At 65.6% G+C, this 56729-nt stretch carries 58 protein-coding genes and 1 pseudogene (1 of these 59 running past the window's edge); 44 read left to right on the forward strand and 15 right to left on the reverse strand.

All coding sequences use genetic code 11. The annotated features are described in order from the left end of the window. The 25 genes from ACREBX_RS13720 to ACREBX_RS13840 form a co-directional block, all read left to right on the forward strand. A partial coding sequence (locus ACREBX_RS13720) for a TetR/AcrR family transcriptional regulator (RefSeq protein ID WP_431562306.1) occupies nt 1-657 on the forward strand: 657 nt, incomplete at its 5' end. Nucleotides 658-729: 72 nt separating this feature from the next. Continuing rightward, nucleotides 730-1164 (forward strand): VOC family protein, encoded by a 435-nt coding sequence (locus ACREBX_RS13725; protein WP_431562307.1) that lies wholly within the window; start codon nt 730-732, stop codon nt 1162-1164. Between the two features lie 25 nt (nt 1165-1189). Next, nucleotides 1190-1606: a DoxX family protein gene (locus ACREBX_RS13730; RefSeq protein WP_431562308.1), complete on the forward strand. Its 417-nt coding sequence runs from the start codon at nt 1190-1192 to the stop codon at nt 1604-1606. Next, nucleotides 1603-1821: a DUF4287 domain-containing protein gene (locus ACREBX_RS13735; RefSeq protein WP_431562309.1), complete on the forward strand. Its 219-nt coding sequence runs from the start codon at nt 1603-1605 to the stop codon at nt 1819-1821. The genes ACREBX_RS13730 and ACREBX_RS13735 overlap by 4 nt, the downstream gene beginning before the upstream one ends. Nucleotides 1822-1882: 61 nt before the next feature. Then, nucleotides 1883-2815, forward strand: a complete 933-nt coding sequence (locus ACREBX_RS13740; protein ID WP_431562310.1) for an alpha/beta fold hydrolase — start codon at nt 1883-1885, stop codon at nt 2813-2815. A gap of 34 nt (nt 2816-2849) precedes the next feature. Continuing rightward, complete coding sequence (locus ACREBX_RS13745) at nt 2850-3521, forward strand: glutathione S-transferase family protein (protein ID WP_431562311.1); 672 nt, start codon at nt 2850-2852, stop codon at nt 3519-3521. Between the two features lie 36 nt (nt 3522-3557). After that, nucleotides 3558-4118, forward strand: a complete 561-nt coding sequence (locus ACREBX_RS13750) for a dihydrofolate reductase family protein (RefSeq protein ID WP_431562312.1) — start codon at nt 3558-3560, stop codon at nt 4116-4118. A gap of 34 nt (nt 4119-4152) precedes the next feature. Next, entirely contained in the window at nt 4153-4887 is a 735-nt protein-coding gene (locus tag ACREBX_RS13755; protein WP_431562313.1) for a DUF1428 domain-containing protein, read from the forward strand. A 160-nt stretch (nt 4888-5047) separates the two neighbouring features. Beyond that, complete coding sequence (locus tag ACREBX_RS13760; RefSeq protein ID WP_431562314.1) at nt 5048-5686, forward strand: glutathione S-transferase family protein; 639 nt, start codon at nt 5048-5050, stop codon at nt 5684-5686. Then, complete coding sequence (locus ACREBX_RS13765; protein WP_431562315.1) at nt 5683-6234, forward strand: GFA family protein; 552 nt, start codon at nt 5683-5685, stop codon at nt 6232-6234. Before ACREBX_RS13760 ends, ACREBX_RS13765 begins: the two co-directional genes overlap by 4 nt. Then, on the forward strand, nt 6231-6530 hold the full coding sequence (locus tag ACREBX_RS13770) for a DUF6958 family protein (RefSeq protein ID WP_431562316.1): 300 nt from the start codon (nt 6231-6233) through the stop codon (nt 6528-6530). Before ACREBX_RS13765 ends, ACREBX_RS13770 begins: the two co-directional genes overlap by 4 nt. A 166-nt stretch (nt 6531-6696) precedes the next feature. Beyond that, nucleotides 6697-7494: a VOC family protein gene (locus ACREBX_RS13775; RefSeq protein WP_431562317.1), complete on the forward strand. Its 798-nt coding sequence runs from the start codon at nt 6697-6699 to the stop codon at nt 7492-7494. Between the two features lie 28 nt (nt 7495-7522). Continuing rightward, the gene (locus ACREBX_RS13780) at nt 7523-8023 is read left to right on the forward strand and encodes a VOC family protein (RefSeq protein WP_431562318.1); all 501 of its coding nucleotides are present in this window, start codon (nt 7523-7525) and stop codon (nt 8021-8023) included. Between the two features lie 24 nt (nt 8024-8047). After that, nucleotides 8048-8470: a VOC family protein gene (locus ACREBX_RS13785; protein WP_431562319.1), complete on the forward strand. Its 423-nt coding sequence runs from the start codon at nt 8048-8050 to the stop codon at nt 8468-8470. A gap of 2 nt (nt 8471-8472) precedes the next feature. After that, nucleotides 8473-8979: a VOC family protein gene (locus tag ACREBX_RS13790; RefSeq protein WP_431562320.1), complete on the forward strand. Its 507-nt coding sequence runs from the start codon at nt 8473-8475 to the stop codon at nt 8977-8979. Beyond that, nucleotides 8966-9418 carry a hypothetical protein gene (locus tag ACREBX_RS13795; protein ID WP_431562321.1) on the forward strand — a complete coding sequence of 151 codons (453 nt, stop codon included), beginning with the start codon at nt 8966-8968 and terminating at the stop codon, nt 9416-9418. The genes ACREBX_RS13790 and ACREBX_RS13795 overlap by 14 nt, the downstream gene beginning before the upstream one ends. Beyond that, on the forward strand, nt 9418-10071 hold the full coding sequence (locus tag ACREBX_RS13800) for a glutathione S-transferase family protein (protein WP_431562322.1): 654 nt from the start codon (nt 9418-9420) through the stop codon (nt 10069-10071). The genes ACREBX_RS13795 and ACREBX_RS13800 overlap by 1 nt, the downstream gene beginning before the upstream one ends. 85 nt (nt 10072-10156) lie before the next feature. Next, nucleotides 10157-10945 carry an alpha/beta hydrolase gene (locus ACREBX_RS13805; protein WP_431562323.1) on the forward strand — a complete coding sequence of 263 codons (789 nt, stop codon included), beginning with the start codon at nt 10157-10159 and terminating at the stop codon, nt 10943-10945. A gap of 56 nt (nt 10946-11001) precedes the next feature. Continuing rightward, nucleotides 11002-11337: a hypothetical protein gene (locus ACREBX_RS13810; RefSeq protein ID WP_431562324.1), complete on the forward strand. Its 336-nt coding sequence runs from the start codon at nt 11002-11004 to the stop codon at nt 11335-11337. A gap of 101 nt (nt 11338-11438) precedes the next feature. Then, the gene (gene rpmH, locus ACREBX_RS13815) at nt 11439-11573 is read left to right on the forward strand and encodes a 50S ribosomal protein L34 (protein WP_039570342.1); all 135 of its coding nucleotides are present in this window, start codon (nt 11439-11441) and stop codon (nt 11571-11573) included. Between the two features lie 23 nt (nt 11574-11596). Further along, nucleotides 11597-11941 carry a ribonuclease P protein component gene (gene rnpA / locus ACREBX_RS13820; RefSeq protein ID WP_431562325.1) on the forward strand — a complete coding sequence of 115 codons (345 nt, stop codon included), beginning with the start codon at nt 11597-11599 and terminating at the stop codon, nt 11939-11941. Between the two features lie 204 nt (nt 11942-12145). Further along, nucleotides 12146-12358: a membrane protein insertion efficiency factor YidD gene (yidD, locus tag ACREBX_RS13825; protein WP_431562326.1), complete on the forward strand. Its 213-nt coding sequence runs from the start codon at nt 12146-12148 to the stop codon at nt 12356-12358. A gap of 44 nt (nt 12359-12402) precedes the next feature. After that, nucleotides 12403-14127, forward strand: a complete 1725-nt coding sequence (yidC, locus tag ACREBX_RS13830) for a membrane protein insertase YidC (protein ID WP_431562327.1) — start codon at nt 12403-12405, stop codon at nt 14125-14127. Beyond that, nucleotides 14124-14798 (forward strand): ribosome biogenesis GTP-binding protein YihA/YsxC, encoded by a 675-nt coding sequence (gene yihA / locus ACREBX_RS13835; RefSeq protein WP_431562328.1) that lies wholly within the window; start codon nt 14124-14126, stop codon nt 14796-14798. The genes yidC and yihA overlap by 4 nt, the downstream gene beginning before the upstream one ends. Before the next feature lie 42 nt (nt 14799-14840). Next, nucleotides 14841-15512, forward strand: a complete 672-nt coding sequence (locus ACREBX_RS13840) for a glutathione S-transferase family protein (RefSeq protein ID WP_431562329.1) — start codon at nt 14841-14843, stop codon at nt 15510-15512. Here ACREBX_RS13840 and ACREBX_RS13845 read toward each other — a convergent pair. Then, entirely contained in the window at nt 15509-15976 is a 468-nt protein-coding gene (locus tag ACREBX_RS13845) for a cupin domain-containing protein (protein WP_431562330.1), read from the reverse strand. The genes ACREBX_RS13840 and ACREBX_RS13845 overlap by 4 nt on opposite strands. A gap of 96 nt (nt 15977-16072) precedes the next feature. Here ACREBX_RS13845 and dapE point away from each other — a divergent pair, with 96 nt between their 5' ends. Continuing rightward, on the forward strand, nt 16073-17206 hold the full coding sequence (gene dapE / locus ACREBX_RS13850) for a succinyl-diaminopimelate desuccinylase (RefSeq protein ID WP_431562331.1): 1134 nt from the start codon (nt 16073-16075) through the stop codon (nt 17204-17206). Here the strand turns inward: dapE and ACREBX_RS13855 are convergent. Genes ACREBX_RS13855 through ACREBX_RS13865 form a run of 3 tightly spaced genes read right to left on the reverse strand, consistent with a single transcriptional unit; the run spans nt 17203 to nt 19775 of the window. Further along, nucleotides 17203-17778, reverse strand: a complete 576-nt coding sequence (locus ACREBX_RS13855) for a Smr/MutS family protein (RefSeq protein WP_431562332.1) — start codon at nt 17776-17778, stop codon at nt 17203-17205. The genes dapE and ACREBX_RS13855 overlap by 4 nt on opposite strands. 1 nt (nt 17779) lies before the next feature. Then, the gene (locus tag ACREBX_RS13860; protein WP_431562333.1) at nt 17780-19108 is read right to left on the reverse strand and encodes an MltA domain-containing protein; all 1329 of its coding nucleotides are present in this window, start codon (nt 19106-19108) and stop codon (nt 17780-17782) included. Between the two features lie 4 nt (nt 19109-19112). Beyond that, on the reverse strand, nt 19113-19775 hold the full coding sequence (locus ACREBX_RS13865) for a Tim44/TimA family putative adaptor protein (protein WP_431562334.1): 663 nt from the start codon (nt 19773-19775) through the stop codon (nt 19113-19115). A gap of 515 nt (nt 19776-20290) precedes the next feature. Here ACREBX_RS13865 and secB point away from each other — a divergent pair. The 4 genes from secB to ACREBX_RS13885 all read left to right on the forward strand — a co-directional run bounded on the left by secB (nt 20291) and on the right by ACREBX_RS13885 (nt 24354). After that, nucleotides 20291-20809 carry a protein-export chaperone SecB gene (gene secB, locus ACREBX_RS13870; protein ID WP_431562335.1) on the forward strand — a complete coding sequence of 173 codons (519 nt, stop codon included), beginning with the start codon at nt 20291-20293 and terminating at the stop codon, nt 20807-20809. A 25-nt stretch (nt 20810-20834) separates the two neighbouring features. Then, nucleotides 20835-22424: a murein biosynthesis integral membrane protein MurJ gene (gene murJ, locus ACREBX_RS13875; RefSeq protein ID WP_431562336.1), complete on the forward strand. Its 1590-nt coding sequence runs from the start codon at nt 20835-20837 to the stop codon at nt 22422-22424. A 60-nt stretch (nt 22425-22484) separates the two neighbouring features. After that, the gene (gene trpS / locus ACREBX_RS13880) at nt 22485-23483 is read left to right on the forward strand and encodes a tryptophan--tRNA ligase (protein WP_431562337.1); all 999 of its coding nucleotides are present in this window, start codon (nt 22485-22487) and stop codon (nt 23481-23483) included. Between the two features lie 172 nt (nt 23484-23655). Beyond that, nucleotides 23656-24354, forward strand: a complete 699-nt coding sequence (locus ACREBX_RS13885) for a DUF4136 domain-containing protein (RefSeq protein WP_431562338.1) — start codon at nt 23656-23658, stop codon at nt 24352-24354. 279 nt (nt 24355-24633) lie between these two features. Here the strand turns inward: ACREBX_RS13885 and dnaA are convergent, their stop codons facing one another. The 3 genes from dnaA to mutM all read right to left on the reverse strand — a co-directional run bounded on the left by dnaA (nt 24634) and on the right by mutM (nt 27765). Then, the gene (gene dnaA, locus ACREBX_RS13890; protein WP_431562339.1) at nt 24634-25998 is read right to left on the reverse strand and encodes a chromosomal replication initiator protein DnaA; all 1365 of its coding nucleotides are present in this window, start codon (nt 25996-25998) and stop codon (nt 24634-24636) included. A gap of 503 nt (nt 25999-26501) precedes the next feature. Further along, a complete protein-coding gene (gene rpsT, locus ACREBX_RS13895) occupies nt 26502-26765 on the reverse strand; it encodes a 30S ribosomal protein S20 (RefSeq protein ID WP_037514171.1) in 264 nt (87 codons plus the stop codon). A 187-nt stretch (nt 26766-26952) separates the two neighbouring features. Beyond that, the gene (mutM, locus tag ACREBX_RS13900) at nt 26953-27765 is read right to left on the reverse strand and encodes a bifunctional DNA-formamidopyrimidine glycosylase/DNA-(apurinic or apyrimidinic site) lyase (protein ID WP_431562340.1); all 813 of its coding nucleotides are present in this window, start codon (nt 27763-27765) and stop codon (nt 26953-26955) included. A 93-nt stretch (nt 27766-27858) separates the two neighbouring features. Between mutM and ACREBX_RS13905 the strand changes: the two genes are divergently transcribed. From ACREBX_RS13905 to ACREBX_RS13940, 8 genes and pseudogenes are all read left to right on the forward strand, one after another. Beyond that, entirely contained in the window at nt 27859-28596 is a 738-nt protein-coding gene (locus ACREBX_RS13905; protein ID WP_431562341.1) for a class I SAM-dependent methyltransferase, read from the forward strand. Continuing rightward, complete coding sequence (ubiB, locus tag ACREBX_RS13910; protein ID WP_431562342.1) at nt 28593-30137, forward strand: 2-polyprenylphenol 6-hydroxylase; 1545 nt, start codon at nt 28593-28595, stop codon at nt 30135-30137. The genes ACREBX_RS13905 and ubiB overlap by 4 nt, the downstream gene beginning before the upstream one ends. Before the next feature lie 109 nt (nt 30138-30246). After that, nucleotides 30247-31371 (forward strand): glycosyltransferase, encoded by a 1125-nt coding sequence (locus tag ACREBX_RS13915; protein ID WP_431562343.1) that lies wholly within the window; start codon nt 30247-30249, stop codon nt 31369-31371. Beyond that, nucleotides 31359-32471, forward strand: a complete 1113-nt coding sequence (locus ACREBX_RS13920) for a hypothetical protein (RefSeq protein ID WP_431562344.1) — start codon at nt 31359-31361, stop codon at nt 32469-32471. Before ACREBX_RS13915 ends, ACREBX_RS13920 begins: the two co-directional genes overlap by 13 nt. Nucleotides 32472-32581: 110 nt before the next feature. Further along, complete coding sequence (locus ACREBX_RS13925; RefSeq protein ID WP_431562345.1) at nt 32582-33862, forward strand: bifunctional phosphopantothenoylcysteine decarboxylase/phosphopantothenate synthase; 1281 nt, start codon at nt 32582-32584, stop codon at nt 33860-33862. Further along, nucleotides 33825-34286 (forward strand): annotated as a pseudogene (dut, locus tag ACREBX_RS13930) (dUTP diphosphatase); the annotation flags it as partial. The gene ACREBX_RS13925 and the pseudogene dut, both read left to right, overlap by 38 nt. A gap of 88 nt (nt 34287-34374) precedes the next feature. After that, nucleotides 34375-35124 carry a HesA/MoeB/ThiF family protein gene (locus ACREBX_RS13935; protein WP_431562346.1) on the forward strand — a complete coding sequence of 250 codons (750 nt, stop codon included), beginning with the start codon at nt 34375-34377 and terminating at the stop codon, nt 35122-35124. Continuing rightward, on the forward strand, nt 35103-35477 hold the full coding sequence (locus tag ACREBX_RS13940; protein ID WP_431562347.1) for a DsrE family protein: 375 nt from the start codon (nt 35103-35105) through the stop codon (nt 35475-35477). The genes ACREBX_RS13935 and ACREBX_RS13940 overlap by 22 nt, the downstream gene beginning before the upstream one ends. A gap of 148 nt (nt 35478-35625) precedes the next feature. Here ACREBX_RS13940 and ACREBX_RS13945 read toward each other — a convergent pair whose 3' ends face one another. The 7 genes from ACREBX_RS13945 to ACREBX_RS13975 all read right to left on the reverse strand — a co-directional run bounded on the left by ACREBX_RS13945 (nt 35626) and on the right by ACREBX_RS13975 (nt 44245). Beyond that, complete coding sequence (locus ACREBX_RS13945) at nt 35626-36345, reverse strand: class I SAM-dependent methyltransferase (RefSeq protein ID WP_431562348.1); 720 nt, start codon at nt 36343-36345, stop codon at nt 35626-35628. Continuing rightward, complete coding sequence (gene prfB, locus ACREBX_RS13950) at nt 36345-37472, reverse strand: peptide chain release factor 2 (RefSeq protein WP_431562349.1); 1128 nt, start codon at nt 37470-37472, stop codon at nt 36345-36347. The genes ACREBX_RS13945 and prfB overlap by 1 nt, the downstream gene beginning before the upstream one ends. Before the next feature lie 72 nt (nt 37473-37544). After that, complete coding sequence (locus ACREBX_RS13955; RefSeq protein WP_431562350.1) at nt 37545-40064, reverse strand: penicillin-binding protein 1A; 2520 nt, start codon at nt 40062-40064, stop codon at nt 37545-37547. A 62-nt stretch (nt 40065-40126) separates the two neighbouring features. Continuing rightward, complete coding sequence (locus ACREBX_RS13960; protein ID WP_431562351.1) at nt 40127-40750, reverse strand: TetR/AcrR family transcriptional regulator; 624 nt, start codon at nt 40748-40750, stop codon at nt 40127-40129. Then, entirely contained in the window at nt 40747-41892 is a 1146-nt protein-coding gene (locus ACREBX_RS13965; RefSeq protein WP_431562352.1) for a DSD1 family PLP-dependent enzyme, read from the reverse strand. Before ACREBX_RS13965 ends, ACREBX_RS13960 begins: the two co-directional genes overlap by 4 nt. Continuing rightward, nucleotides 41889-43142, reverse strand: a complete 1254-nt coding sequence (locus tag ACREBX_RS13970) for a D-arabinono-1,4-lactone oxidase (RefSeq protein WP_431562353.1) — start codon at nt 43140-43142, stop codon at nt 41889-41891. Before ACREBX_RS13970 ends, ACREBX_RS13965 begins: the two co-directional genes overlap by 4 nt. A gap of 83 nt (nt 43143-43225) precedes the next feature. After that, entirely contained in the window at nt 43226-44245 is a 1020-nt protein-coding gene (locus ACREBX_RS13975) for an N-acetylmuramoyl-L-alanine amidase family protein (RefSeq protein WP_431562354.1), read from the reverse strand. Nucleotides 44246-44816: 571 nt separating this feature from the next. On the opposite strand from ACREBX_RS13975, the gene ACREBX_RS13980 reads away from it, so the two are divergent. The 6 genes from ACREBX_RS13980 (at nt 44817) to ACREBX_RS14005 (ending at nt 56610) form a co-directional block, all read left to right on the forward strand. Then, entirely contained in the window at nt 44817-47525 is a 2709-nt protein-coding gene (locus ACREBX_RS13980) for an Rne/Rng family ribonuclease (RefSeq protein ID WP_431562355.1), read from the forward strand. A gap of 144 nt (nt 47526-47669) precedes the next feature. Next, nucleotides 47670-49073, forward strand: coding sequence for a M48 family metalloprotease (locus ACREBX_RS13985; RefSeq protein ID WP_431562356.1), 1404 nt, complete (start codon nt 47670-47672; stop codon nt 49071-49073). A gap of 57 nt (nt 49074-49130) precedes the next feature. Next, a complete protein-coding gene (locus tag ACREBX_RS13990) occupies nt 49131-50738 on the forward strand; it encodes a thioredoxin domain-containing protein (RefSeq protein WP_431562357.1) in 1608 nt (535 codons plus the stop codon). An 11-nt stretch (nt 50739-50749) separates the two neighbouring features. Further along, nucleotides 50750-52564: a sulfotransferase gene (locus tag ACREBX_RS13995; RefSeq protein ID WP_431562358.1), complete on the forward strand. Its 1815-nt coding sequence runs from the start codon at nt 50750-50752 to the stop codon at nt 52562-52564. 141 nt (nt 52565-52705) lie between these two features. Next, nucleotides 52706-55138, forward strand: coding sequence for a TonB-dependent receptor (locus tag ACREBX_RS14000; protein ID WP_431562359.1), 2433 nt, complete (start codon nt 52706-52708; stop codon nt 55136-55138). Between the two features lie 149 nt (nt 55139-55287). Further along, nucleotides 55288-56610: an amino acid permease gene (locus tag ACREBX_RS14005; protein ID WP_431562360.1), complete on the forward strand. Its 1323-nt coding sequence runs from the start codon at nt 55288-55290 to the stop codon at nt 56608-56610. Here ACREBX_RS14005 and ACREBX_RS14010 read toward each other — a convergent pair. Then, nucleotides 56572-56729 carry the final stretch of a phytoene desaturase family protein gene (locus ACREBX_RS14010; protein ID WP_431562361.1) on the reverse strand. The gene runs 1468 nt beyond the window's last position, so the window shows 158 of its 1626 coding nt (coding positions 1469-1626); its start codon lies beyond the right edge, outside the window; its stop codon occupies nt 56572-56574. The genes ACREBX_RS14005 and ACREBX_RS14010 overlap by 39 nt on opposite strands.

The raw sequence follows: 56729 nt of genomic DNA on the forward strand, positions 1-56729 counted from the left end.
GCCGCCGCCCGCGATGTCCCCCCGGCGGGCGGCGGCACCCCCGGCGTCCGCGCGCCGCGCGGCAGCGCGCGCACCAAGCTGATCGCCGCGGCGCATGCCACGGTGCGCAAGCAGGGCTATGCGGCGACGACGGTCGACCAGATCTGTGCGGCCGCGGGCGTGACCAAGGGCGCCTTCTTCCATCATTTCGCATCGAAGGAAGAGCTGGCGATCGCGGCGGCCGAGGGCTGGACCGAGCGGGCGCGGCCGATGTTCGAACTCGCGCCGCATGTCAGCCTCGAAGATCCGCTCGACCGCCTGCTCGGCCATATCGATTTCCGCCTGTCAATGCTCGATGGGCCCACGGAAGATTATACCTGCTTCGTCGGCACGATGGTGCAGGAAGCCTATGCGACGAACGACCGCATCCGCGCGGCGTGCGAGGCGAGCATCAACGCCTATTGCCAGGCGCTCGCGCCCGACATCCAGGCGGCGATGGACGTTTACGGCGTGCCCGAGGACGTCACCGCGATCGGGCTCGCCCAGCATGTCCAGTCGGTCCTGCAGGGCGCCTTCGTCCTGGCGAAAACAACGAACGACCCGGCGATTGCACGCGGCACCGTCACCCATCTGAAGCGTTATGTCCGGATGCTGTTCGGCGCGGGCGGCACGTCATGATGCGACAGGTAATTGCCGCGGCGCGCCGCGCACGCTGACTTCAATAATCACCACCCCCCAAAGGAGAGAGTAATGCCCCAGATGATTTTCGTGAACCTGCCGGTCACCGACCTCGACAAGTCGAAAGCCTTTTACGAAGCGGTTGGAGCGGCGAACAACCCCGCCTTCACCGACGACACCGCCGCCTGCATGGTGGTTGAAGAGGGTTCGATCCACGTCATGCTGCTGACCCACGAAAAATGGGCGACCTTCACATCGAAGGCGATCCCCGACGCGCGCACCACCGCGCAGGTCCTGCTCTGCGTGTCGGCCGACAGCCGCGACGCGGTCGACGGACAGGTCGACAAGGCGGTCAAGGCGGGCGGCAAGGCCGACCCGACCCCGACGCAGGATTATGGCTTCATGTACGGCCGCAGCTTCGAGGATCCCGACGGCCATATCTGGGAAGTGATGTGGATGGACCCGACCGCCATCCCCGCTGGCGAACCCGCCGAAGCCACGGCCTGACACGAGCATAGGGAGGAGGAAGAGGATGACCGATACGACCCCCAGCAGGGGCCAGTTGATCGCCGGCCACGTTTTGAGCGGCCTTGTGATCCTCTTCCTGCTCTTCGACGCCGGGCTCAAGCTCGTGTCGCCCGAGACCGCGATCAAATATAGCCCGCCCAGCCTCGGATGGCCGCTCGAGGTCGGCACGATGTATCTGCTCGGTACGCTGCTGCTGATCCCGACCCTGCTCTATATCTGGCCGCGCACCGCGATCCTCGGTGCGATCCTGATCACCGGCTATCTCGGCGGCGCGATCGGCACGCATGTCCGCATCGACAGCCCGCTGTTCAGCCACAGCCTGTTCGGCGTCTACCTCGGCCTGATGCTGTGGGGCGGCCTGTGGCTGCGCGACCCGCGCCTCCGCGCGCTGATCCCGCTGCGGGCAGGAGCGAGCGCATGAGCTTTCAAGCCTATCTCGACAATGTCGAAACCAAGACCGGCAAATCGGCCGGCGCGCTGAAAGCCATCGCGATCGAAAAGGGCCTCGCCGACGACAGCGGCCTCGCCCCCGGTATCAAGGCCGGTGCGATCATCGACTGGCTGAAGGCCGATTACGACCTGGGCCATGGCCACGCCATGTCGATCGTCGCCTGGATCAAAGGCAAACGGTCCTAGCCTCCGTCTAGAGAATAAGAGGAATAGTCCGATGACAAATCACTCCTCCCGCTGGAGCCTTATGTCCACCTTTGCGCTGCTCGCCGCCGCGAGTGCCGCTGCGGCCGTGCCGCAGTCGGCGCACGCCGCCGCGCCGCCTGCAACCGCCGAAGCCGCAGCACCGGTAAAGGTCGGGAATGGCGACGCCGATGTGAACGGCACGCGCATCCATTACCAGCTGCACGGCGATCTCGCCCCCGGCAAGACCCCGCTGCTGGTGCTCCACGGCGCCTTCATGTCGAGCGACGCGATGAAGTCGCTGATCGATCCATTGGCCGCGACGCGCCCGGTGATCGCGATCGACGCGCGCGGCCATGGCCGGTCGGGCGGGGTCGACGGCAAGCTCAGCTATGACCTGATGGCCGACGACGCCGCCGCTGTGCTCGCAAAACTGGGTGTGAAACAGACCGACGTGCTCGGCTATTCGATGGGCGCGTCGACCGCGATTGCACTGGCGGTCCGCCACCCCGGACGGGTCGGCAAACAAGTCATCCTGTCGGGAACATCGCGGCTCGACGGCTGGTATCCCGAAGTGCTGGCCGGCATCGCGCAGCTGACCCCGGCGACATTCGCTGGCAGCCCGATCGAAACGGGTTACAAGAGCCTGTCGCCGACGCCGGAGAAATTTCCGAAACTGGTCGAGAATATCAAGACGCTCGACGCAACACCTTTCGCCTATTCCGACGAACAGGTTCGCGCGATCCCCGGCAAGACGATGGTGATCATCGGCGACGCCGACGGGGTCACGCTCGATCATGCGATCGCATTGTTCAAGCTGCGCGGCGGCGGCGACATCGCCGCGGCGACACAGGGTTTCATGACCGAAGCGCCCAAGGCGCGGCTCGCGATCCTGCCCGCGACATCACACATCGGGATCATGAGCGAGGTGTCGGCGATCGTCGCGACGGTCGTCCCCTTCCTCGACGACGCCAAGCCGCCGATGCCGACCTTCTAGCCCCAACGACAAGACTAAAGAGAGAGGAACGATCATGCCCGTCAATCCCAACGCCAGCATCGAAGTCACCGCCTTCGACTGGGTGCCCGATTTCGCGCGCGGCTACGTACGCGACCTCCGCCCGCGCTGGGCGTGCGAGGAAATCGGGCTCGACTATGCCGAACATCTGATCAGCGCGATCAACCGCCCCGCCGACCATTTCCTGTTCCAGCCATGGGGCCAGGTCCCGGTGCTCAACGACGGCGGCATCCGCCTGTTCGAGAGCGGCGCGATCCTGCTCCACCTCGCCGAAAAGGACGCGCGGCTGATGCCCCGCGATCCGCAGCAGCGCGCCAACACGCTCGCCTGGCTGTTCGCCGCCTATAACAGCGTCGAGCCGATGCTGTTCGAACTCGGCAATGTCGACATTTTCTCGACCGACGAGGAATGGGCGAAGCTGCGCCGCCCGAGCCTGATCGAGTTCATCCAGGGCCGGCTCGGCCGCCTGAACGACGCGATCGGCGACAAGGCGTATCTGACCGGCGAATTCACCGTCGCCGACATCGCGATGGCGACCGTGCTGCGCGAAGCCGTCGAGGCCGGCCTGATCGCCGAACAGCCACGGCTGCGGGCATATCTCGATCGCTGCCTCGCCCGCCCCGCCTTCCAGCGCGCGATGGACGCGCAGCTCGCCGCCTTTAACGAAGAGGCGGGTCCGCCCGCCTGACGCCCGAACTCTCAACCCCTCCCCAGGAGAGAGACCATGACAGCCCCGCTGTTCGCGCAAATATCGGTGTCGCTCGATGGCTTCATCGAGGACCGCGACAAGAATATCGACTGGATGACCGAAGACGCATCGGTCGACGCGCTGCACACGCGCACGCTGAACGAAATCGGCGGCATGATCTTTGGCCGGGTGGCGCATGCCACGATCGCCGGTTTCTGGATCGACGCCGCCGCGGGCCGCATGGAGATGTCGCCCGACCTCGCGCAGCAGAGCGAACGCATGACCGCGCTACCCAAATATGTGCTGACGCACGGGCGCGAGACCGGCGACTGGGTACAGAGCCGCGCAATCGCGCTGGGCGACATTGCGCGGCTGAAGGCCGAAGCGACGAAGCCGGTTGCCGTCTTCGCCGGAGCCGGCGCGATCCAGTCGGCGCTTGCCGCCGGGCTGATCGATGAGCTGCGGCTGATCCGTTATCCCGTCGTGCTCGGCGGCGGCACGCCGCTGTTCGCGGACGACGGCACACGACGCACTCTGGCGTCAATCGACCGCGAGACTTTTGCATCGGGGGCCACACTGGAGCGTTTCAGAATCTGAAGAGACGCGCCCACCCAAATGAAGGAGAGAGAAGATGACCTATATAGAAGGATTTGTCGTCGCGGTGCCGACCGCCAACAAGGAAGCGTATCGCAAACATGCCGCCGATGCGGCGCCGCTGTTCAAGGAATTCGGCGTGAGCCGCATGGTCGAATGCTGGGGCGACGACGTCCCCGACGGCAAGGTCAACGACCTGAAAGGTGCGGTGCAGGCGAAACCCGACGAGACCGTCGTGTTCAGCTGGTTCGAATATCCCGACAAGGCGACCCGCGACGCCGCGAACGAAAAGATGATGAGCGACCCGCGCATGGAGCAGATGGGCGGCGAGATGCCGTTCGACGGCAAGCGCATGATCATCGGCGGCTTCGATTCGATCCTCGACGACGCCAGGGAAAATGCGGGGGGCGAAGGCAAGACCGGCTATGTCGACGGCTATGTCGTGCCCGTCCCCGACGCTAACAAGGAAGCCTATCGCACGCTCGCCGAAAAGATGTCGGGCGTGTTCATCGACTATGGCGCGACCCGCGTCGTCGAAGCATGGGCGGACGATGTCCCCGACGGCAAGGTCACCGACTATGCAAGGGCGGCGCACAAGAAAGACGGCGAAAGCGTCGTCTACAGCTGGGTCGAATGGCCGAGCAAGGAGGCGCGCACCGCCGGCTGGGAAAAAATGGCAGCCGACGAGCGGATGAAGCCCGACCCCGAGAACACCCCGTTCGACGGCGCGCGCATGATCTATGGCGGCTTCGCCCCGATCGTTGAAGCCTGACGATCCGTTCCTCCCTGTGCCGCAGGCATGGGGAGGTGGCGGCGGCGGAGCCGCTGACGGAGGGGCGACGGCGCAAGGTCGCAGCCCCTCCACCATCCTTCGGATGGTCCCCCTCCCCATCGCTTCGCGACAGGGAGGATCGAGAGGAAGGATCCAAAAGATGATAAAACTCTACGGAACGCCCCCCACCCGCGCGCTGCGCGCCATGTGGCTCCTGAACGAACTCGATCTCGCCCACGAGATCATCCCGATCGACCTCGGCGCCGGCGAGCAGCTGACGCCCGAGTTTCTGGCGCTCAATCCGGCCGCGAAACTGCCGGTTCTGGTCGACGGCGACCTGGTGGTGAGCGAGTCGGCGGCTATCCAGCTCTATCTGGCCGAGAAATATGGCGACCGCTTTCCCGGCGGCCGCCTGATCCCCGATACGCCCGAAGAGCGCGGCCAGATGTATCGCTGGCTGTTTTTCCTGATGACCGAGATCGAAGCGCCGCTGTGGCGGATCGCGCTGCACAGTTTCCTCTATGCGCCCGACGAGCAATCGGCCGCGGAAATTGCGCTGGCGAAGCGCGATTGCAAACGGATGATCGCGGTCTTCGAGCAGCATATGGAGGGACGCGATTTTGTCGTCGGCGAGCAGGTGACGGTAGCCGATTTTAACGCCGCCTACACGCTCGATTGGGCGCAGCTCGAAGACATGCTGGACGATGCCCCCGCGCTGCGCGCCTATCTGAAATCGATGTACGCGCGGCCCAGGGCGCCGGTGACCATCGCCGAGGCCATGGCGGAGCTGGAAGCATGACCAGCAGCGAGCCCGGCATGACGCGCACGGTCTCGTGCCAGTGCGGCGCGGTGAGGCTGGAACTCAGCGGCAAACCGATCGTCGCGGCGACCTGTTATTGCCATAGCTGCCAGAAAGCGGGCCGGGGCTTCGAAGCCTTGCCCGGCGCGCTGGAGGTGGTCGGTCCCGACGGCGGCACGCCTTATGTGCTGATGCGCAAGGACCGGCTTCAATGGCTGTCGGGATCGGACCAGTTGGAGGAACATCGGATCAAATCCGATTCGCCGACGCGGCGGTTCGTCGCGCGTTGCTGCAACGCGCCGATCGCGCTCGAATTCACCAAGGGGCATTGGCTGAGCGTCTATTCGGCGCGCATTCCCGAGGCCGAGCGTCCGCCCGCCGAAATGCGAACCATCGTCAAGGACCGGCCCGCCGGGGTCGAGCTTTCCGACGATATCCCCAACTATTCGGCGCCGACGGGCAAGTTCATGTGGCGGCTGCTGAAAGCCTGGGCCGCGATGGGTTTTCGCGCCCCGCCGCTCGAAGCGACGAAAGGATATGGACGATGAGTAAGACCGTCGAACGCACCGAAATGCGCAGCATAACCAGTCCGGGTTTCGCCATGCAGGTCGACAAGGCGAAATACGACGCGATGAAGGATGCGCTGCTGGCCGCGATACCCGCAGGCAAACCCGGGCTGACCATCGCCGAGATCAAGGAACGCACGCTCCCGCTGCTCCCCGAAGAGCGGTTCCCCGGCGGCGCCAAGGCGGGGTGGTGGCTGAAGGGCGTCCAGCTCGATCTCGAGGCGCGTGGGCTGATCGCGCGCGAAAATGTGAAGCCGCTGCGGCTGCACCGGCTATAAGCACACACAAAAGGAAGCAGGCCATGCAGCATCTGTCCTTCCCGAACGAGAGCGAAGCCTATGCCGCGCGCGCCGAGCTGCTGGCCTGCTCGACATGACGCCCGAGGGGCGCGGCGACTGGTTTCCCGGCCTGACCTATTAAACCGAAGCATCGAGGAGAGAGACGATGACCAAGGCAGCCAATTTCATCTGGTACGAACTGATGACCCCCGATCCCGCAGGCGCGGCATCCTTTTACGGCGCCGTCGTCGGCTGGACCATCGCGGCGCATAATGACGCCGCAGTCGGTGGCGTCGATTATCGCATGATCGTCCGCGGCGACGGCGGCAACGCGGGCGGGGTGCTCGCGCTGGGCGCCGACATGCTCGCGGGCGGCGCACGCCCCGGCTGGCTCGGCTATCTGGAGGTCGCCGACGTCGATGCCGCCATCGATGCGATCAAGGCCGATGGCGGTGCGGTGCAGATGCCCGCGACCGACCTGCCCGTCGGTCGCATCGCGATGGTCAGCGACCCGCAAGGCGCGCATTTCTATATCATGGACCCGATCCCGCCCGAGGATGCCGTTCCGGGGGAAGGCGGCGTGTTTTCGGTCACAGAAGCGCAGCATGTCCGCTGGAACGAGCTCGCGACGAGCGACCCCGACGCCGCGATCGCCTTTTACAAAAAGCATTTCGGCTGGGGGCAGGAGGGCGAGATGGATATGGGTCCGCTCGGCGCCTATCGCTTCCTCCAGCGCGGCGATGTGATGATCGGCGCGGTGATGCCGCTGATGGAAGGCTATCCGGTGCCGGTGTGGAATTTCTACCTCGGGGTCGACGACATCGACCGCGCGCGCGCCGCGGTGACCGCGAACGGCGGCACGATCACCAGCGAACCGATGGAAATCCCCGGCGGCGAATATGCGATGAACGCGATCGACCCGCAGGGCGCGCCTATTGGCTTCGTCGGTCCGCGCAAATCATAATCCCCCCAAGCCCCCCAGGAGAGATACGATGACCAAGACCCCCCTGACGCTTTGCCTCTGGTACGAAGGCGATGCCGAAGAAGCCGCGGCCTTTTACGCCAAAACCTTTGCCGACACGCACGTCGGCGCGATGAACCGCGCCCCCGCCGCTTCGCCGGGCGGCAAGGAAGGCGATGTGCAGACGGTCGAATTCACGCTGCTCGGCACGCCATGCGTCGGGCTCAACGGCCCGCCGATGTTCAAGCATAATGAATCCTTCTCCTTCCAGGTCCACACCGACACGCAGGAGGAAACCGACCGGTTGTGGAACGCGATCGTCGATAATGGCGGCCAGGAAAGCGTGTGCGGCTGGTGCAAGGACAAATGGGGCCTGTCGTGGCAGATCACGCCGCGCGTCCTGCTCGACGCGACGACCGGCAGCGATCGTGCCGCGGCGAAGCGCGCATTCGAGGCGATGATGACGATGAAGAAGATCGACATCGCGGCGATCGAGGCAGCGGTCCGGGGCGAACCCGTGGGCCAGGACTGAGATCGCACCTGACAAGGGAGAGAGATGATGGAAGGACAGGCAAATCAGGGGCCGACGAGCGGCCTCACCCCCCATATTGCGATCGCCGACAAGCGCGGCAGCGAAGCGATCGACTTTTATGCGAAGGCATTCGGCGCGACCGAGAATATGCGTATGCCCGCCGAGGATGGCGTGCGGTTGATGCACGCGCATCTGACGGTCAACGGCGCGTCGTTGATGATGCACGACGATTTCCCCGAATATAGCGGGCACGCGATGAGCGCGCCGACCGGGGTGACGCTGCACCTGCACGTCGACGACACCGATCGCTGGTACAAGCGCGCGATCGATGCCGGTGCCGCATCGACGCTCGAACCGCATGATGCCTTCTGGGGGGACCGCTATGCCCAGGTAAAAGATCCGTTCGGCCATCTCTGGTCGATCGGCGGGCCCATCAAGGGAGAATGACGATGAGCAATGGCAATGAACCGGCAACGATGTGCCTGTGGTTCGACAAGGATGCCGAGGCGGCCGCGAAATTCTATGCCGCGACCTTCCCCGACAGCGAATTCGTCGCGGCGAACATATCGCCCGGCGACTATCCCGACGGCAAGGAAGGCGATGTGCTGACGGTCGAATTCACCGTGATGGGCATCCCCTTCATCGCGATCAACGGCGGGCCCGCGTTCAGCCAGGACGAGGCTTTCTCGATCGTGATCAACACCGACACGCAGGAAGAGACCGACCGTTACTGGAACGCGATCGTGGGTAACGGCGGCGCCGAAAGCATGTGCGGCTGGTGCAAGGACAAATGGGGGGTCAATTGGCAGATCAGCCCGCGCGTCCTGACGCGGGCGATGACCAACCACGATCGCGCCGCGGCGAAACGCGCGATGGACGCGATGATGACGATGAAGAAGATCGACATCGCCACGATCGAGGCCGCATTGAAAGGCGAAGCCGTTGGCGCGGCGTAGCCCGGCGCTCTTCGCCTGGCTGCTCTGCGGCACGCTCGACATCGTCTATGCGGCGGTGTCGAGCGTCGTGCAGGGGGGCACCGTCTCCGGAATGCTGCACGCCGTTGCCAGCGGTCCGTTCGGCGCCGAAGCCGCCAAATGGGGCATCGGCGGCGACATCGCGGGGCTCGCGACGCATTATGCGATCATGGGCGCGATGGTCGCGGCGTGGTTCTTCGTGGCGCGACGCTGGACCGCGCTGACGGCTTGGCCGTGGTGGCTGACCGGTACGCTCTACGGGCTGCTGCTCTATGTCATCATGAACGGGATCGTGCTGCCGCTGCGCTTCGGATTGCCCTTCCCGCCCACCGACTTCGTCAAGGGGGCGGTCGCGCTCTTTCCGCATATCTTTTTCGTCGGCTGGCCGCTCGCCTGGCTGACGCGCAAGGACAAAAATTGATGCTGATTTATTATGGTCACCCCTTCTCCTCCTACACGTGGAAGGTGCTGATCGCGCTTTACGAAAAGGGGATCGAATTCGAATATCGCTCGGTCGATCCGGCGTTTCCGGACCATATGCCCGAACTGAGGGCGCACTGGCCGGTCGGGCAGTTCCCGCTGCTCGTCGACGACGGGGCGCCGTACTTCGAATCGTCGATCATCATCGAATATCTCGACCGGCTGGTGCCCGAGCCGCGCCTGATCCCGCAGGATTTCGACGCGGCGCTGAAGGTCCGGCTGTTCGACCGCGTCTTCGATAATCATGTCATGGGCCGGATGCAGGCAGTGGTGGCCGACGCGCTGCGCGGTCCCGAAAATCATGTGCCGCTGATCGTCGAACAATCGAAGGCGGCGCTCGAGACCATTTATGGCTGGCTCGACGGGGAGCTGGCGGGCGGCGGCTGGGCGACACCCCATGGCTTCACCCTCGCCGATTGCGCCGCGGCGCCGTCGCTTTTCTACGCCGACTGGGTCTGTCAAATCCCGGAAAGATACGAGAATCTGCGCGCCTATCGCGCGCGGCTGCTCGCGCATCCGACGGTTTCGCGCTGCGTCGAGGAGGCGCGGCCGTACCGGCCCTATTTCCCGCTCGGTGCACCCGACCGCGACTGAAGGCGCGTGTCCCGGAACGGGGTTAACGGCGCGCTGACGCTGCCCGTTCGCCATTTGATAGGCGCGCACGCGCGAAGGCGGACGCATGGTGTCGCCGTCCGCCCCCCTGCACGCCTTGGTGCGTACGCTGATCGTCGCCGCGCTCGCGGCGGTGCTGGCGTTCGCGCCGGCGCAGGCGCAGCAGGCCATGACGATCACCACGACGACGGTGACATGGACCTATGACGATGCCAGCGACGATGCGGATTATATCGATGAAGACGCCGCGCTGCTCGATGACGAGGCGCTCGCCGAGGATGCCGATTTCGCGGCGACGCGCCGCTACGCCCCTGCCGCCACGCTCGCGACGCTCGGTCATGCCAAGGCGACATATGGTCCCTTTTCGGTGATCGATAGCGCGACGGTGCGGATGGCGGGCGACGTCACCTCGGCGACGCCGCGCCAGTTCGCGGCGATGCTCGCGGCGTATCCCGGCCTCAAGCGCCTCGAAATGACCGATTGCCCCGGCAGCCTCGACGAAGAGGCCAACCTGATCCTCGCCCGCGCGATACGCCGCGCGGGCATGGAAACGATCGTCCCGGCGGGCGGCTCGATCCGATCGGGCGCGGTCGAGCTGTGGCTCGCGGGCGTTACGCGTCGCGCCGCGCCCGACGCCGAATTCGGGGTGCATAGCTGGGCCGACGAATATGGCCGTGAGGCGAATGATTATCCCGCGAACGACCCGGTGCATGCCGAATATCTCGGCTATTATCGCGAAATGGGGATGGATGGCGCCAAGGCGCGCGCCTTTTACGCGCTCACCAACAGCACCCCGTTCGACGACGTCCGCTATCTGACGCGCGACGACATGGCACGCTTCGTCACGCTCCACTGACGCGGCGGCGCTGCTTTAGCCTTGTAACACGCCGCCGCCTCCCCCACATCGCCCCCATGGCGAAGCGGAGCCTCTATCAGCGATTGCGCACGAACCCGCAGGTGCGAACGGGGCTGTTCTGCTTCGGCGTGCTGCTGATGATCGCGGCGCCGCTGCTTGGCCCGCTGCCCGGCCCCGGCTTTATCATCCTGTTTCCTGCGGGACTGATGCTGAGTTTGCAGAACAGCGAATGGGCGAAACGCGTCTATGTCCGCTTCAAACGGCGCCACCCGCGTTACGCCGGCTGGACCGACCGGTTGATGCGGCGTAGCAGCGCGGCGCGACGTCGCGAGCGCGAAGCTCAAGAGGCGATCGATGGCGAAACGCCCGAAAAGCGCCCCAATGGCAATTGACTTTGCGCCGACTCTCGCTTATCCGCGCCTCCATCAGTGGCCGCCCACGTTTGGCGGCCCTTTTCTGTTAGAGCCTTGCAAGAGATTTAGGGACAACCGCGATGAAGCGTACCTTTCAACCGAGCAACCTCGTGCGCGCCCGTCGCCACGGTTTCCGCGCCCGCAAGGCGACGGTTGGCGGCCGCAAGATTCTCGCCAACCGCCGCGCCCAGGGCCGCAAGAAGCTGTCGGCCTGATCGCTGACGCTTCTGCACCGGTCATGCTGGTGCGAACGCTTTCAAAACGCAGCGAATTTCTGGCCGCCAACCGCGGCCTTCGCTTTCCCATGCCCGGCTTTGTCCTGCTCGTCCGCCAGCGCGGCGACGGCGACGATTCGCTGGGCATTGGCTATACCGTCAGCAAGAAAGTCGGCAACGCGGTCACCCGCAACCGGATGAAGCGCCGGCTGCGCGCCCTGTGCCGCGACGCACTCCCCGAATCGGGTATCACCGGCGCCGACCATGTCCTGATCGGCCGGCCCGGCGGCAACGACATCGTCTTTGCCGAGCTCGGCGAGCATCTCGATTCGGCGCTGAAGCGCGCGGCGAAGAAATTGGCACGATGAAAGCCTGTCCACCATTGTTTCGCGGGCGTAGCGTGCCGGAATGACCGCTTCACTTCCCCCATGTCGTCACCCCGGAATTGATCCCGGGTCCATTGCTGCGACGGCGTTGTGGACCCCGGATCAAGTCCGGGGCGACGATGATATAAAACGCAGAGAAAAAACGTCGATCGCGAGTGAAGTTACGCAGTTTTCCGAGCTTTTTTCATGATCGCAAAATTGCTCATCCTGATCGCACGCGGGTGGCAAATCGGCCCGTCGCGCATCCTGCCGCCCACCTGCCGCTACGCGCCGTCGTGCAGCACCTATGCGATCACCGCGCTCCAGCGGCATGGTGCGATCAAGGGTGGCTGGCTGGCGACAAAGCGGCTATTGCGCTGCCATCCTTGGGGGGGACACGGGTACGACCCGGTCCCGTAAATTATTTCCCGACATTCTTTAGAGACGAAGAGAGACCGAAGAGCGTGGACGACAAGCGTAACATGATCGTGGCAATTTTGTTGTCGGTGGCCATCCTGATCGGCTGGAATTTCGTCTCCGAGAAATTCTTCCCCACCCCCGACAAGCCCGATGTGACCACGACGGTCGCAGGGCCCAACGGCACCGCGCCCGCCGCGCTGCCCGCGCCCGGCGTGCCGGCTACGGCCGCGCCGCAAGCGATCCGTCCGATCGAAGCGGTGCTCGCCGACGGCAACCGCATTCCGATCGAAACCCCCGCGATCAAGGGGTCGATCAACCTCGTCGGCGCGCGTGTCGACGACATCACGCTCAGCAAATATCGCCAGACGATCAAGAAGGATTCGCCGCCGGTTCGCCTGTTTGCCCCCGCGGGCACCAAGGCCGCCTATTTCGCGAGCATCGGCTGGTCGGCGCAAGGCGTCGTCGTTCCGGGTCCGACCACGCTGTGGACCGCTACGGGCACGAAACTGACCCCGACCACCCCGGTCACGCTGAGCTGGGCGAATGACGCCGGCCAGACGTTCCGCATCGAATATAGCATCGACGATGATTATCTGATCACCGCGAAGCAGACGATCGCCAACACCGGCACCGCACCCGTCACGGTGCGCAGCGGCACCTATATCGATCGCACCGGCAAGCCGACCGACCCGCACGAACAGGACAGCTGGACGATCCACGTCGGCCCGACCGGCTATCTCGACGGCAAGTCGAACTTCACCAACTATGACGAGCTCGAAGAGGCGGCGAACAACACGGTCGCTTACACCTCGGCCGGCTGGCTCGGTTTCACCGACAAATATTGGCTCGCCGCGGTGGTTCCTGCGAAGGGCGAAAAAGTCTCGGCCGCGTTCAATTCGCTGCCGGGCGGGGCCTTCCGCGCCGCCTTTGCCCGCGACCTTGTCGAGGTTGCGCCGGGCAAGCAGATCACGACCACCAGCCGCGTCTTCGCCGGCGCCAAGGAAGTCAGCACTCTCTCGCACTATCAGGACGATCAGGGCATCACGCGCCTGTCGAACGCGATCGATTGGGGCTGGTTCGAATTTTTCGAGGTTCCGATCTTCAAGCTGCTCGACTGGCTGTTCCGCATGGTCGGAAATTTCGGCGTCGCGATCATGGCGCTGACCTTGATCATCCGCCTGCTGATGTTCCCGATCGCGCAGCGCCAGTTCGGATCGATGGCACAGATGCGCCTCGTCCAGCCGAAGATGAAGGCGCTGCAGGAGCGCCACAAGGACGACAAGCCCAAGATGCAGCAGGAGCTGATGAAGCTCTATAAGGACGAGAAGATCAATCCGCTCGCCGGCTGCCTGCCGATCGTCATCCAGATCCCGATCTTCTATGCGCTGTACAAGGTGCTGATGCTGACGATCGAAATGCGGCACCAGCCGTTCACCCTGTGGATCAAGGATCTGTCGGCGCCCGATCCGCTGCACATATTGAACCTGTTCGGCCTGTTGCCCTTCACCCCGCCGTCGATCCTGTCGATCGGCATTCTCGCGGTGATCCTGGGCATCACGATGTTCCTGCAGTTCCGTTTGAACCCGCAGGCGACCGATCCCGTGCAGCAGCAGGTGTTCAAGATCATGCCGTGGCTGTTCATGTTCATCATGGCGCCGTTCGCGGCGGGCCTGCTGCTCTACTGGATCACCAACAACATCCTGTCGATCGCGCAGCAGCAGTGGATGTACCGCAAATATCCGGCGCTGAAGGCGGCACCGGCGAAGTGAGTGATAACGAGAATCTTGATCACGAACGCGATCCGGGGGCCGATCCTGAGCGGGCGGAGCGGGCGCGGAAGCTGTTTTCGGGACCGATTGCGTTCCTGAAATCGGCGCCCGCGCTCGAACATCTGCCGCCGCCCAGCATGCCCGAAATCGCCTTTGCCGGACGCTCGAATGTCGGCAAGTCGTCGCTGCTCAACGCGCTGACGAACCGCAACAACCTGGCGCGCACCTCGGTCACCCCGGGGCGGACGCAGGAGCTCAACTATTTCGACGTCGGCGAGCCGCTGATCTTCCGGCTGGTCGACATGCCCGGCTACGGCTTTGCCAAGGCACCGAAGGATGTCGTCAAGAAATGGCGCTTCCTGATCAACGATTATCTGCGCGGGCGCGCGGTATTGAAACGCACGCTCGTGCTGATCGACAGCCGCCACGGCATCAAGGATGTCGACCGCGACGTGCTCGAAATGCTCGACATCGCGGCGGTCAGCTATCGCATGGTCCTTACCAAGGCCGACAAGATCAAGGCGACCGAGCTCGAAGCGGTGCAGGCCGCGACCGAGGCCGAAGCCCGCAAGCACCCCGCCGCGCACCCGCAAGTGATCGCGACGAGCAGCGAAAAGGGCATGGGCATCGCCGAGCTGCGCACCGCGGTGCTAGAGGCGGTCGAGAGTTGACCTTTTCCTCCCACCCCTTGAGGGTGGGGCCAAGGAGATCGCATGAAACTGTTTCTCGGCAACAAGGCTTATTCGAGTTGGAGCCTGCGCGGCTGGCTGGCGGTCAAGCATAGCGGCCTGCCGTTCGAGGAAGTCACCGTTCCGCTTTACGACGAGGATTGGTCGAACCGCCGCGAAGGCGACGAATTCGCCCCGTCGGGCGGCAAGGTTCCGATCCTGTGGGACGGCGACGACATCGTCGTGTGGGACAGCCTCGCGATCATCGATTATCTCAACGAAAAGACCGGCGGGACGAAAGGTTTCTGGCCCGAAGACATGCCCGCGCGCGCAATGGCGCGGTCGATGGCGGCCGAAATGCATTCGAGCTTTGCCGCGCTCCGCCGCAACCACAGCATGAACATCCGGCGCATCTATCCCCCCGCCGAACTGCTGCCCGAAGTGCAGGCCGATGTCGTGCGCATCTTCCAGATCTGGGCCGAGGCGCGCGCGCGCTTCGGCGGCGAGGGCGATTATCTGTTCGGCAAATGGTCGGCGGCCGACATCATGTTCGCGCCCGTCGTGACGCGCTTCGTCACCTACTCGATCCCGCTGCCGCGCTTTGCCGCCGCCTATGCGCAGGCGGTGATCAGCCATCCGTGCATGCAGGAATGGATCGGCGGCGCGCAGGCCGAGGACTGGATCATCGAGAAATTCGAGGGGCCGGTCGAGGGTTAGGGGATCCGGCTGGTCGGATAGGGCGTGCCGTCCTTGTGGAAATAGCCGTCGGGCGTGAACAGCATGTCGATGTCCGAATAGCCGCCCCCGGTGTCGTATTTCTTGCCGCCGCCCAGCGCGACGAAGACGCAGTCGGCATCCGATTCGTTGATTAAATGGTGGCCGTTGGTGCTGCCCTTCGGCCACACCGCGATATCGCCCGGCCGCATCGTCTGTCGCCCGTCGTCCTCGATCAGCACCGCCTCGCCCGATATCATCACGAGCATCTCGTCCTCGCCGTCGTGCCAGTGGCGCTGCGACGACCAGGCGCCGGGTTTGAGCACGACGTGGCTTGCGGCGAAATCGCTGAGGCCCGTCAGCGGCGCGAGACGGCGATACCAGCGGCCCTGCACGGGCGCGTCATAGGGCGCGGGATAGCCCGTCGTGTTGGTGTGCGGGATGGCATCGAGATCGAGCTTTGGCATTGCAGTCCTCGTGATTTTGTTCTTTCTTTGTTTCGCACAAAGAGGCCGCGATGCAAAGCCTCGACTTGGGTATCCGCGAGCGGGTAAGGGAGCGGCATGACCCAAACCGTCGATCCCGTAGAGCTGGCCAAGGCGCTGATCGCCGCGCCGAGCATCACCCCCGCCATGGGCGCCGTGTTCGATGTGCTGGAGGCCGCGCTGACCCCGCTCGGTTTCACCGTCGAGCGCTTCATCGACGGCATCGAGCCCGACGGGCCGGTCGAAAATCTGCTCGCGGTGCGCACCGGCAAGGGGCCGAAGCATTTCGGCTTTGCCGGACACCTCGACGTCGTGCCGCCAGGCGTCGGCTGGACGGGCGATGCCTTTGCCCCCGAGGTCCGCGGCGACCTGCTCTATGGCCGCGGCGCGGTCGACATGAAGGGTTCGATCGCGGCGTTCGTTGCCGCAGCGGCCGCGACTCCGGTCGACGCCGGGACGATCAGCCTGATCATCACCGGCGACGAGGAAGGCCCCGCGATCTTCGGCACCCGCGCGCTGATGGAGCATATGGATGCGCGCGGCGTGCGCCCCGACATGATCGTCGTCGGCGAGCCGACGTCGGTGAACCGGCTCGGCGACATGGTGAAGATCGGTCGGCGCGGGTCGGTCAATATCTGGATCGACGTGCCGGGGACGCAGGGGCATGTCGCCTATCCGCACCTTGCCGACAATCCGATCCCGAAGCTGGTCAAGATATTGGCCGCGATCGATGCGGTCGTGCTCGACGCCGGCAACGACTGGTTCCAGCCGTCGAACATCGAATTCACCGATGTCGAGGTCGGCAATGGCGCGACCAACGTCATCCCCGCCTCCGCCCGCGCGCGGCTGTCGATCCGCTTCAACGACCAGCATCGCGGTGCCGAGCTTGTGGCACTGATCGAGCGCATCGCGCACGACGTCGAACCGAATGCGAAGATATTGGGCAAGATTTCGGGCGAAGCCTTCCTCACCCCTCCGGGCGACCTGTCGGGGCTGGTTGCCGAGGCGATCCATGCCGAAACCGACGTCACGCCCGAGATGTCGACGACGGGCGGCACATCGGACGCGCGCTTCCTGCACGCGCTGTGCCCGGTGGTCGAATTCGGGCTGACCAACGCGACGATGCACAAGCTCGACGAAGCGGTCGCAGTGGCGGACCTTCACAAACTGACCGCCATCTATCGCGGTATCTTGATCCGCGCCTTCGCTTAGTCCTCGCGGCTCCGGCGCAGGATCACATAGACAGCGCCCGCGCCGCCGTGGCTGATATGTGCGGGGCGGAGCGCGACGATCTGGTCGGCATAGGGCGAGTAAGCGAGCCAGTCGGGAAGCGAAGCGCGGATCGCGCCGCGCGGGCGCGGATCGCCGTGCATCATCGGCAGGCGATCGGCGCCGGGACGCAGGCGACCCGCCACGACGAGCAGCACGCGCGCGCCGCGCATCAGGCCGCGGCCGATGGCGTCGTCGAGCAAGGTCTGCGCCGAAGCGAGCGTGTGACCGTGGAGGTCGATGCTGAGATCGGGGCGAACGAGCCCCTTGCGCAGGCGGCGATCCCAATGGCCGTCGAGTGTCGCGGCTTGGTGGGTGCGGCGCGGCGGCGGCAGCTTAACGGGAGCACGAGGGGCGGCCGCAGGGGCGACGGTACTGCGCGGGGTCGGCGGGGGCGGCTTCACGGTCGGTGGAGACACGGGCGCGAGCGGCGCCTTCGCCTTGGCGAGCGGCTTTACCGTCGCCGCGACCTTTTTCCACAGCGCGCTTTCGTCGGGGGCGAGGCGCCGCGGCACATCAAGGCGCCGGGATCAGCCGCGCGATGCTGGCGCGCGGAAGCAGCAGCAGCGCCGACCCGCGCCCCGACATGCCGCCGGCGATCGCGCGCGCCTCGTCACCCGCGCCCCAGAAGCTGTCGAAACGGTTTGCGCCCTTGATCGCGCCGCCGGTGTCCTGCGCGATCCACAGGCCATTGGGTTCGGCGCGGTCGAGCGAGAGGACAACGGGGGCACCGAGCGGCACATATTTGGGATCGGCGGCGACGCTCGCGCGGCCGGTCACCGGCACCCCGAGCGCACCGAGCGGCCCGGAGCCGGTCAGTTCGCGGAAGAAGACCCAGCTCGGGTTCTCGTTCATCACCGCGGCGCCGCGCACGGGGTCGGCGCGCAGATAATCGAGGATGCCCTGCATCGACGCCTGCCCGCGCTGCAACTCGCCGCGGTCGAGCAGCAGCTTGCCGATGCCGACATAGCCGCGGCCGTTTTGCGTGTCGTAACCGATGCGCATGATGCCGCCGTCGGGCAGGCGGAGGCGGCCCGAACCCTGCACCTGCAGGAAGAAGAATTCGGCGGCGTCGGCAGCATAGGCGATTTCAAGCCCGCGCCCGTCGAGCGCGCCGCTCTCGATCGCTGTGCGGTCGTAATAGGGCACGAAATTGCTGCCATCGACGCGGCCGCGAACCTTCTTGCCCTTGAGATTGTCGGAGAATTGGCCGAGGTCGACCTCGATCAGGTCGGCTGGGCGGCGATAGACGGGCACGTCATAGCCCGGACGCTTCGTCCGCGATCCGGCGATTTCGGGTTCATAATAGCCGGTGACGAAGGCGGTGCCCGCGCCGACCTGTACTGTTCCGAAATAGCCTGTGAAGAAGGCCGACGCGTCGCTGTCCTTCCAGCTTTTCGCCGCGTTGCAGCTTTCGGTCCAGTCGGCGCCCTGCGTGAGACCGCTGGTGTCGGTGCGGCGCTGGACCGAAGGACAGCTGATGCGGAAAGCCACGAGCGCCGCGGTCGCCTGTTCGGCGGTCACGCCGAGGGTCGAGACATCGGGGCCTGCGACAACACCGCTGGCGGCGGCGGTCGTCGCATCGGCCGGGACGGACGTTGCGGGAAGCGGAGCGCGCGGGGTTGCGGGGATCGGCTGGGCGGCGGCGGCGGCTCCTTCGGACGGGCGCGGCGTATAGGGGCGCGGCGTACCGGCCGGGCGCGATGGCGGCGCGGGGGCGGTGGTCGCAGGCCGGCTGGCGTCCGCCGCAGGAACGATCGAAGCGCAACCCGAAAGCAGCGGCAGGGCGGCAAGCAGCGCGAATCCGAAAGCTCGCGCGCGCGGCGCCCCCACCGTCGGGATCACGGGGTCAGGCCGATTCGGCTTCGTCGAGCACCCAATTGGGGTCGTTGCTGCCGATCTGGCGGCGGAAGGTCCAGAGGTCGTCGGTCTGCGACGCGTCGCTCATCGACCCGGCGATCAGCTTGCCATCGGCATCGCGAGTGACCGCGCTGATATCGGCATGATAGCGCACGGTGATGCGCGCTTCGCCGCGGCTCATCTCGATCGCGGTGATCTTTGCCGAATCGATGCCGATCAGGCGGTTGTCGAGCTTTTCGCCGCGCGCCTCACGCGCAGTGATCGCATCGGCGAAGGCTTCATAGCTGTCATCGTCGCAAAGATCGCGCAGCGTGTCGCGGTTGCCCTTCCAATAGGCTTCGAGGATCATGCGATACGCCGCTTCGGCGCCCTCCATGAAGCGGCCGGCGTCGAAATTGCGATCGGTGGCGAGCAGCTGGCGCAGGCCCGCCTCGGCCGCGGGTTCATAGACAAGGCCTGACGTGTCGGCCGGTGCAGAGCCGGCTGCCTGCGATCCGTCATTCTCGTCGAGCCGGACCGGCGATGCGGCGGTACGTTCGCGCGGCAGCACAGGCTCCTGCTCGTGCCCGGTGCGCTTGCCGAGCACCGAGTAGAGCCGCATGCCGAGGAAGGCGGCAATCATGGCGAGCAGGACGATCGAAAAAGCGGTCACGGGCAAAAGTCCAATGCGGGCAATGGAAACATATGGGTCGATATATAGGCGATACGCGCCCGAGTTTCAAATGACCATGGCCGCTGGCGCGCAGCGGGTCAACGATTCAGCCTTAGGGCCAGAATCCATTAATTGCAGTTTCGAGGCGTCGAATTGGCAAAGATATTGGGTTTGGGCGGTCGCAGCGGGTAGCGTTGCTACCCGCAAGGCCGCACGAGCCCAAGATCGAAGCCATTTCGACGTCCTTTCGGGATTTGGCCGATTTTGCCCATGGCGGCGTTGGCAAGCCTTGAAATATCGACATATTCCTGCGCCTTGTCTCCTTGCCCTGTACAAAATCGCCTCAAACCTCGAATCTGCAATTATTGGATTCTGGCCCTGACTATGGCGCGGGATAGGGCCCATTGTGCTCGCCGCCGGGCGCTGCTAAGCGCCGCGGCAACCGTCCGCCCCGGTTCCGACACGGTCCGCGGCCCGGATATTGTTTCCATCTTTCCAGTGAAAGCTTCTTCAACATGGCTGACGAAACCAGCGCCGACATCAACAATCCCGCCCTGCAGCCCAATGGCGAAGACACGAGCCCGGCGATCGGCCTGATTTCGCAATATGTAAAGGATCTGTCGTTCGAAAATCCGAACGCGCCCGCCGTCTACCAGTGGCAGGACGCGCCGCAGGTCGACGTCCAGTTCAACATCGCCGCCGACAGCGTCGGCGACAGCCTGTACGAAGTGTCGCTGAAGATCGACGTGACGTCGAAGACCGACCAGGGCACGAGCTTTGTGATCGACCTGAAATATGCCGGCCTGTTCGGCGTCCGCAACGTCCCCGACGACCAGCTTCAGCCCTTCTTCCTCGCCGAAGCGCCGCGCATCCTGTTCCCGTTTGCGCGCCGCGTCGTCGCCGATGCCGTCCGCGACGGCGGTTTCCCGCCGCTGCTGCTCGAACCGATCGATTTCCACGGCCTGTTCATGCAGCAGGTCCAGCAGGTCGAAGCCGAACAGGCGGGCGACGTTGCGCCGGTTGGCCAGGCTTAATCGCATCGACCGGGCGGGCTGACGGGTGAGCAGCCTGATCAAAAACGTCGGGACGATCGGCGGGCTGACGATGGTCAGCCGCATTTTCGGTTTCGCCCGCGACATGCTGCTCGCCCGCGTGCTGGGCGCCGGCCTTGCGGCCGACGCCTTCCAGCTCGCCTTCACGCTGCCCAACACCTTTCGCCGCCTGTTCGCCGAGGGCGCCTTCTCGGTCGCCTTCGTCCCGATGTACAGCCGCGCGCTGCACCGCTCCGACGAAGAGGGGGGCGGCGAAGAGGCGGCGACGAAATTCGCCGATGATGTGCTGTCGGTCTTCCTCTGGGTCTTGCTCGCCTTCTCTGCCGTGATGATGATCGCGATGCCGGGCATCGTGTGGCTGCTCGCGCGCGATTTTCAGGAGGTGCCGGGCAAATTCGAATTCGCGGTCTTCCTCAGCCGCGTGACCTTTCCCTATCTGGCGCTGGTCAGCCTTGTCGCGATGCTCTCCGGGTTGCTCAATGCCCGGTCGCGCTTCGCGCCGGGCGCCTTTGCGCCGGTCCTGCTCAATATCGTGCTGATTTGCGGCATCGTCACCGGATGGTGGCTGCGCGGGCCGGGGGGCGATGACCGGATCGTTGCCGAGGCGCTGTGCGTCGCGGTGAGTATCGCGGGCGTCGTCCAGCTTGCCTATATGTGGTGGGCGGTGCGCCGCGCCGGGCTGAAGCTTCACTGGCGCCTGCCCCGATTCACGCCCGAGGTGAAGCGGCTCGGTCTGCTGATCCTGCCGGCAACCTTCGGTGCGGGCATCTACCAGATCAGCCAGTTCGTCGACACCTTCTTCGCCACCTCGCTGGCGCAAGGATCGCTGACCCTGCTCAAGCTTGCCGACCGGCTCAACCAGATGCCGCTCGGCATCGTCGGCATCGCGCTCGGCACCGCGATCCTGCCGATGCTGTCGCGCCATATCCACAGCGGCGATGCGGAAGAGGCGCAGCGGTTGCAGGGCAATGCGTTCGAGATCGCGACCTTGCTGACCCTGCCCGCTGCCGCGGCGCTCGCGATCTGCGCGCCGGCCTTCGTCACCGCTTTCTTCGTCGGCGGGCGATTTACCGATGCCGACGGCGCGATCATGGCGCAAATCGTCGTCGCGCTCGTCGCCGGCCTGCCCGCCTATGTCATCGTCAAGATCCTGAACCCCGGCTTTTTCGCGCGCGAGGATATGCGCACCCCGGTGTGGACCGCGCTCGCGGCGCTGATCGTCAATATCGCGATCAACCTGTATGTCGTCGAGCGCTATGGCATCGTCGGGCTGGCGGGGGCGACCGCCGTGTCGGCGAGCTTCAACTGCCTGTTGCTCTATATCGTGCTTCACCGCCGCGGCTGGTTCCATTTCACCGCGAAGATCGCCGGGCGGATCGCGCGCCAGCTGGTCGCGGTTGCCGCGATGTCGGCGCTGCTCTTGTGGATGATGCCGATGATGAAGCCCTATTATGGCGGCGGGGTGTTCGACCGCATCTGGTCGCTGACCGCACTCTGCGCGGCGGGCGGCGCGGTGTTTTTCGCGGTCGCCTTCCTCGTCGGCGCGCTTGACAAGGATCTGGTCGCCATGCTGACGCGGCGGCGCGGACGGACCTGATCGGCGAATGCCGTGAATCAGGTCCGCAACACGGCTCCGGCCGAAATTCAGGAGTAAGACATGCGGACGCTATCGGGCATCCAGCCCACCGGAAATTTGCATCTCGGCAATTATCTGGGCGCGATCCGCAACTGGGTGCGGATGCAGGACGAGATGCCGGGCGAGAAGCTCTATTTCCTCGCCGACCTGCACGCGATCACCGTCTATAACGACCCCGCCGAACTGACCGCGAACACGCGCGAGATGGCGGCGGCGCTGATGGCGGCGGGGATCGACCCCGAAAAGGCGATCCTGTTCAACCAGGCGCGCGTGCCCGCGCATGCCGAACTCGCATGGTTGCTGTTCTGCACCGCGCGCATTGGCTGGCTGAACCGGATGACCCAGTTCAAGGAAAAGTCGGGCAAGAACCGCGAAGGCGCGAGCGTCGGGCTTTTTGCCTATCCGGTGCTGCAGGCGGCCGACGTGCTGCTGTATCAGACGACGCATGTTCCGGTCGGCGACGACCAAAAGCAGCATCTCGAGCTGGCGCGCGACGTCGCGACCAAGTTCAACCTCGACACCGCGACCGAGACCTTCACCTTGCCCGAACCGACGATCCCGGCCGCCGCGGCGCGGATCATGAGCCTGCGCGACGGCAGCGCGAAAATGTCGAAATCGGACCCGAGCGATGCGAGCCGCATCAACATGGTCGACGACGCCGACACGATCATGGCCAAGATCCGCAAGGCGAAGACCGATGCCGAACCGCTGCCGTCCGAGGCCGCGGGACTCGAAGGCCGCGCAGAGGCGAAGAATCTTGTCTCGATCTATGCCGCGATGGCCGACGAGAGCGTCGATCAGGTGCTCGCACGCTTTGCGGGGCAGGGTTTCGGCGCTTTCAAGCCCGCGCTCGGCGAACTGCTCGTCGAAACGCTGCGCCCGATCGCGACGCGGCTGAACGAACTCAAGTCCGATCCGGCGGCGATCGACGCCGCGCTCGAGGCCGGCGCGGCGCGTGCGTCGGCGCTTGCCAAGCCGACGCTCGACGCCGCTTACGACGCGCTCGGGCTGTGCCGCTGACAGCGCGCTGTTTAGCAGGCGAAATTTCTTGTTTTTGCGCTCCACGTCCCCATATCGAGATGTGGAACCGCCATGCGATGAAACGGGTTCAACCAAGGTTAAGTCGCATCGGCGTAGTCTATGGTACGAGAGCGCGGCTTATATGCGCTTCCCGAATTACGGAGCCAAGACGATGAGCAAGATGAATCTTAGGCGACTGAGCCTGGCGGCCATGATGGGCGCGGCGCTGGCGCTTGCCGGCTGCGCGACGCCGTTCAAGGCCGATGTCGCACGCTTCCAGACGCAGCTTCCCGCGCCGCAGGGCCAGAGCTTCACCGTCGAGGCGAGCGACCCCGCGCTGCAGGGCGGCATCGAATTCGGTCAGTACGCGAACCTCGTCGCCAGCGAGCTGACGCGCTACGGCTATCGCCCCGCGGCGAATGGCGAGCGCGCCGACCTTGTCGTCCGCATGGACTATGGCGTCGACAAGGGCCGCGAACGCGTCGTGTCGAGCCCCGGCTTCGGCGATCCCTGGTACGGCGGCTATGGCGGCTATTATGGCCGCGGCTTCTATCGCCCGACGATCGTCAGCGGCCGCGGCGGACGCCGCTATGTCTATGGCTATCGCGACCCGTTCCTGTGGGGCGGGTTCGGCGGGTTCGGCGGTTATAACGACGTCAGCAGCTACACCGTCTACACCAGCGGCCTGAACCTCCAGATCAACCGCGCCGCCGACGGTTCGCGCCTGTTCGAAGGCCATGCCGAGGCGCAGTCGCGCGACAATAATCTGCAGGCGATCGTCCCGAACCTCGTCGAGGCGATGTTCACGGGTTTCCCGGGCAATTCGGGCGAACGCGTACGGATCACAGTGGCGCCGCCCGAAAAGGGCTGAGCCCCCCGTCAGAACCAAACAAAAGGCCCGTCTTTCACTTGGAAGGCGGGCCTTTTTGTTGGCGGGGGACGAAAGGCGATTTTCGACCGATTGTGGCCGTTGCCAACCCAACCGACGTCACCCCGGGCTTGACCCGGGGCCTGCCTGTCTTGAAGAAAAAGGCGGGTCCCGGATCAAGTCCGGGATGACGAACAAGAAACGTCCGCTTCCCACCCCAAAGCGGACTTCAGCATCGCGACCTTGGCGCGACGTGGATAAGTCCGGGGATAAACCTGTGGATCAGCCGTTGAGGCTCCGCCGGATTGCGGCGATCTCGGCATCGAGTTCGCTGTCGGCGACGCGCAGTGCCTCGACCGTGCGCACCGCGTGGATCACCGTCGAATGGTCGCGTCCGCCAAAGCGCCGCCCGATTTCGGGGTAGGAGCGCGGGGTGAGTTCCTTTGCGAGGTACATCGCGACCTGACGCGGGCGGGCAACCGCGCGGACGCGGCGCTTCGACGACATTTCCGACTTGTCGAGGCGGTAATGCGCGCAGACCGCGCGCTGGATCTCGTCGATCGTGATGCGCGGGCGCGCGGTGCGGACATTTTCGGCGAGCCGGTCTTCGGCGAGCGCGATATCGACCGTCGTGCCGGTGAGCGCGGCATAAGCGAGCAGCTTGTTGAGCGCGCCTTCGAGTTCACGGATGTTGCGCGTGAAATGCTTGACCAGATAGGCGACGACATTGTCGGGCACGTCGACCATCGGCATCGCAGCGAGCCGCTGGCGGATGATGCGTTCACGCAGGTCGTCCTCGGGCGCCTCGATGTCGGCAACAAGGCCGCCCGAGAGACGCGACAGGAGGCGCGCCTCGACCCCGTCGAGCATCGCCGGCGGGCGGTCGGCGGTGACGACGAGGCGCTTGCCCGCTGTCATCAGGTCGTCGATCGTGTGGAGCAGTTCCTCCTGCGTCGAATTCTTGCCGATCACGAACTGAAGGTCATCGAGCAGCAGCAGGTCGGCGGCGCGCAGCCGCGCCTTGAACGCCATCATGTCGCCGCCGCGCATCGCGCCGACGAATTCGAGCATGAATTTTTCCGCCGACATCAGGATGATGTTCGCGGTCGGATGCGCCGCGGCATAATCCTGCGCGATCGCCTGCAAGAGGTGCGTCTTGCCCTGCCCGGTGCCCGAGCAAAGATAGAGCGGGTTGAACTGCGGCGCCTCGACCATCGTCATGCGGCGCGCGGCGTTGGCGGCGAGGATGTTGCTGCGCGCGACGACGAAGCGGTCGAACGACAGGCGCGGGTCGAAGCCGAGCAGCGCTGGATTGGCCGCAGGTGCCGGCGGCGGAGCGTCGAAGCTCGGCAGCGGCGAGGCGGCGAGGACCGTAGCGCGATCGTCCGCGGCGGCGCCGCCGCGCACCGTGACCCCGCGCACCGCGGGCAGCTGTTGCCGCCATGCGAGCTCGAGCCGGTCGCCGAAACGCTCGTTGATCCAGTTCGCCGAAAAGCGGCTGACGGTTTCGAGCGTCACCACGCCCGACAGCGTGCAATAGTCGGCAAATCGCACGGGCTTCAGCCAATGGTCGAAGGTACGCACGCCAAGGTCGCGGCGTAGCCCTTCGGCCACGCGCGGCCAGAGCGTTGCAGCATCGCCGCTCATTGCTCCGCCCTTTGCGTCATGCCCATGCCAATTGCCGCTCTCTGTCACGCTGTGCCGCCCCCTCAGGTCCCCTCATCACCGGACGGATCGGGCGGCCCCCACGCGCCGATTCGTCGCCTGCGCAGCACGCAGGCATACTATCCGGGGCGAGCTGCCCGGGAAGATACGAATCATGTCGATGTGGCGGCCACCGGCGAAGGCCGACGACGCACCCTGTCTAGTCAGGCCGCGCCGAGTCGATCAAGGGTGCGGCATGTAAAAATACTGAAATAAAAATCTTGACTCACTAGGGGGGCCGGAATCGCGCCAAAACGTCATTTAATGACGACTTTTCAATAGTTTAAATATGACATTCCGGCGACAAAACAACGAATCGCCGTAAATCCGTCACTTACCGCGCTGCAACACTATTGCCATCGCGCTGTCACAATATCCGACGCAAAAAAGGACCCGCGGGCATGAAGCCAGCGGGTCCTTTTTGTTCCCTTTCGGGACGAAGCGAATCAGGCGATCGCGTTCACGCTCTTGGTCAGGCGCGAGAACTTGCGCGCCACGGTGTTTTTGTGGAGGACACCCTTGGCAACGCCGCGCGCCATTTCGGGCTGCGCCGCCTTCAGCGCGGTCGCGGCAGCGTCCTTATCGCCGGCGGCGACGGCGTTCTCGACCTTCTTCACCAGCGTGCGAATGCGCGAAACGCGATTCTTGTTCACGACAGTGCGCGCCGTGTTGCGGCGGATGCGCTTTTTTGCCTGCGGCGTATTGGCCATAAATTCCTCGGTTTCCAAACGGTCTAAGTCAGTCGGAGCGCAGCGTCACCGGAGCAGCCGAATCGCGCAAACAGGCGAATCAATGTCCGGATACGGCCGGTTCCGGTAACCCGGACCCTGCTCGAAGGGTGCGCGCATAGCCAGCTTGGCCGATTTGGTCAATGCCTATTGCGGGAAAGCGCACGCATTACCGCTGGCATTTCGGACAATAAAAGGTCGATCGGCTCGATTGCACGATCCGCGCGATCGTCCCGCCGCATTCGCAGGTCTCGCCCTCGCGGCCATAGACGCGCCAGTCCTTCGCGAAATAGCCGAGATCGCCCTCGGGGCTGAGAAAATCGCGCAAAGTCGAGCCGCCGGCCGCGATCGCCGCGGTCAGCACATCCTTGATCGCCGGCATCAGCGCGGCGATCTTCGCCTTCGATACATCGGCGGCGGGCTTGGTCGGCGCGATGCGCGCCATGTTGAGCGCCTCGCAGACATAGATATTGCCGAGCCCCGCAACGACCGTCTGGTCGAGCAGCATCGCCTTGATCGGCGCGCGCCGCCCGGCAAGCGCTCTGGCGAGATAAGCGGCGTCGAAAGCGTCGGACAGGGGCTCGGGGCCGAGCGTGACGAAAGCGGGAAACAGCGTCAGCGGATCGCCGCTCACCAGATCGACCGACCCGAAGCGCCGCGGATCGTGAAGGAACAGCCGGTGCCCCGCCGCGGTTTCGAGCAGCAGATGATCGTGCTTGCCCGCCTCGCCGCCCTCGGTCCGCCAGCGCCCCGACATGCCGAGGTGAAAGATCATATGATCGTCGCGGTCGGTCGACACGATGCCATATTTGGCGCGGCGCGAAAGCCCGGTGACGGTCGCGCCGGTCAGGCGTTGCGCGAGATCGGCGGGAAAGGGTCGGCGCAGGTCGGGGCGGAAGGTGGTGACCGCCGTCAGCCGCTGGCCTTCGAGGAAGGGCGCGAGGCCGCGGACGGTGGTTTCGACTTCGGGGAGTTCGGGCATATCATCTATCCGGCTACGCGCCATTTGCCTGCACGGCAAGGCCCGGCTAAAGGCCGACGCAACACACCATCTCCCCGCAAAGGCGCGCAATCCATGGCCACTCCCGACACCGTCAGCTTCGGCTATGAACAGGTCCCCGCGGGCGAGAAGACCGCGATGGTCGGCGAAGTGTTCAGCCGCGTCGCGCGCAAGTACGACATCATGAACGATGCGATGTCGGGCGGCATGCACCGCCTGTGGAAAGATCGCTTCGTGCGCCGCGTGAAGCCGCGCGAGGGCGAGACGATCCTCGACATGGCGGGCGGCACCGGCGACATCGCCTTTCGCATGGAGCGGTTCGGCGCCAGCATCACGGTCGCCGACATCAACCCCGACATGCTCGGCGTCGGCGTCGAGCGCGCCGCGACACGCGGTATCGACAGCCTCGTCTGGTCCGAGCAGAATGCCGAGAAGCTGTCGTTCCCCGGCCAGTTTTTCGACGCCTATACGATTGCTTTCGGCATCCGCAACGTCACCGACATCCCGGCCGCGCTGAAGGAAGCGCACCGCGTGCTGCGCTATGGCGGGCGTTTCTTCTGCCTCGAATTTTCGACCAACGAATGGCCGGGTTTCGCGCAGGCTTACGACGCTTACTCGCACCACCTCGTCCCCAAGCTCGGCAAGCTGATCGCCGACGATGAGGACAGCTATCGTTACCTGATCGAATCGATCCGCCGCTTCCCGCCGATGCCCAAATTCGCGCGGATGATCCGCGATGCGGGCTTCACAGCGGTGAAGGTCGAGCCGATCCTCGGCGGGCTCGTCGCGATCCACAGCGGGTGGAAGGCTTGACCCGACCCGTCACCCATATCGTCCGCTTGCTGAAGTGGGGGCGTATCCTTGCGCGCCACGGGGCGCTGCGCGGGATCGAAGCCGCGCCCGAAACGCCGCCGGGCGTGAAGCGCCTGTGCCGGATCGCGCGGTTCGGCACGATCCAGCCGAAAATCCCCGATTATGCCACCGCCTTCCAGGCGATCGGCCCCGCGGCGGTGAAACTCGGTCAGACGCTCGCGACGCGCCCCGACCTCGTCGGCGAGGAAGCGGCGCGCAATTTGCTGAGCCTGCAGGACGCGCTCGCGCCGGTCGGTTTCGATCGGATCCGGCAGGAAATCGAGGCAACGTTCGAGGTCCCGCTCGAAAGCCTCTACAGCGAATTCGACCCCGAACCGGTCGGCTCGGCCTCGATTGCGCAGGTCCACCGCGCGGTCACCACCGAGGGCCGGAAAGTCGCGGTGAAGGTCCGCCGCCCGGGGATCGACAAGCAGTTCGCGCGCGACATCGAAACCTATGAATGGGCGGCCGCGCATCTCGAGGCGCTCGGCGGCGAAGCGACGCGGCTCCGTCCGCGCGAGGTGATCGCCAATTTCCGCCGCTGGACCTTGCGCGAGCTCGACCTCCGCCGCGAGGCCGCCTCGGCGTCCGAGCTTGCCGACGCGATGGTCGGGGTCCCGACTTACGAGGTGCCGGCGATCGACTGGGACCGCACCGCGAGCCGCGTGATGACGCTCGACTGGATCGACGGCATCAAGATTTCGCACCGCGACGCGCTGATCGCGGCGGGGCACGACATGGAGAAACTGTCGGCGAACCTCGTCAACGCCTTCCTGCGCCAGGCGATCGCCGAAGGTTTCTTCCACGCCGACATGCACCAGGGCAATTTGTTCGTGAAGGCCGACGGCACGATCGCCGCGGTGGACTTTGGCATCATGGGACGGATCAACCGCCAGGCGCGCTACTGGCTCGCCGAGATCCTTTATGGCCTGACGACGGGCAATTACCGCCGCGTCGCCGAGATTCATTTCGAGGCGCAGTACGTCCCCGACTATCACAATGTCGAAGAATTCGCGACGGCACTGCGCGCGGTCGGCGAGCCGATGCGCGGCAAACCGGTGAGCGAGCTTAGCGTCGGGCAGATGCTCGATGGACTGTTCGCGATCACCCGCGATTTCGACATGCAGACCCAGCCGCACCTGCTCCTTCTCCAAAAGACGATGGTGATGGTCGAGGGCGTCGCGACGATGCTCAATCCCAAGATCAACATGTGGAACGTCTCGGGCCCCTTCGTCAGCGAATGGATCCGCGACGAGCTCGGTCCCGAGGCCGCGCTTGCCGACGGTCTGCGCGAACAGGGCAAGACGCTGGCTCTGATCCCCGACATCATCCGCCGCCTCGATGCGCAGCTCCCCAAGAAGGGCGCCGCGCCGCCAGCACCACCGCTCCCCGAGATTCCGCTGATGTGGGACAAGGGCGAGAGAAAGCGCTGGTGGCGCTATGCACTGACTGCGCTGGTCGGCGCGGCGGTAGGCGCCGGCGTCCTGAACTGGCTGAGCTGACCATCGCCCGGTCGACCTGTGGCACTTGGTTACCGGACATTTACCCTAAATCACTATGGCATGACCTCGACCAACCCCGGACGTGAAATCCGGACAAAACCGAGGTTTCATGCGCCACGACATTCTGATTGCCAATTCGACAAGTGCGGTCGACACGCTTCCCCTCGAGGTGGCGGTCGTGGTGCCGACGCTCAACGAAGCCGCCAATGTCGAAAAACTGATCGAAAAACTCTCGGTCGTCCTTGCCGGTCGCGGCTGGGAAGTCGTCTTCGTCGACGATAATTCGCCCGATGGGACGAGCGAGCTGGTGCGCCGCATCGGCCGCGCATCGCGGCATGTGCGCATCATCCAGCGCGTCGGCCGCCGCGGCCTGTCGTCGGCGGTGGTCGAGGGAATATTGGCGACCGCCGCGCCGGTTATCGCGGTGATGGACGGCGACCTGCAGCATAGCGAGGACGCGCTGCCGCGGCTGATCGACGCGATCGCGGGCGGCGCCGACATCGCGGTCGGCACGCGTTATGTCGCGGGCGGCGGGATCGGCGAATGGGACAAGGACCGCGCGCGGATGAGCCGCCTCGCCACGCGCGCCGGGCAGATCGCGCTCGGCACCGACGTGTCCGATCCGATGAGCGGCTTTTTCGCGGTGCGCCGCGATGCCTTCGAACGCGCGCTGCCGCGCCTGTCGGCGATTGGCTTCAAGATATTGATCGACATATTGGCGTCGAGCCCGGCGCCACTGAAGGTCGCAGAAATCCCCTATCAATTCCGCATCCGCGAAGCCGGCGAGAGCAAGATCGGCGCGCGCGTGATCGCCGAATATGCCGAACTGATCGCCGACAAGACGATCGGCCGATTCGTACCCGTGCGTCTGCTCAAATTCCTGATGGTCGGCGGGCTCGGCGTGTTCGTCCACCTCGCCGTCCTGCGCGCGATCCTTGGCACCGGAAGCGCCTTTATCGCCGCGCAGACGGCCGGCGTGATGACGGCGATCGCGTTCAACTTCTTCCTCAACAACAGCTTCACCTACGCTGACCGCAAGCTGAACGGCTGGCGCCTCGTCGGCGGGCTCGCGAGCTTTTATGCGATTTCGGCGCTCGGCGCGGTCGCCAATATCGGTATCGGGACGTTGATGGCCGGGCACGACGAACGCTGGTGGGTGGCGGGGGTCGCGGGCGTGCTGGTCGGCGCGATCTGGAACTTCGCCATGTCGTCGGCGCTCACATGGCGAAAATGATGGCGGGTACGCCGGGCTGGAACCGCTTCGACGGGGTTTCGCGCCCCGTTGCGGCGGCGATGCTGGGTCTGCTCGCCTTGTTGATGGCTTGGAGCGTGCAGAGCGGTGTCGGCCGCGACCATGTCGCGGTGGCAAAACCCACATCGGCGCAATTCGACGGCCTCGTCGGCGATCATGCGCTCTACGCGCGCATCGCGAAGCGGGTCGCAGCGGGCGAATCCTATTACGCCGCGGCCGCCGCCGAACACCGCGCCGGCGATTATCCGCTGCGTCCCTTTGTGACGGTCCGTTTGCCGACACTGGCATATATCGTTACCGCGCTTGGCGAACGGAAGGCGATGCTTCTCTTCCTCGTCATCGGCGGCGCGGCCATCCTAGCGTGGTACAGGCGGCTGCGGACCGAGTCCGCGCTTCCGCGCTACGCGGCGGTCGGCGCGCTGTTCGTCGCGGCCAACCTGACCCAGCTCGCCGCGCGCGAATGGCTGTTCATCCACGAAGCCGCGGCGGGCGTGCTCCTCGCGCTCGCGCTCGCCCTGTATCGCCCCGCCCGTCCGTGGTGGACCATGGCGATCGTCGTCGCCGCGCTCGCGATCCGCGAGACCGTGCTTCCGGTCGCGATGCTGCTGGGGCTTTTTGCGCTGATCGATCGCGACTGGCGCGCGGCGGCGGGCTGGCTCGCGATCGGACTATGCTTCGCGGCGGGCCTCGGCGCGCATGTCGCGGCGCTGGCGGCGGTCACGACCCCCGCCGACGCCGCAAGCCAGGGCTGGAACGGACAGGGCGGCTGGATTGCCTATCTGTCGTTCGTCCAGGCATCGTCGCTGCTTCGCTTCTTCGCGGGGTGGGTCGGCGCGCTGCTCGTGCCGCTCGCGCTGCTCGGTTGGGCGGCGTGGCGCTCGCGGCTCGGGCTTGCGGGGCTGCTGGTCCAGCTCGGCTATGCCGCATTGCTGATGCTCTTTGCGCGCCCCGCCAACTTCTATTGGGCGATGCTCGTCACGCCGACCCTGTTCATCGGCCTCGCCTTCGCACCCGCCGCGTTGACCGCATTGGTGCGATCGTTGCGACAGCCGATGAAGGCGATTCCCGCTGCGGTCATTTAAGGCGTCCGCTTGAACTGAGGCGAGGAAGCGCATAACTGATGCGCGAAGGAGACGGCGATGAAACAAACCCAGTCGATCGCCGCCCGCTTGCGGCAGGCTTGCCACCGCTGATGTCCGCTCCGCGCATTCTTCTTATCATTGGCGGCGGCATCGCGGCCTATAAATCGATCGAGCTTGTTCGCCTGCTGCGCAAGGCGGGCCATGTCGTGCGCTGCGTCGTCACGCGGGCGGGCGAGCAGTTCGTGACGCCGCTGACGCTCGCCGCGCTGAGCGAGAACAAGGTCTACACCAATCTCTTCGACCTCAAGGACGAGGTCGAGATGGGGCATATCCAGCTGAGCCGCGAGGCCGACCTGGTCGTCGTCGCGCCCGCAACCGCCGACCTGCTGGCCAAGATGGCAGCGGGCATCGCGGACGACCTGGCGACCACGCTTCTGCTGGCGACCGACAAGCCGGTGCTCGCCGCCCCCGCGATGAATGTGCGCATGTGGCTGCACGCCGCAACACGGCGCAATATTGTGACCTTGCGCGGCGATGGCGTGACCGTGATGGAGCCCGACGAGGGCGAGATGGCGTGCGGCGAATATGGACCGGGGCGCCTGCCCGAGCCGGCGACGATCAAGGCTGCGATCGACGCGGCGCTTGCCGCTGCGCCAACACCTGTCGCGCTGACCCCGCCCGCAACGCTGGCGGACCAGCCCGATTTCGCCCCCGCGAACCGGCGTCCGCTCTATGGCCGCCGCATCCTGATCACCGCTGGCCCGACGCACGAGCCGATCGATCCGGTACGCTACATCGCCAACCGGTCGAGCGGAAAGCAGGGTTTTGCCATCGCCGCCGCCGCCGCCGAAGCGGGCGCCGAGGTGCTGCTGATCGCCGGCCCGGTCCCGCTGCCGACCCCGCCGGGCGTGATCCGCGTCGATGTCGAGACCGCGGTCGAGATGGCCGCCGAAGTGGCTGAAGGTCTGCCGGTCGATGCCGCGATCATGGTCGCAGCGGTCGCCGACTGGCGCGCCGCCGACACCGCGCCGCAAAAGATCAAAAAGGACGGCAGCGGGCAGGTTCCGCCGCTCGCGCTCGCCGAAAATCCCGACATCCTCGCCGGTCTCGCCAAATCGCCCGAACGCCCGAAACTGCTGATCGGTTTTGCCGCCGAAACCAACGACGTGATCCAGCATGCGCAGGCGAAGCTCGCACGCAAGGGATGCGACTGGATCGTCGCGAACGACGTTGCCGCCGACCCGATGGGCGGCGAAAGCAACCGGGTGCATATCGTTAGCAAAGACGGCATAGACAGCTGGGACCGGCAGCCCAAAGACGCCGTCGCCCGCAAATTGATGGAAAAGATCGCCGATGAGCTCGAAAAACGCGCACCTCTTGAAAGAGATTGAGATCGCCATCCAGCGGCTACCCAACGGTGGCGGCCTGCTTCTGCCCGCCTATGCCAGCGATGGCGCGGCGGGAATGGATGTCGTCGCCGCCGAGACGCTGACGCTGCGCCCCGGCGCGCGCCACGCGGTCGCAACCGGCTTCGCGATGGCGATTCCGGCTGGCTATGAAGTGCAGGTGCGCCCACGCTCGGGGCTCGCGCTCAAACATGGCGTCACCTGCCTCAACACGCCGGGCACGATCGACAGCGACTATCGCGGCGAAGTGAAGGTGATCCTCGCCAACCTTGGTGATGAGCCTTTCGACATCAAGCGCGGCGACCGGATCGCGCAGTTGGTGCCCGCCCCCGTCCAGCGCGCAGCCTTTGCCGAAGTCGAAACGCTCGACGAAACCGAGCGCGGCGACGGCGGCTTCGGGTCGACAGGCGTCGAAAGCGACGCGATCGATGAAACCGCGAACGCGGTCGGCCTGGCGTCCCTTTCGGCGATAAAGACCCGGCGATCGGGCGAATAATTTGCTCAGCAACGTCGAACTCGACCGTTATGCCCGTCAGATCATCCTGTCGGCCTTTGGCGGCGCGGGGCAGGCGAAGCTGAAGGGGGCGCATGTCGCGATCATCGGCGCGGGTGGGATCGGCTGTCCGGCGATCACCTATCTGGCTGCGGCGGGCGTCGGCAAGCTGACAATCATCGATCACGACCACGTCGAACTCAGCAACCTCCAGCGCCAACCTTTGTTCACCGACGCCGATATCGGTGCGCGCAAGGCCGAAGTCGCAGCCAATGCCGCACGGCGGATCAATCCGCATGTCGAGGCAGTTGCGATTGCCGAACGGCTCGACGACGACAACGCCGAATCATTGTTGGCAGGTGCGAACCTGATCCTCGACGGCTGCGACAATTTCGATACGCGGCTGGCGGTCAACCGCGCTGCCGTCGCGCTACACATCCCGCTGCTCAGCGCGGCGATCGGCGCCTTCGAGGGGCAAGTCGCTCTCTATGAAGGCTGGCGTGCGGACAGCGCCTGTTACGCCTGCCTTGTCGGCTCCGATCCCGACCGCGAAGGCATCAATTGCGCCGAAACCGGCGTGATGGGCGCGCTCGCAGGCATGATCGGCACGATGGCGGCGCTGGAGGCGGTGCGCGCGCTCACCGGTCTCGGATCGTCGTTGACCGGCCGGCTCGCGATCGTCGATATGCTCGACCGACGCTGGCGTGAGGTCGGCGTGCCCAAGGATCCGCAATGCCCGACCTGCCGAGCCTGAATATCATCGTCGCGGTCGCCGAGGGTCGGCGGCTCTACGCCGCGCTTGAAGCGGGGATAGCCGCGGCGGCGCTGGGGCGGCCGGTACGGATCTTCCTGCAGGGCGAGGCCGCGGCGTTGCTTCGCGACCCCGTCTCCTTCGCCGGCGACGAGGCGCGCGCCGCAGCTGGCCAACCCGACCTCGCCTGGCTCGCCGAGGAGGCGATCGCGATGGAGATCGACCTTTTCGTCTGCCAGTCGGGCATGGCGCTCGTCGGCATGGCGGCGACCGAACTGGTGCCGCATGTTCGCGCTGCGGGGCTGGTCAGCTTCATGGCCGCGATCGGCGCCGAAGACCGACTGATCGTTTACTGAAACATGATCCTCCCTGTGGCGAAGCCATGGGGAGGTGGCAGCGCGAAGCGCTGACGGAGAGGCCATGACGCAACGTCGCAGCCCCTCCACCACTCGCTTCGCGAGCGGTCCCCCTCCCCATCGCTTCGCGACGGGGAGGATCAAACGGTTATGGATTATCGCAGACCTTGATCGCATCGGGCTCGGGACGCCTGCCCTCGGGCTCGAAGCGCGCGAGATAACCCCCGGCGTGCTGCTTGTCGTCGTAGGACACGAGCTTGTAGCCCACCGCCTCGAACTCGCAGACGAGCAGGCGGAAGGGCGTGCCATGCTGCGCGATCGGCCGGTCGCCGTCGACGACAAGCACCTGCCCGCCTTTGCGCAGCGCCGGACGCAGCCGCCACAGGAACGCGTAAGGTTCGCCGATCTCATGATACATATGGACCATGAAGACACGGTCGAAGCTGGCGGCAGGCAGCCGCGGATCGTCGACCGCGCCGAGTTTCAGCGAGACATTGTCGAGCCGCTCGCGCGCGACGCGGTCCGCGAGCCGCTCGATCACCTCTGGAATGATGTCCTGCGCGAGGACGCGGCCGCCGACGCCGACGCGCTGCGCCAGACGCACCGTATAATAGCCGTCGCCCGCGCCGATGTCGGCGACGGTCATGCCGGGTCGCACGTCGGCCGAGTTCATGACATCCTCGGCCTCGTTGACGCGGTCGCGCGCTTCCTCGGTCGACCATTTGGTCGAGACGGTCGGCGCGACAGGCCGGTCGGCGGGCGGAAACTCCCGCGCGGTCTCGGCGCGGTCGCTGCCCTCGTCCCACGGCGCATCGCAGCCGTTCAGCAGCGGCAGGAGCGCCAGCAGGACGGCCGCTGCGCGCTTCATCAGTCGATATCTTCCACTTCGACCTTTTCGCCGGTTACCTTCTGCGACAGCGCCGCCGCCATGAAGGGGTCGAGCGCGCCGTCGAGCACGTCGCCGGGCGCGGTCGAGGTCACGCCGGTGCGCAGGTCCTTCACCAGCTGATACGGCTGGAGGACATAGGAACGGATCTGGTGGCCCCAGCCGATCTCGGTCTTCGCCTGATATTCGCCCGATGCCGCAGCCTCGCGCTTCTGGAGCTCGGCTTCGTACATCCGCGCCTTCAGCATCCCCATCGCGGTCGCGCGGTTTTTGTGCTGCGAACGGTCGTTCTGGCTGGCGACGACGATGCCCGTCGGGATGTGCGTGATGCGCACCGCCGAATCGGTGGTGTTGACGTGCTGCCCGCCCGCGCCCGAGGCGCGATAGGTGTCGATCTTGAGGTCGCCTTCGTTGATCTCGATGTCGATATTGTCGTCGATCACCGGATAGACCCACACGCTCGAAAAGCTGGTGTGGCGACGCGCCGAACTGTCATAGGGCGAGATGCGAACGAGGCGGTGGACGCCGCTTTCGGTCTTCGCATAGCCATAGGCATTTTCGCCCTTAACCAGCATCGTCGCCGATTTGATGCCCGCCTGTTCGCCCGCCTGATATTCGACCAGCTCGACCTTCAGCCCGCGCTTTTCGGCCCAGCGGCTGTACATGCGCTGGAGCATTTCGGCCCAGTCCTGGCTTTCGGTGCCGCCGGCGCCCGCATGGACTTCGATATAGGCGTCGTTGGCATCGGCCTCACCCGCAAGCAGGGCCCTGATCTTGTCTTCCTCGGCGCGTGCCGCGAGGACGCCAAGCGAAGCCACGGCCTCATCGACCATCGCCTCGTCGCCTTCCATTTCGGCCAGCTCGATCAGTTCGGCGGTGTCGGCGCATTCGGTTTCGATCGCGCGCGTCGCATTGATCGCCTCGTCGAGCCGGCGGCGTTCGCGCATGACTTCCTGCGCCGCCTTGGCGTCGTTCCACAGCGTCGGGTCCTCGACCTTCGCATTGAGTTCGTCGAGCCGCCGCACCGCGCGGTCCCAGTCAAGGAAACGCCGCAGCAGCGCCAGCGCGGCGCCAATCTTGTCGATATGATCCTGCGCTTCGGCGCGCATGTCCTTGCTCCTGAAATATGTTGATCCCGCCCTTACGGCTTCAAGCGCCGCAGGGGAAGGAGGTCCAAGCCGTCAGATGATGCCGCCGCGGTCGTCGAGGAAGTCGCTGTCGGTGCGGCCGGTCGATCCCTTTTGCGACGGACCGCCGGTCGCCCGCCGCTGCGTCCTGATCGGCTTGATTTCCTCTTCGCGGATCGTGCGGCGCGGTTCGCTTTCGGGCTTGAAGGCTTCCCAGATGATCGACGCCTTGGGATCGGTTCCCGGCCAGCTGCCATAGACGCGGCGGCCCGACTGGCGGTCGATGCGCACCATGCGCACGCCCTTCGGCGCCGAAAAGGGAATCGGCTGGCGCGCGGCGAGCGCGGCGAGCGCGAAATCCTTGAAGATCGGCGCCGCATAGCTGCCACCCTGCGCATAACCGCCCATGCTGCGCGGCTGGTCGAATCCGATATACATACCCGCGATCACGTCGGGGGTCCCGCCGACGAACCACACGTCGTTCGGCCCCGAGGTCGTACCCGTCTTGCCGAACAGCGGCACATCGAGGTCGCGAAGCCGCACCGCGGTGCCGCGCTGGACGACGCCTTCGAGCATATGGACGACCTGATAGGCGGTGATCGCGTCCATCAGCTGCTTGCCCGACTTGGCGAAGCGCGGCATCGGCCGGCCGTCCCAATCCTTCTTGTTGCAGCCCTCGCACGGTCGCCAGTTCGCCGGAAAAATCACTTTGCCGCGGCGGTCCTGCGCATAGTCGATCACGCGCGGTTTCAGTTCGCGGCCGTGGTTGGCGAGCATCGCGTACGCGTTGGTGATCTTTTCGACCGTCGTCGTCCCGGCGCCGAGCGCGGTCGAAAGATAAGGCTCGTGCTTGCCGATGCCCATCGTCTGGATCGTTTCGACGATCGGTTCCATGCCGACCTGGCTCGCGGTGCGCACCGTCATCAGGTTGCGCGACTGCTCGAGACCCCAGCGCATCGTATGCTCGCCCGATCCGCCGCCGCCGCCAAAGTTGCGGAAGCATTTGTTGCCGAGGCTGGCGCCCTGATAGACGCAGAAGGGCCCGTCGACGATCATCGTCGCGGGGGTCATGCCATTATCGAGCGCGGCGGCGTAGACGAAGGGCTTGATCGTCGAACCCGGCTGGCGTTCGGCCTGTGTCGCGCGGTTGAAGGGCGACAGGCGCACGTCGAAGCCGCCCTGCATCGCATAGATGCGGCCCGAATGCGGGCTTTCGACGACCATGCCGCCCGATACTTCGGGAATGTTGCGAAGCGCATAGCTGCTGCCGCCGTTCAATTTGACGGCGATCAGGTCGCCGGGGCGCATCGCGGAAAAGGCGCTGCCGCCGGTCTTGCGATAGCCCATCGTCGCGGCGCTGGCGGGCAGCGTCCCGGTGTCGCCATTGGCGAAGCCGATTCGCGCCGCGCCTGGCGATTTCGAGAGCACCGTGGCGACGCGCCAATTGTCGTAATCGATGCCGATGAAGCTCGACGCGAGGCGGCTCTGCCACTGGTCGTCGGCCTCGATCGTCGCGATCGGCCCCGACCAGCCCTTGCCCGCGTCGTAACGCTGGAGCCCCTTGCGCAGCGCCATGGTCGCGCCCTGCTGCATCTTGCCGTCATAGGGCGTGCGCACCCAGAGGCCGCCGGCATAGACGCTGTGCGGCCCCTTGTCGGCGGTTTCGCCGAACTGCGCGATCAGCTGGCGCCGCACCTCTTCCATATAATAGCCGCCGACCTGCGCGATCGCGGTGTTGCCTGTGTTGGTGAGGCCGAGCGGCATCGCGCGCGCGGCGTCGCGCTGCGCGGTGCTGATCCAGCCATTGTCCTGCATCGACCCGAGGACAAAATTGCGCCGCGCGATCGCCTCGCGTTCGAACCGCGCACGGCCGTATTTTTCGGGCGCCTTGGGCAAGATCGCGAGGAAGGCCATCTCGTGCAGCTGGAGCTGGTCGACATCCTTGTCGAAATAGGCACGGCTCGCCGCCTGCACGCCGAAGGCGCGGCGGCCGAGCGGGATTTCGTTGAGATAAAGCTCGAGAATCTGTTCCTTGGTCAGCGCATCCTCGATGCGCATCGCGAGGATCGCCTCGCGCACCTTGCGGCGATAGCTGAGTTCGTTCGTCAGCAGCAGGTTCTTCGCGACCTGCTGGGTGATCGTCGAGGCGCCGATGGGGCGGCCGCTGTTCGTCAGATTGGTGATGATCGCCGAGGCGATCCCCGGATAGTCGATGCCGCCGTGGCTGAAGAAGGTCTTGTCCTCGGCCGCGAGGAAGGAGCGCACGAGGAGTTGCGGATATTCGCTATATTCGAGCTGGACGCGGCGTTCGCGGGCATAGCTGTGCACCGGCTTGCCTTCGCCGTCGCGGACCATCGTCGGCAGCGGCGGTTCATAGTCGCGTAGCTGGTCGACCGACGGCAGATCGCGCGCGAAAACTGCCCATATCAGCGCAAGAAAGAGAATGCCCGCCAGCGCGAGATAGCCGAGCCAACGGAACCAGCGCCGCGTCCACATATCGCCCAGCCATGCGATGACGGCATTGCTGTCGCGGCGCAGGCGCAGGCGGAAATCGGGCGGACTGTCAGCGGCCATATGTCCCCGCCTCTAAAGCCTGTGTCGACGAAAGGGAAGCGTGCTTGCGGCGAGGTGCGCGACTATGCCATTCGGGTCAGGTCGAGCAGCGCCGAGCGCAGCATCGCGGCCACTTCGCCGTGCACCGCGCCCGCCGAAACGCGGTCTTCTTCATACAGCATTTCGTCGGCGGCAAAGCCGAGCTCGACCGCCAGCCGCAGCCGCGACCATAATATTTTGCGATCGATACCGGGAAGGTGCGGCGCACAGGCATCGGCGAGCCGGCCGGTCACATGGCGATGCGATTCGAGCCGGACATGGACGAGGCGCGGCGTCGCGTGCAGCGCGCGCAATATCCACACCGCCCCCGGTTCGGCGCGCGTCACCGCGGCGTTTGCGGCCAGCAGGTCGCCGATATGATCGGCCATGCCCCCGATCCCGCCCGGCGCATGGCGCGCGATCCAGCGTTCGAGCACCGCGTTCTGACGCTCCATCAGCCGCCGCCCGAGCGCCTCGATCACCGCATATTTGTCATCGAAATAGCGATAAAGCGCGGGCGGCGTCAGTCCGGCGCGCGCGGCGATCATATTGGTCGAAATCCGCTCGAGCCCCACCTCTGCGAGCAATTCGCCCGCGACGTCGAGCAGGCGGCCTTGCGTCTGCCGCGCGCGGTCCTGCTTCGGCGGCTGGCGGGCGGCGGCGATCACCGCGCCCGGCCGCGTGCACTGACCGGCCAGATGTCGACGAGCGTGTCGCCCGCGACGATATGATAGAAATCATAGAGATTCACCGTCGGGTCGCAGTGCGGCACCGTCAGGCTGACCGGATCGCCGGGCGCAAGCTGCGTCCCGATCTCGGGCGCGATCAGCGCGGCATGCTCGTCACCCATGAAGGCGAAGAACGACGTTTCGGGCGCGCCCCGTTGTACCACCGCGACGCCGCCGTCGGTCGACAGCGACTTGTATCCGGCGTCGATCGTGACGAGCCCGCTGTGATTGGCGCTGACGACGCGCGCGTCGACCGCCAGCGAAACTTCGAACGGCGGCTCGGCGCCATCGGCGATGTCGCAGTCGAGATATTGCTTGTCCATGAAGACATAGGAACCCGCCTGCAATTCGTTGAAGACGCCGAGGTCGAGATCGATGCGGTGCGTGCCGGTGCCCGATCCGGTGACGATAGCGGGCGCGAAACCCGCAGCGGTCAGCGCGGCGGTCACCTCCTGCAGATAGGCGGTGCGCTCGACGATCGCGACGCGGCGGTCGGCGTAGCTTTCGATATGCTGCTGCGACCCGCAGTAGAATTGCACACCCCGATATTCGAGATTGGGCGATTCGGAGATTACTTTAGCCAAGGCCACGGCCGCTTCGGCCGAAGCGACGCCGGTGCGCGCGATGCCAGGGTCGATGTCGATGATGACGTCGAGCTTCGTTTCGGTTGCCGCAAGCGCCGCGTCGATGCGTCCGGCTACGTCCGGATGGTCGACGACCGCCATCAGTCCTTCGGCGATTGCCGCAAGCGCGGCGAGGCGATCGACCGCTGCGGGCGCGGCGACGGGCGAGGTGATCAGGATGCCGGTTACGCCGCCCTCGGTCAGCACCTCGGCCTCGCCTATCTTGGCGCAACAGACGCCGACGGCGCCGGCCGCCTTCTGGCGTAGCGCAATATCGACGCTCTTGTGCGTCTTGGCATGCGGACGCAGCGCGACGCCATGCTTTGCGGCAAGCGCCGCCATCCGCTGGATATTCCGGTCGAGCGCGTCGACGTCGAGGACGAGCACGGGCGTATTGAGGTCGGCGCGCGAACCCTGCTGGCCGATCAGATGGTCGTGCAATTCTCGGTCGGTCGTCATGCGAACAATGTCTCCAGATGCGGATTGAGAAATTTGCCGTGCGGGTCGGCGGCGCGGCGCACCGCTGTATAGCGCCCCACCATCGGGTAAAGCGCGGCAACGTCGGCGCGGCTCAGCGTGTGGCGCTTCGCCCAATGCGGGCGGCCGCCGGCGCCGCGAAAGATCGCCTCGGCATCGGCGAACAGGGCTGCCCAGGGCATTTTCGCATATTGGTGCATCGAGATCGCGGCGACGGGCCCGGCGTTCATCGGGCTCATCCAGATATCGTCGGCGGCGACGGTGCGATATTCGAACGGAAAGGTGACCGGCAGCCGTTTCTTGCGGATCCAGCCGACGACCTCTTCCAGCGTTTCTAGTCCGGCGCTTCGCGGCATCTCATATTCCATTTCTTCGAAGCGCAGCGTCCGGTCGGAGGGAAAGATGCAGTGCGCGGGGCCGCGGCGGCGGCCGGAAATGCCGCTTTTCATCATCAGGCGTTGTAGAAAGGGGGTGAGGAACGGCAGCCGCGCTGAAATGTCGAGGATGCGGCGAAACGTCGCCTCCTCCATATCGGTCGTGCTCGGCGGCGGGTCGCACGGGTCGCACGGATCGAGCGTTTTCAGGATCACCTGATCGCTGTGCGGGAAGAACCAGAATTCGATGTGCCGGTGCTGCTGCGCCAGCTCGTCATAGCTTTCGCGTATTTCGGCCCAACGGCGCTTTTCGATCCGTTCGGCAAGGTGGAAGGCGGGAACCACCGCGACCTCGACCTCGGTCGCGACGCCGAACAGCCCGAGCGACAGGCGCTGCGCCTGATAAAGATCGGCGTTCGTGTCGGCATCGCACCAATGCGCCTCGCCATCGGCGCCGACGAGGCGGAACCCGCGCGCGAAGGTCGAGAGCGAGCCGAGGTCGACCCCGGTGCCATGCGTGCCCGTCGCCATCGCGCCCGCGAGCGACTGCGGATTGACGTCGCCTTGGTTGGCAAGCGCCAACCCCTCTTCCCACAGCGCCGCGGTCAGGCGGCGGATGCTCCACCCCGCGGGGATGCGCGCGGTCCGACGGTCGGCGGCGATGTGGATCGTGCCCGCCATATCGTCGAGGCTGACAATGAACTCGCCCGATTCGCAGAGCGGCATGAAGCTGTGCCCCGCGCCGGTGACGCGCAGCCGGTTCGCGCTGCGGACGAGCGCCGCCAGCTCATCCTCGCTTTGCGGGCGCGCGACCTGTCCGCTTGCGGTGACGCTGCCCGACCAGTTGCTCCACGCCATGCTTCATCTCCCGCAGCGAGCGCGTCGAAGCTGTGCGCCACAGAAAAGTTAGTCAAGACTATATTATTGCCGGACCGGCAACGTCAGCGTGCCGCGACCTGCCGCGCGAAATGGATTTGCACCGCGGCGCGCACTCCGCGCGCGACCTTTTTCCGGCCCGCCGACGAGGCGAGAAACTCGCTATCCTCCTTGTTCGAAATGAAACCCGTTTCGAACAAGACTGACGGGGTGTCGGGCGCCTTCAGCACGATGAAGGAGGCGAAGCGATGCGCCGTCGTGCGGAATTTGACGTCGCCCGACGCCTCGCGCTGGAGAAGCCGCGCGAAGTCGGATGCGACGTTCATCGTCTCGCGCTGGGTGAGGTCGAGCAGGATCGCCGACACGTCGCCGCTGTGCGCACCGAGATCGACACCGTTGATGAGGTTCGCCTTGTTTTCGCGCGCGGCGAGCCGCGCCGCCTCGCGATCGGAGGCGACCTCGGACAGCGTATAGATCGATGCGCCGCTGGCCCGCTGGTTTTCGGCGGCGTCGGCGTGGACCGAGATGAACAGATCGGCCTTCAGCCGCCGCGCGATGCCATAGCGTTCCTCGAGCACCAGAAAGCGGTCGTCCGAGCGCGTGAGCGCGACGCGGACGCGGCCCGAGGCGAGCAGGTCGTCGCGGATCGCGCGGGCGAGCGCGAGCGTGATGTCCTTCTCGCGCTTGCCGCTGTGTGGTGAAATCGCGCCGGGGTCGTGCCCGCCATGGCCGGCATCGATCACGACGAGCGGCAGGCGGCTGTTCGCCGGCCCCTCGATGCGCGGCAGCGCCACCGAAGGCTTCGGCTTTCCGATCGGAACGGTCACGCTGTAGCGTTTTTCGGGCCGTTTGGCGCGAAATCCCGCGGAGGGCTGCAATTGGGGGCGTGGGCCACGTGATGCGCGTTCGAACCGATTCACCGAATCGCCGATCGGGATCGCGTCCACCTGCCCCGTCAGCGTCGATGCCGGGGTCGCGATAATGCCAAGCAGGACGAGCAGCGGGCTCATGGCGCGTCTATGCCGCCCGAGGCGCGCGATGGTCCAGCGCTTATTCGAAACATGACGCCCCCGGCCGCAGAACATGGTGAAACAAGGATTAGCCGAGACGCATGAAAGCCCAGTTAACTGCCGAATAACCAAATTCGATGCAGCGTGCATATTTGCAACACGTCGGTGCCATCCTATCTTTGTACGGCGGTTGTGGTTGCCGTCGGCACATGCCGATGCTAGCACGCCCTCACTGACGGTGTCGTTCCCGGTGCCGTCCGGCCTTTTGAGGGGAGGGCCTGCTCCGCGAATATGCGGATCATGGCCGCCTTGGCGCCGGACATGCGGGGAAGGGCGACCTGCCGCCAGTCCACCCGGTTGACCGGACAGTCGGGGCGTTCGCTTGCGCGCCCGCCCTGCCCGCCCGCTCATCCCGTAACAGGTTGATGCCGCATGAGGCTTGCCATGCCCTCTTTATATCCCGACGCGGGCGCTTTCGCCCCGGCCGTCGCCGGATTTGAAGACCGCATGCGCGTCCAGGACCGGACGCAGGCTCCTTTCGGCAATAACGTCTTTTTTCTTTTCACCCGTATCCACCGCGGCCCGCCCTCGGGCAGGTTCGCGGGATTTTTTGATGGCGCGCTAAGGCGCGCTTGGAGTGTTACTAATGACCACGCGCATGTTGATCGACGCGCGGCACCGGGAAGAAACCCGGGTCGCCGTCACCAAGGGAAACCGCATCGAGGAGTTTGACTTCGAGTCCGCAGAGCACAAGCAGCTCAAGGGCAATATCTATCTGGCCAAGGTTACCCGTGTCGAACCGTCGCTTCAGGCGGCGTTCGTCGAATATGGGGGCAATCGCCACGGCTTCCTCGCCTTTAGCGAAATCCACCCCGACTATTACCAGATTCCGAAGGAAGACCGCGACGCGCTGCTCCGCGAAGAGGCCGAGCATGCCGCCGCCGCCGCGCAGCGCGCCGAGGAAGACCTCGACGAGCTCGAAGGCGATGTCGCCGACGTCGAATATCATGACGAGGACGATAACGGCGACAGCCGCGACGATCGCGACGACGACCGGGACGATCACGACGATCATGATGACGGCGACGACAATGGCGACGCCGAGGAAGGCGATGCCGAAGAGGGCGCCGAAGGATCGGAAGGCGCGGAAGGAACCGGAGATGGCCGCGGCGACCGCCGGGGCCGAGGCCGTGGGCGCGGCAACAACAACCGCAAGGGCGGCCGCGGCCGCAGCCGCCGCAATGACGACGAAGATAGCGAAAACCGCATGTCGTTGCGCCGCCGCTACAAGATCCAGGACGTCATCCGCCGCCGTCAGGTGATGCTGGTCCAGGTCGTCAAGGAAGAACGCGGCAACAAGGGCGCTGCCCTCACCACCTATCTGTCGCTCGCCGGCCGTTATTGCGTGCTGATGCCGAACACGATGCACGGCGGCGGCATCAGCCGCAAGATTTCGAACGGCGCCGATCGCCGCAAGCTGAAGGCGATGATCGACGAACTCGCGCTGCCGCCGTCGATGGGCTGCATCGTCCGCACCGCGGGGATGAGCCGCACCAAGGTCGAGATCAAGCGCGACTTCGACTATCTCGCGCGCCTGTGGGACGAGATTCGCCAAAAGACGCTGGAATCGAGCGCGCCGGCGCTGGTCCATTCCGACAGCGACCTGGTGAAGCGCGCGATCCGCGACATCTATCATAAAGACATCGAGGAAGTGCTCGTCGAGGGCGACGAGGGCTACAAGGCCGCGAAGCAGTTCATGAAGCTGTTGATGCCCAGCCACGCGCGGCGCGTGAAGCAATATGCCGATCCCGTGTCGCTCTATCAGCGATACGGCGTCGAGGACCAGCTCGCCGGGATGCTCAATCCCGTCGTCCAGCTGAAATCGGGCGGCTATCTGGTGATCAACCCGACCGAGGCTCTGGTGTCGATCGACATCAACTCGGGCCGCTCGACCCGCGAGCATAATATCGAGCAGACCGCGGTCAGCACCAACTTGGAGGCCGCGCACGAAATCGCCCGCCAGCTGCGCCTGCGCGACATGGCCGGACTGGTCGTGATCGATTTCATCGACATGGATCATGGGTCGAACGTCCGCAAGGTCGAGCGCGCGATGAAGGATGCGCTGAAGAACGACCGCGCACGCATCCAGGTCGGCCGCATCTCGGGCTTTGGCCTGATGGAGATGAGCCGCCAGCGCCTGCGCACCGGCGTGCTCGAAGCGTCGACGCGTCCGTGCCCGCATTGCGAAGGCACCGGCCTCGTCCGCACCGCCTCGTCGGCAGGGCTCAGCGCGCTGCGCCTGATCGAAGAAGAAGCGGCACGCGGCAAGGGCAACAAGATCACCCTGCGCGCGAGCCAGGAAGCGACCTTCTACCTCCTCAACGAAAAGCGCCGCGAACTGCGCGAAATCGAGGAACTCTACGGCGTTACGGTGGAAATCCTGCCCGATGGCGAGACCGAGGGCGCGCGCATGGCGGTCGAGGTCAGCGGCCCGCCGCCGATCGCGCGCCGCAGCTTCGCCCCGATCGCGCCGATCGAGGACGAGGACGAGGACGACGACTATCCCGAGGACGAGGACGAGGACGAGCAAGAAGAAGCCGAAGAAGAGGGGGCCGAGGAGCGTCCCGCGCGTTCGCGTGACCGCGAAGAAGGCGCGCGCGACCGCGAAGGAGGCGAAGGCGAAGGCGATGGCGACGGACGCAAGCGCCGCCGCCGCCGCCGCCGTGGCCGCCGCGGCCGCCGCGACGAGAATGGCAATGAAATCGTCGAAGGCGGCGAAGAGCACGACGCCGAGGGCGAAGCTGCCGACGGCAGCGAAGGCGAGGCCGCACCGGCCGAAGCCGAAAGCGAAGCCGATGTGGAGGCCGAAGCAGCCGAAGCCAAGCCGCGCCGCCGCCGTGGTGGTCGTGGCCGCAAGCCCAAGGTCGATGTCGTAGATGGCGTCGATGGCGAAATCGCCGAAGCCGAAGCGGCTGCGCCGGTAGAAGCCGAAGCCGCCGAAACGGTGGTCGAGGAGGCTCCGGCCGCCGAGGAAAAGCCGAAGCGCAAGCGCGCCCCGCGCAAGACCAAGGCAGCAGCCGAAGCCGAAGCCGCCGAAACGGTCGTGGAAGCCGTCGAGGCAGCCCCCGTCGTCGAAGCTTTGCCCGAGCCCGAAGTCACGGCAGAGCCCGAAGCAGCCAAGCCCGCGCCGAAAAAGCGCGCGAGCCGCGCCAAGAAGGCGCTCGCCGCTGAAGCCGTACCCGAAGCCGCTACGACGCGCGAGGCCGAACCGGTCGCCGCCAATGGCGACGAGGACGGCGAAGGCCCCGACGGCGAACCGCGCCGCGGCTGGTGGCAGCGCACGTTTGGCAATTGATCGTCCAAGCCGATCAGGCGGCAACTGATCTAGGCCGATTGATCGCATAAGCACGATCTGCACCTTGCGTCCGCGCGCACTGACCCCCAATAAGCCCACATGGCTTCACTCGGGGTTCAGGCGCGCGGCGCAAGAGAGGCGGGGATGACCGCTTTCCCGCCGCAACCCGCATTCGGGGCGCCAAGGCTGCGCTCCATTTTCCGTATCGCGCTGACATTGCTCGCAATGTTCGCCATCGCGCTGCGCCCGGCGATGGCACAGTCGATCCTGCGCGACGCCGAAACCGAAGCGCTGTTTCAGGACATGATGGACCCGCTGCTCGTCGCCGCGGGGCTCAAGCCCGGGCAGGTGCGCGTCCATCTGCTCGGCGACCGCAGCATCAACGCCTTTGTTGCCGGCAGCCAGGACATCTATGTGTTCAGCGGGCTGATCGAGGCCGCGGACAGCGCCGAAGAGGTGCAGGGTGTGCTCGCGCACGAACTCGGCCATGTGATGGGCGGCCACGCGATCCGCGTCAACGAGGGCGCCAAGACCGCGACAGGCATCTCGCTCCTCAGCCTGCTGCTCGGCGCCGCGGCGATCGCGGCGGGCGCGGGCGAGGCGGGCATGGGCGTCATGATGGCGGGGCAACAGGCCGCGCTCGGCAAGTTTCTCGCGTTCAGCCGCGTCCAGGAATCGACCGCCGACGCCGCCGGCGCACAATATCTGTCGAAAGCCGGGATCAGCGGACGCGGCAGCCTCGCCTTTTTCAAGAAATTGCAGAATCTCGAATTTCGGTACGGGATCAAGCAGGACGACGATCAGGCTTATGGCCGGACCCACCCGATGTCGGGCGACCGCATCCAGACGCTGCGCGAAGTCTATGTCATCGATCCGGCGTGGGGAAAGCCCGCCGATCCGAAAATCGAGGCGCGCTTCCAGCGGATCAAGGCGAAGCTTTCGGGCTATATGGCCGAGCCCGAGCGGACGCTGCGCAAATTTCCCGAGAGCAACAGCAGCATTCCGGCGCGCTATGCCCGCGCCTATGCCTGGCACAAGAGCGCCTATCCGCAGAAAGCGCTGACCGAAGTCGAGGGCCTGCTCGCGACGAGCCCCAGCGACCCCTATTTTCTCGAACTCGAGGGCCAGGTGCTGCTCGAATCGGGGCGGCCCAAGGAAGCGATCCCCGCGCTGCGCAAGGCGGTCAGCCTGTCGCGGTCGCAGCCGTTGATCAGTGCGACGCTGGGCCATGCGCTGATCGCGACCGAGGATCCGGCGAATTATGCCGAGGCCGAAGAGGTGCTGAAAACCGCCGTCGCGCTCGACAATCAGAACCCGTTCGCCTGGTATCAGCTCGGTATCGTCTATGCGAACAAGGGCGATCAGGCGCGCGCGGCGCTCGCCTCGGCCGAACGCTATCAGTTGGAGGGTGGACAGTCGGGGCTCGCGCTGCGTAATGCCGAAATGGCGATGCAGGGCCTGCCCCAAGGCTCGCCCGACTGGATCCGTGCACAGGATATTTCGTTGGTGGCTCGCGCCGAGGTGGAACGCGAGCGCAAACGGCGTTAGATTCAATCGGGACAAAGCGGGGACCGCATCGCCAACGATGATGCGCAAGGGCAACAAGTGACTGACAGAAAAGACGATTATTACCAGCCGTGGCTGCGCGACCCCGCGCCGACGCCGAGTGGCGGCGCGCCGGCGCAGGGCGAAGGATTGGCGAAGCCGAAGGACGAGCCCCCCATTGGCATCGACCTCGCGCGATACAGCGCCCCCGAAAAGCCGCGCGACCCCTTGGTGAAGCCCGAGGCGATCAAGGCCGGGGCGGCGAACCTGTGGGATCGCATCCAGGGCGGCGCCGAAGCCTTTGCCGACTGGACGATCCGCGTCGGCGACCGCGCCGACATTCCGGCGCGCGTCGAAGCGATGGAAATTCCGCGCCGCTCACGCGAACTCGCGGCAAAGACCGGTGCCCTCACCGCGCGCGCCTTGCGCGCGGCGGGACGCGGATCGACGCAGGCCGGCCGCGCGGCAGCCAAGGCCAGCGGCGAGGCGTGGAACAAGATGGCGCTTGGCGACAAGGCCCGGAAACTGTCGAGCGAAGCCGGGCGCGGGCTCGGCGAAGTCGCCGGCAAGACGCGGGCCGGCGTCGTCGACATCGCCAAGGCGAGCGGCGATAGCCTTCGCGAGCAGCTTGGCGATGCCGCAAGCAAGCTGCGCCCCGCACCGCGCGAGGAACTGGCGCCGCCGCCATCGGGCCTCGAACAATTGCTCGCGCGCGAGGAAGCCGCTGCCGCGCAGGCGAACGCGCCTGCCGCCCCCGACCTGCCTCTCTTTGCAGGTGACGCTGCGATTCCGGCTGTGGCGAAGCCCGCATCGGCTGATTCGGCGAGCGCGATGGAAGGCGACGATCGCTCGCCGATTGCGCAGCCGGTAAAAACGACCGCGAATGCCAAGGCGATGCCGACACAGCGCTTGCCGCAGGTGAGGGGGATGGGAATGGAAGGCATTTCAACGCGCACGTGGAGGCTGGCGCTCGGCGGCATATTGCTCCTCGCCATTGCCTTCTGGCTCGGCGGCCGCTTCGGCGGCGGGATGAGCAAGAGCGAGGTCGAGACGATCGTCGCCGATTATATCAAGGCGAACCCGCAAATCATCCCCGAAGCGCTCGAGGCGCAACGGGGCAAGGAAATGGCCAAGGCGGTCGACGCGATCCGCCCCGCGCTCGAAAAACCCTATGCCGGGGCATGGGCGGGCAATGCCGACGGCGACGTCACTTTGGTAGTGTTCACCGACTATGCCTGCGGTTTCTGCCGCGCGAGCGTGCCCGACGTCGACCGGCTGATCCGCGAGGACAAGCGCGTAAAGGTCGTGTTCCGCGAGCTGCCGATCATCGCGCCGCAAAGCCGCGATGCCGCGCTGATGGCACTCGCCGCCGCACGGCAGGGCAAATATGACGCCTTCCACCACGCGATGTTCGCGGCGGGCTCGCTCGACAAGACGGCGATCGCCGCCGCGGCGGCAAAGGTCGGCGTCGTCACCGACGGCACCGCCGATGCCACCGCGAACGAAGCCTTGTTCCAGCGCGAACTCGACAGCAATCTCGCGATCGCAACCCAGCTGCAGCTCAACGCCACCCCGACCTGGATCGTCGGCAATCAGCTGTTCCAGGGCCAGATCGGTTATGACGGGTTGAAACAAGCCGTCGCGAAAGCGCGCGCGGCGAAAAGCTGAGGGTCGCGGGCATGGCGACCGTCTCCCATGATGAAGCGCTCGCCAACGCCCGCCGCCTGCTGAGCGGCGAACCCGGCGCCGCGCTGGCCCAGGCGCAGGCGATCATCGATGCCGTCCCGACGTCGGCGGCCGCGCACCGCCTCGCCGCCCATGCCCTCCGCGCACTGAACCGCGAGGCGGAAGCCCAGGCAGCGTCGCTCGCCGCCGTCGGCGCAACGATCCACGATGAAGCGATGGTCGATGCCGCGCTCGCGCTCGCCGAGGACCGGCTGCCCGACGCCGAGAGTGCGCTCCGCCAGCGGCTGCGCGAAGATGCGACCGATGTCGCGGCGATCCGTATGCTCGCCGAGGTGGCGGGTCGCATAGGACGCTATGACGATGCCGAAAAGCTGCTGTCGCGCGCGCTGCAGCTTGCGCCGGGTTTCGGCGCCGCGCGTGCCAATCTTGCGACCGTCTATTACAAGCAGAACCGTTTCGCCGACGCCGCCGAGACGCTCGACGCGGTGCTGGGCGACGATCCCGACAACCCCGCCCACGCGAACCTGCGGGCGGCGGCGCTCGGGCGCATCGGCGGCTATGACGAAGCGCTCGCGCTCTATGAAGAGCTGACCCGCCGCTTCCCCGATCATGCCAAGCTGTGGATGAGCTATGGCCATATGCTCAAGACGGTCGGGCGGCAGGACGACAGCGTCGTCGCCTATCGCCGCGCGCTCGCCGCCGACCCGGGGCTCGGCGAAATCTGGTGGAGCCTCGCCAACCTCAAGACGATCCGTTTCGATGCCGGCGACCGCGCCGCGATGGAAGCGGCGCTTGTCGCGGCGGAACCCGACGCCGACGCGCGCGCCGACGACCGGCTGCACCTGCATTTTGCGCTGGGCAAGGCATATGACGACGCCGCCGAACATGAACCGGCCTTTCGCCACTATGCCGCGGGCAACGCGATCCGGTCCGCCCAGCTTGGCTATCGCGCCGCCGAAACGAGCGCCGCGGTCGATACGATCATCGCCGCCTGCACGCCCGAATTCTTTGCCGCGCGCGCCGGTGCGGGCGATCCCGCGCCCGACCCGATCTTCATCCTCGGCATGCCGCGCGCCGGATCGACGCTGATCGAACAGATCCTCGCGAGCCATTCGGCAATCGAAGGCACGATGGAGCTGCCCGACATTCCCGCGCTCGCGCTCGGCCTCGGCCGCGAGACATATGACGACGGCCGCCGCTGGATCGAGGCGCTTGCCGAAACCCCGGCCAAGCAGCTCGCCGAACTGGGCGCGGCGTTCCTCCAGCGCACCGCCGTGCAGCGCAAGACCGACAAGCCCTTCTATATCGACAAGCTCCCGAACAACTGGCTCTACACCGCCTTCATTCGCCTGATCCTGCCCGATGCGAAGATCATCGACGCGCGGCGGCATCCGCTCGACTGCTGTTTTTCGAACTTCCGCCAGCATTATGCGAAGGGCCAGGCGTTCAGTTACGGTCTCGCCGACGTCGGCGGCTATTACCGCGACTATGTCCGGCTGATGGCGCATATCGACGCGGTCCAGCCGGGCCGCGTCCATCGCGTGATCCACGAGGCGCTGCTCGATGACCCCGAGGTCGAAGTCCGCGCGCTTCTCGCCTGGCTGGACCAGCCCTTCGAGGAGGCGTGCATGGCGTTCCACACCAACGCGCGCGCGGTGCGCACGGCGTCGAGCGAACAGGTGCGCAAGCCGATCAACCGCGACGGCGTCGGGCAATGGCAACCCTATGAGAAATGGCTCGATCCGCTGAAACAGGCGCTCGGCCCCGTGCTGGGCGCATATCCGGCCATTCCCGCCGATTTCGGCTGATCGCCACGCGACAAAACGTTGCCTTTGAGCAACAGCGGACGACATTTTCGACCAACGACCGCGGCACCCGGCCAACAATGCTTGCGCTTGCGCCGCCGTGCGTCATGCTCCGTCACATGGCTGTCATGTGAGGGGGATTCCATGCGGAAACTATCGGCAGTATTGACCAAAAGCGGTGCGTTCCTGCTCGGCAGCACGATCCTGTGCACATCGGGAACCGCGCTGGCCCAGCAAAACAACACCGACGACGACCGCGACATCGTCGTCACTGCGTCGAAGCGCGAAGAAAATCTGCAGGACGTGCCGCTGGCGATCACCGCGATCGGGACCGAGCGGCTCGACGAACTGCAGGTCAAGGAATTCCAGGACGTCGTCAAATTCCTGCCGTCGGTGACGATCCAGACGCTCGCGCCGGGGTTCAGCCAGGTCTATTTCCGCGGCGTCGCGTCGGGCGAGAACGCCAACCATTCGACCTCGCTGCCGACCGTTGGCACGTATCTGGACGAAATGCCGATCACGACCATCCAGGGCGCGCTCGACATCCACACCTATGACTTCGCGCGCGTCGAGGCGCTCGCGGGGCCGCAGGGCACGCTGTACGGCGCCAGCTCGATGGCGGGCACGATCAAGCTGATCACCAACAAGCCCGACACCAGCAGCACCTACGGCTCGGTCGGGCTCGAACTCAACAGCGTGACGCGCGGCGGCATCGGCGGGGTTGCCGAGGGCTTTATCAATGCCCGGATCAGCGACCGCGCGGCGCTGCGGCTCGTCGGCTGGTATCGCCATGACGCGGGCTATATCGACAATATCGCGGGAACCCGCGTCTATCCGATCAGCCAGAACACCGACACCGACGGCGACGGCGAGAATGATACGGTCATCAACCTGCCCGGCGACGACATCACCCAGAACAACGCCGATCTGGTCGAGAAGGATTATAACACCGTCGATACCTATGGCGCGCGCCTCGCGCTCGGCATCGAACTCGACGACGACTGGACGATCCGCCCGACGCTGATAGGCCAGATTCAGAAAGCGAATGGCAGCTTTGCGCAGGAACGCTCAAGCGCGGTGACGCGCAGCCTGCAGACGGTGCAATATAACCCCGAACGCAGCGACGACAAATGGATCCAGGCCGCGCTGACGATCGAGGGCAAGATCGGCAATTGGGACCTGACCGTTACCGGCGGCCACCTCCGCCGCAAGACGCTGACCGACAGCGACTATTCGGATTACGCCTATTTCTACGACGCGCTCTTTGGCTCGGCGGTCTATCTTTATGACAATGCTGGCGACCAGATCAGCCCGAACCAATATATCAAGGGCATCGACCGCTATCGCCGGAACTTCGGTGAAATCCGTGTCGCCTCGCCCGCCGACGCGCGCATCCGCTTCATCGGCGGGCTGTTCTATCAGCGCCAGTCGCACAATATCGAACAGCATTATATCATCGATGGCCTGTCGGACGATCTGCAGGTGCCGGGCACCGTCGACAATATCTGGCTGACCAAGCAGCAGCGCGTCGACCGCGACTATGCGGCGTTCGGCGAGCTCAGCTTCGACATCACCGACAAATTGACGCTGACCGGCGGCGGCCGCCTGTACAAGTTCGACAACAGCCTCGTCGGCTTCTTCGGTTACAGCAATCCCGGGTACAGCAGCAATCCGGTCTATGCGTGCCAGGGGCCGGCGGTCGTCGACGGATCGCCCTGCACCAATCTCGACAAAAGGACGAAGAAAACCGACTTCATCCACAAGCTGAACCTGACCTATAAATTCACCGACGATGTGATGATGTATGCGACCTGGTCGCGCGGCTTCCGTCCCGGCGGCATCAACCGGCGCGGCTCGCTGCCGCCTTACGGTTCGGACACGCTCGACAATTATGAACTGGGGTGGAAGACCAGCTTTGGCCCGGTTCGTTTCAACGGCGCGGTGTATCAGCAGGATTGGAAGAATATCCAGCTGTCCTTCCTCGGCGCCAATGGGCTCAGCGAAGTCCGCAACGCCGGCATCGCGCGTATCCGCGGGATCGAGGCCGACGTCAGCTACCGTTCGGGCGGTTTCTCGCTCGGCATGGGCGCGAGCTATAACGACGCGACGATCCGCCGCGATTTCTGCGCCATCGCCAACGCCGATTTCGATTGCACGACCACCGACAACAGCCTGCTCGCGCCGTCGGGCTCGCGCCTGCCGGTCACCGCCAAGTTCAAGGGCAACGCCGTCGCGCGCTATGAATTCCCGATCAGCGGCCTCGATGGCCACGTCCAGTTCGCGGTCAACCATATCGGCAAAAGGCGGTCCGACCTTCGCACGCTTGAAAATGACATCGTCGGCGATTTCAAAGCCTATACGACCGCCGACTTCAGCATTGGCGTGAAGGGCGAAGGTTGGGATGCCGAATTGTTCGCGACGAACCTGTTCGATAGCCGCGGCGTGATCAACAGCGCGGTCCAGTGCGGCGAGACGGTCTGCGGCGACGGCGATGGCCTTACGCCGGGGGGCGGGGTCTTCTATGACAATGTCATCCGCCCGCGCCTGATCGGCATCAAGGTGAGCAAGGACTTCTGAGCGCCCCATCGAGGGGGTGGCGCGATACGCGTCGCGCCACCCCCTCGGCTCTATCCCCCACGCGGGGGATGGACGAACAAACCCCGATCGGACGGTATCGACGCCGGGGTCGATCGCGACCGGGGATAGAGGATGGGAACCGGTTTCGCATGGCAGAAACGATGACCGCAGGCGTCAGGCCCGCCCAAAAGCTCGGTCTTTCGATGTGCGTCGCGCTCGTCATGGGCAATATGATCGGATCTGGGGTGTTCCTCCTCCCCGCCAGCCTTGCCCCCTTTGGCTGGAATGGCGTCGCAGGGTGGGCGATCACGATCGCCGGCGCGCTCGCGCTCGCGGTGGTTCTCGCGCGGCTGACCGTCGCCTTTCCGCAGGCGAGCGGGCCGACCGCCTTCGTCCAGCTCGCCTTCGGGCGCATCCCCAGCTTCATGATCGGCTGGGCCTATTGGGTGTCGGTGTGGACCGCCAATGTGACGCTCGCGGTGGCCGCGGTCAGCTTTCTCAGCCTCTTCGCGCCGGCGCTCGGCCAGCATATGGCGCTCTCGACGCTGGCCCTGATCTGGATCGTCACCGCGATCAACTGGCGCGGTGCGCGCGCCGCGGGCCGTTTCCAGATCGTAACCTTGCTCATCAAGCTGATTCCACTGCTGACGGTGATCGTCCTGATACCGATAGCGTTCGGCGGGGAGACCCCCGTCGTCACGACACCCTTCCCGGCCGAGGGATTGTCGCTGACGGCGGTCAGCGGATCGGCGATCCTCACTTTATGGGCGCTTCTCGGTTTCGAATCGGCGAGCGTCGCGACCGACAAGGTCAAGGATCCGGTCGTCACCATCCCGCGCGCGACGATCATCGGCACGCTGACGACGGGCATCCTCTACCTGATCGTCTGTTCGGCGGTCGCGCTGATGCTGCCGGCGGACGAGGTCGCCACGTCCGACGCGCCATTCGCCTTGTTCGCCGAAACCTATTGGGGTCATGGGCCGGCGCTGTTCATCGCCGCCTTCGCCGCGATCAGCGCGATCGGGGCATTGAACGGCTTCACGCTGATCCAGGCCGAACTGCCGGCAACGCTCGCGCGGCAGGGCCTGTTTCCAGCGTGGTTCGCGCGCACCAACCGCCACGGCACGCCCGTTGCCGCGCTGCTGATCGCGAGCGGCCTCGCGACCGCCTGCGTCGTCCTGAACAGCAACAAATCGACCGCCGAGATGTTCACCTTCATGGCCATCTTGTCGACGTCGGTGACGCTGTGGCTCTACCTGTCGTGCGCCGCCGCGGCGCTGCGGCTGCGCGTCGCGATACCGGTTGCCCTCATCGGCCTCGCCTATTCGGTCTGGACGCTGTGGGGCGCGGGGCTGAACGTCAGCGCGATGAGCCTGATCCTGATGGCCGCGGGGCTGCCGCTATACTGGTGGACGCGCGGCTCGGCGCCAGCCTCAACGCCATCGGGGAGCGAAGAAGCCCCGGTCGCGTAGGATCACCTGCGCCGCATTGTGCCCCGGCGCGCCGGTGACGCCGCCGCCCGGATGCGTGCCGGCGCCGCACATATAGAGGCCCTTGAGCGGCCCGCGATACGCGCCGTTGCCGAGCACCG

It is taken from the genome of Sphingopyxis sp. (assembly GCF_050725655.1).
GTDB lineage: Bacteria > Pseudomonadota > Alphaproteobacteria > Sphingomonadales > Sphingomonadaceae > Sphingopyxis.

Excerpts from the sequence above, each read along its gene's own strand:
- ACREBX_RS13725 (WP_431562307.1), top strand. The coding sequence starts at position 730 with ATGCCCCAGATGATTTTCGTGAACCTGCCGGTCACCGACCTCGACAAG.
- ACREBX_RS13730 (WP_431562308.1), top strand. The coding sequence starts at position 1,190 with ATGACCGATACGACCCCCAGCAGGGGCCAGTTGATCGCCGGCCACGTT.
- ACREBX_RS13735 (WP_431562309.1), top strand. The coding sequence starts at position 1,603 with ATGAGCTTTCAAGCCTATCTCGACAATGTCGAAACCAAGACCGGCAAA.
- ACREBX_RS13740 (WP_431562310.1), top strand. The coding sequence starts at position 1,883 with ATGTCCACCTTTGCGCTGCTCGCCGCCGCGAGTGCCGCTGCGGCCGTG.
- ACREBX_RS13745 (WP_431562311.1), top strand. The coding sequence starts at position 2,850 with ATGCCCGTCAATCCCAACGCCAGCATCGAAGTCACCGCCTTCGACTGG.
- ACREBX_RS13750 (WP_431562312.1), top strand. The coding sequence starts at position 3,558 with ATGACAGCCCCGCTGTTCGCGCAAATATCGGTGTCGCTCGATGGCTTC.
- ACREBX_RS13755 (WP_431562313.1), top strand. The coding sequence starts at position 4,153 with ATGACCTATATAGAAGGATTTGTCGTCGCGGTGCCGACCGCCAACAAG.
- ACREBX_RS13760 (WP_431562314.1), top strand. The coding sequence starts at position 5,048 with ATGATAAAACTCTACGGAACGCCCCCCACCCGCGCGCTGCGCGCCATG.
- ACREBX_RS13765 (WP_431562315.1), top strand. The coding sequence starts at position 5,683 with ATGACCAGCAGCGAGCCCGGCATGACGCGCACGGTCTCGTGCCAGTGC.
- ACREBX_RS13770 (WP_431562316.1), top strand. The coding sequence starts at position 6,231 with ATGAGTAAGACCGTCGAACGCACCGAAATGCGCAGCATAACCAGTCCG.
- ACREBX_RS13775 (WP_431562317.1), top strand. The coding sequence starts at position 6,697 with ATGACCAAGGCAGCCAATTTCATCTGGTACGAACTGATGACCCCCGAT.
- ACREBX_RS13780 (WP_431562318.1), top strand. The coding sequence starts at position 7,523 with ATGACCAAGACCCCCCTGACGCTTTGCCTCTGGTACGAAGGCGATGCC.
- ACREBX_RS13785 (WP_431562319.1), top strand. The coding sequence starts at position 8,048 with ATGATGGAAGGACAGGCAAATCAGGGGCCGACGAGCGGCCTCACCCCC.
- ACREBX_RS13790 (WP_431562320.1), top strand. The coding sequence starts at position 8,473 with ATGAGCAATGGCAATGAACCGGCAACGATGTGCCTGTGGTTCGACAAG.
- ACREBX_RS13800 (WP_431562322.1), top strand. The coding sequence starts at position 9,418 with ATGCTGATTTATTATGGTCACCCCTTCTCCTCCTACACGTGGAAGGTG.
- ACREBX_RS13805 (WP_431562323.1), top strand. The coding sequence starts at position 10,157 with ATGGTGTCGCCGTCCGCCCCCCTGCACGCCTTGGTGCGTACGCTGATC.
- ACREBX_RS13810 (WP_431562324.1), top strand. The coding sequence starts at position 11,002 with ATGGCGAAGCGGAGCCTCTATCAGCGATTGCGCACGAACCCGCAGGTG.
- rpmH (WP_039570342.1), top strand. The coding sequence starts at position 11,439 with ATGAAGCGTACCTTTCAACCGAGCAACCTCGTGCGCGCCCGTCGCCAC.
- rnpA (WP_431562325.1), top strand. The coding sequence starts at position 11,597 with ATGCTGGTGCGAACGCTTTCAAAACGCAGCGAATTTCTGGCCGCCAAC.
- yidD (WP_431562326.1), top strand. The coding sequence starts at position 12,146 with ATGATCGCAAAATTGCTCATCCTGATCGCACGCGGGTGGCAAATCGGC.
- ACREBX_RS13840 (WP_431562329.1), top strand. The coding sequence starts at position 14,841 with ATGAAACTGTTTCTCGGCAACAAGGCTTATTCGAGTTGGAGCCTGCGC.
- ACREBX_RS13845 (WP_431562330.1), bottom strand. The coding sequence starts at position 15,976 with ATGCCAAAGCTCGATCTCGATGCCATCCCGCACACCAACACGACGGGC.
- dapE (WP_431562331.1), top strand. The coding sequence starts at position 16,073 with ATGACCCAAACCGTCGATCCCGTAGAGCTGGCCAAGGCGCTGATCGCC.
- secB (WP_431562335.1), top strand. The coding sequence starts at position 20,291 with ATGGCTGACGAAACCAGCGCCGACATCAACAATCCCGCCCTGCAGCCC.
- trpS (WP_431562337.1), top strand. The coding sequence starts at position 22,485 with ATGCGGACGCTATCGGGCATCCAGCCCACCGGAAATTTGCATCTCGGC.
- ACREBX_RS13885 (WP_431562338.1), top strand. The coding sequence starts at position 23,656 with ATGAGCAAGATGAATCTTAGGCGACTGAGCCTGGCGGCCATGATGGGC.
- dnaA (WP_431562339.1), bottom strand. The coding sequence starts at position 25,998 with ATGAGCGGCGATGCTGCAACGCTCTGGCCGCGCGTGGCCGAAGGGCTA.
- rpsT (WP_037514171.1), bottom strand. The coding sequence starts at position 26,765 with ATGGCCAATACGCCGCAGGCAAAAAAGCGCATCCGCCGCAACACGGCG.
- mutM (WP_431562340.1), bottom strand. The coding sequence starts at position 27,765 with ATGCCCGAACTCCCCGAAGTCGAAACCACCGTCCGCGGCCTCGCGCCC.
- ACREBX_RS13905 (WP_431562341.1), top strand. The coding sequence starts at position 27,859 with ATGGCCACTCCCGACACCGTCAGCTTCGGCTATGAACAGGTCCCCGCG.
- ACREBX_RS13915 (WP_431562343.1), top strand. The coding sequence starts at position 30,247 with ATGCGCCACGACATTCTGATTGCCAATTCGACAAGTGCGGTCGACACG.
- ACREBX_RS13920 (WP_431562344.1), top strand. The coding sequence starts at position 31,359 with ATGGCGAAAATGATGGCGGGTACGCCGGGCTGGAACCGCTTCGACGGG.
- ACREBX_RS13925 (WP_431562345.1), top strand. The coding sequence starts at position 32,582 with ATGTCCGCTCCGCGCATTCTTCTTATCATTGGCGGCGGCATCGCGGCC.
- ACREBX_RS13940 (WP_431562347.1), top strand. The coding sequence starts at position 35,103 with ATGCCCGACCTGCCGAGCCTGAATATCATCGTCGCGGTCGCCGAGGGT.
- ACREBX_RS13945 (WP_431562348.1), bottom strand. The coding sequence starts at position 36,345 with ATGAAGCGCGCAGCGGCCGTCCTGCTGGCGCTCCTGCCGCTGCTGAAC.
- prfB (WP_431562349.1), bottom strand. The coding sequence starts at position 37,472 with ATGCGCGCCGAAGCGCAGGATCATATCGACAAGATTGGCGCCGCGCTG.
- ACREBX_RS13955 (WP_431562350.1), bottom strand. The coding sequence starts at position 40,064 with ATGGCCGCTGACAGTCCGCCCGATTTCCGCCTGCGCCTGCGCCGCGAC.
- ACREBX_RS13965 (WP_431562352.1), bottom strand. The coding sequence starts at position 41,892 with ATGACGACCGACCGAGAATTGCACGACCATCTGATCGGCCAGCAGGGT.
- ACREBX_RS13970 (WP_431562353.1), bottom strand. The coding sequence starts at position 43,142 with ATGGCGTGGAGCAACTGGTCGGGCAGCGTCACCGCAAGCGGACAGGTC.
- ACREBX_RS13975 (WP_431562354.1), bottom strand. The coding sequence starts at position 44,245 with ATGTTCTGCGGCCGGGGGCGTCATGTTTCGAATAAGCGCTGGACCATC.
- ACREBX_RS13980 (WP_431562355.1), top strand. The coding sequence starts at position 44,817 with ATGACCACGCGCATGTTGATCGACGCGCGGCACCGGGAAGAAACCCGG.
- ACREBX_RS13985 (WP_431562356.1), top strand. The coding sequence starts at position 47,670 with ATGACCGCTTTCCCGCCGCAACCCGCATTCGGGGCGCCAAGGCTGCGC.
- ACREBX_RS13995 (WP_431562358.1), top strand. The coding sequence starts at position 50,750 with ATGGCGACCGTCTCCCATGATGAAGCGCTCGCCAACGCCCGCCGCCTG.
- ACREBX_RS14000 (WP_431562359.1), top strand. The coding sequence starts at position 52,706 with ATGCGGAAACTATCGGCAGTATTGACCAAAAGCGGTGCGTTCCTGCTC.
- ACREBX_RS14005 (WP_431562360.1), top strand. The coding sequence starts at position 55,288 with ATGGCAGAAACGATGACCGCAGGCGTCAGGCCCGCCCAAAAGCTCGGT.